Below are 55,379 nucleotides of genomic sequence, written 5' to 3' on the forward strand. Positions count from 1 at the left end.
GGGTTCGAATCCCGCTGGGGTCACAACCGAGACCGCCCGGACTTCTCCGGGCGGTCTCGTTCGTTAACGCGCGAGGCGGGCCCCTTTTCCTCGAATCGGTACGCTGTGCGCATGACTCGACTGCGCATCCTCGCCACTGCCGCCCTCGCGCTCGCCCTCGTCGCCGGCACGACCGGGTGCGCTCAGATCTCCGAGGTGCTCAACCCCTCGACGGGCGAGGAGCTCGTGGGCACCACCTGGTCGGGCACCGACTCCGACGGCGACGACTGGGGCTTCGAGTTCCAGGAGGGCGGCGGCGTCGGGCTGACCTTCAACGAGGGCGAGTACGATGACGACAGCGACGTGTGGAAGGTCGAGAACGGCGTCATCGTCATCGGCATCGCGTTCGAGTCGGGCGTCGCGACGCTCACCGGCCCCTACACGCGCGATGCGACCTCAATCGACCTCGAGGGCGAGCAGGGCGAGTTCACCTGGACCCTGACGATCGAAAAGAACTGACGATCGAGACGGAGTGATCAGGGGCGGGCGGTAGTCTGGGCCGCTGAGACCTCCATCGAAAGGCCGCTGTGAGCGACTTCGTCATCCCCGTCTGGTTCGAGATCAGCTCGTTCATCGTGCTGAGCCTCATCCTGATCTTCGACCTGCTGCTGGTCGTGCGACGCCCCCACGTGCCGAGCCCGAGAGAGTCGGCGCTCTGGGTGGGGTTCTACGTCGTGCTCGCCATCATCTTCGGCGGCCTCATGTTCGCCGTCGCGGGCCCCGACGCAGGCGGCGAGTTCTTCGCGGGCTGGCTCACCGAGTACAGCCTCTCGATCGACAACCTCTTCGTCTTCGTCATCATCATGGCCCAGTTCGCGGTGCCCAAGAAGATGCAGCAGGAGGTGCTGATGATCGGCATCATCCTGGCCCTGCTGTTCCGTGGCATTTTCATCCTGCTCGGCGCCACCCTGATCGAGAACTTCAGCTGGATCTTCTACATCTTCGGCCTGTTCCTGCTCATCACGGCCGCCCAGCAGGCGTTCTCCGGGCGCGAGGACGACGAAGCGCGCGAGAACGCCCTCATCCGTTTCCTGCGCAAGCGCATCGCGATCACCGACGACTACCACGGCATGAAGATGCGCACGGTGGTCGACGGCCGCAAGGTCTGGACCCCGCTGCTCATCGTGCTCATCGCCATCGGCACGACCGACCTCATCTTCGCTCTCGACTCGATCCCGGCGATCTTCGGCATCACGCAGAGCCCGTTCATCGTCTTCACGGCCAACGTCTTCGCGCTCATGGGTCTGCGCCAGCTGTACTTCCTGCTCGGCCACCTGGTCGACAAGCTCGAGTACCTCAAGTACGGCATCGCCTTCATCCTCGCGTTCATCGGCGTGAAGCTCGTCTTCCACGCCATGCACGAGAACGAGCTGCCGTTCATCAACGGCGGGCAGCCGATCGAGTGGGTTCCCGACATCGACACCTGGACCTCGCTCGGGGTCATCATCGGGGCCATGGCGCTCGCGGTCGCCGCGAGCCTCATCAAGCTGCGCATCGAGCACCGCTACCTCCCGACGGCCCTCGCGCTCTCGGCCGACGATGACGACGACGATGCTGCGGATGCTCCCGCCGAGGCCACCCGCAGCGCGACCTCGGGGGCCAAGGCCGATCCCGGCCCCTGAACGGCCCATCGCCGCAGCGCAGGTCGCCCTAGTCAGGGTGAGGAATCCGCACAAATGTGGCAAGGTTGACGGCATGCTTCAGGGAGTGTGCGCAACGCCCCGTCCCTCGCAGCCGCCAGCGTGTGGTCGTCGCGATCTCGGGCATGCGGGTGTGGATCGAGTTCACCGTGCCGACTGATCGGGTGGGAGGTCGTCTGCGCTTCACCCCACACGATGAGCGGGGCCAACCGGGTGAGCCACGCACAGTCGAGGTGCCGTTCGAGGGCCTGCGGTCTGTGACGGAAACGACCATGGATATTCTGCGCCCCCTCTCGCCCCGGGAGACCTCTCGCGCCGGCACGTTCGCGTACCGCGATGCCGATGGACGAACGGGCGAAGTGACTCTGGAGGGCTTCCGCCCCATCGAGGCGGGGGAGATACAGCAGGCGATTCGCACCGTCGACATCTCTGCCGCTATCGGCGTGTCAGAACCAGGCCGCCGCGAGGTTCTCTCGTTCGGAAACTCGTTGGTGAATCGCTCGACGAATCCGTTCACGCGAGCAGTGTTCGGGGTCGTCTGTCTCACCCTCTCGATATGGGTGCTGGCAAGCGCTCTCAACGACCCCGATGGCGGGGCGGGCTCGATCGTGGCAGTCGTTGTCGCAGCGGCTCTCGGAGGCGTGTCGCTGACGCTCATCGTGAGCGGCGCGCGTCGGGTGTCGTGGTGGATGAAGGCTCGTCGCGAAGCGCGAGATCGTGGTGCAGACCTTCCCGACGCCCTGAAGTTCTGGAACTGACCTGTGATCGGTAATCAGCGGGCATGGGGCCGCGGACGATGGGCAGCTGTCGCGATGATCGCCTGCGTGCTCGTCATGTCGGCGTGCTCCCTTCAGAACGAGCACATGACGTCGTCGCTCGACGACCAGGTCACGACTGGCGAGTCTCTGGAATCGGCCAAGAGTGCAGTCTTCGCCGACCAGCAGCGGATCCTCTCGCACCTTCCCGACGACATGATCATCGACAGCGAGATCGGGCAAGAAGCGACGCTGCTCAGCTGCGGCGACGGGTATGTCTGGCCTGGAGCGGCTCGGGTCGAACTCAGGCCGGGCATCGACCTGGCCGCGGTCACGGCCGCGATAATTGCTGATTTCGAGTCGGAACCTGACTGGGTCGTGACGTCCCTCGGCGACGACGGGCACTTCAGAACCGAGGTGCGGCATCGTGACGATGCGCGGGGGCACTTCTTCGGATTCGACAAGGTCGACGGAACGGTGTTTCAGATCTCCTCTTTCTCGCCGTGCTTCGATCTCGGCTTCGAGTCGCGCATCGGCCAGCAGTACTGAGCATTGGCTCACCACACTCGTCAACCCTCGTCGCTCGGGTGGACGTATGTTCGCGTCTGGCGACGCGGCAAGAAGTCCCACAACGCCTCCTGCGCCCATGGCGCTTCTGGCGTGGGCAGGTGCGGGGGCTCTCGTCTCCGCGATCGGTCTCGTGGTTCTCGTGACCGAATCGACCGCCACATTCGGGCGATAGCGAACATGCGGCGTGGTCGACTCCACCCCTTTCGCCGTGACAGCCCGCCGCCCGACGTGGAACACTAGAGGAATCCTCCGAACGGAGGGCGCGCGACGAGTCGTGGCGATCACAGTTCCGGCGGAAGAAGATGCTCACCAGACGACTGACCCTCCCACTGGCCGCAGCGTCGCTGTTCCTTGCGGGATGCAGCCCGTTGCCGCCTGCCTCGGCACCCGATGAGAACCCGCTGACATCGAGCACGACGCTGACCCTCGACGAGGCGAAGGCGATCACGCTCGAACGGCAAGACGAGATCGCCGCGCAGTTCCCCGCCGCGAACACTGGTCCGATCGTGCGGCTCGAGACGTCTCGTTCCCTCTACTACTGCGAGGAGCACGACACCTTCCAGTGGCCGGGTATCACCCGCATAGCGATCGTCGGAAACGTGGACCGCTCATCGGTCATCGACACCATCTCGACTCGATGGGATGATCGGGACGGGTGGACCGCAGCGGTCGGAACGTCGGCGAATGGTCTACCCCAGGTCACGCTCAGACACGACGACGGCAGCCGCTTCACCGTCGGCTTCTACGAGGGCGGATCAGAATTCTGGGTGGATGCGGCATCTCCCTGCTTCCTCCTCGAGGGCGGCCTGCGGCGCGGGGGCGAGTACTGATGCGCGGAAAGGATGTCCGAATGATGCACGTTCCCCGGCCGATTGTGCCGACGATCGTCGCTGTGGTCGCGCTCATGATCGCGGGGTACATCGCCTCCTCGATGGCTACGATCGCCGCCGCCGGAGAAGCGATCAGTGCTCGCGGATGGGTGTTCCTCGTCCTCCTCGGGGTCATCGCACTGCTGGCCTCCTCTTTCGCTGTCATGAAGTGGGTGCAGCGGCGGCACTATGTGCGGTCGACGACGGACGAGCAGCGCGACGTAGCGCGAGCTGCGGCGCGAACGTCGCGCACGACGAATGCATCGGCGACGGCAGCCGTGCTCGACTACGGAGAGCGGATCGACGGGGGAGAACGATGACACACGATGCGGCCATCCTGATCGAGCAGAAGCTCGACCTCCACGGCCAGGCTGCTCCGGAGCGGTACCGGAAGCCGATCGTCGCCACGGTGAACCTGCCACGGACCTCGCTCGCGATCGACGCCCTCGTGCGGCTCGGCGCGAGCGTGACCGAGCAACCTGGCGAGTTCGACTACCGCGATCCGAATCGAGGATCAGGCGGTGCCCGACTCGAGGGCTTCGGCCCTGACGAGATCCGGGTGATCCATGACTACTTCCGTGTCGAGGCCGCCCGGCTCCGGCTCGGCATCCCGACGGCCGGACGCCTCCCGCTCGACCAACGCCCCTATTTCACGCGCCCGGGCACGACCAGGAATCCTGTGCCGATGATCGTTGTCGGCGTGGTGATCCTCGTCTTCGCCGTCACGCTCGGTCTGCTCACGAGCGTCGGACCGATGCGCGCGCCGGGCGATGACGTCACTTGGGTCTACGCGCCGCTGTTCGGGCTTCTCGCCGTCGGCGGGACGGTCATTATCGTGCAGCATGCCCGTCGGGTGAGACCGTGGTTCGCGCTGCGCTCGTCGTTCCAGAACGCGGGCGAAGCCATTCCTGTTGGCCTGCGACTGAAGGACTGATGCTCACATGAGTGCTCACGAGCATCCCCTGCACGACTCACCATCTGCTCTTCCGACAGCTCCGCCGACCCCCGCATCGCTGTTCTGGTGGGCCACAGGGTGGGCAGCGGTGTGCGTTCTCGGATGCATCACGTTCGCGATGAATCTCTCACGCATCGTCGATGCCGACTTCTCTGGTCAGCGGTCGTGGGGCTTCATCGCGATCCTGCCGATCATGGCGGGGCTGATCGCCGCGTTGTGCATCGGGCGGGGCGTTCGCGCTGTCGGTCCGTGGCGCGAGTACCGAGCTCGATGGTCGGCCGACCAACGCGCTCGGGCAGAGCAAGCGCGGCTTGCAGCCGAGCCATCCACTCCGCTGATCGTCCTGGGAACCGTGATCGGATTCATCTGGATCGCGGGCGTCGCTGCTGCGGCCGTCTTCCTGCCATCCTCCGCGAGCGGACCCGATGGACTGGTAGTCGCCATCACCCTGCTCGTGGTCGTCGCGATGCTCTGGATTCCCGTCTTGCGGGCCGGACTGTGTCGACGCCGCGCGTCGATCATGACCGCCACCTCAGTGATCCCGCCACTCACCGCGGGCGCCGAACCGCCTCAGACCCGGTGGTAGCCTGAGGGGCATGCAGAGCGAGCGGTTCCTTCTTCGTCGCCGCGACGAGTCCTGATCACCCCAGGTCGCATCCTCGTCGCGGAGTTCCGACGCGGCCGCTTCGCATTCCTTGTAAGAAGGGTGATTTCCCCATGACGAACGATTCCGCCGAGCACCGCCCCCGCACCCTGGCCGAGAAGGTCTGGGATGCCCATCTCGTCGCCAAGGGCGAGAACGGCGAGCCCGATCTGCTCTACATCGACCTGCACCTCGTGCACGAGGTCACGAGCCCGCAGGCCTTCGACGGCCTGCGCATGGCGGGTCGCCCGGTGCGCCGGCCCGATCTGACGATCGCGACGGAAGACCACAACACCCCGACCCTCGCGATCGACAAGCCCATCGCCGAGCCGACGAGCCGCAAGCAGATCGAGACGCTGCGCGCCAATGCGACAGAGTTCGGCATCCGCCTGCACTCGCTCGGCGACATCGAGCAGGGCATCGTGCACGTCGTCGGTCCGCAGCTTGGGCTCACCCAGCCGGGCATCACGGTCGTGTGCGGCGACTCGCACACGAGCACGCACGGCGCGTTCGGCGCCATGGCCTTCGGCATCGGCACGAGCGAGGTGGAGCACGTGCTCGCCACGCAGACGCTGCCCCTGCAGCCGTTCAAGACCATGGCCATCACGGTCGAGGGCGAGCTCAAGCCGGGCGTCACCGCGAAAGACATCATCCTCGCCGTCATCGCGAAGATCGGCACGGGCGGCGGCCAGGGCTATGTGCTCGAATACCGCGGGTCGGCCATCCGGTCGCTGTCGATGGATGGCCGCATGACGATCTGCAACATGTCGATCGAGGCGGGTGCGCGCGCCGGCATGGTCGCCCCCGATGAGACGACCTACGCCTACCTGAAGGGGCGCCCGCACGCGCCGCAGGGGGCCGACTGGGATGCCGCGGTCGCCTACTGGAACACCCTCGCGACCGATGACGACGCCGTCTTCGACGCCGAGGTCTTCCTCGACGCCAACGAGCTCGAGCCCTTCGTCACGTGGGGCACGAACCCCGGTCAGGGCATCTCGCTCAGCCAGTCGGTGCCCGACCCCGCGACGATCATCGACGCGAACGAGCGGGCGGCGGCCGAGCGCGCGCTCGAGTACATGGACCTGACGCCGGGCACGCCGATGAAGCAGATCCCCGTCGACGTCGTGTTCATGGGCTCGTGCACCAACAGCCGGCTCGACGACCTGCGCGCCTTCGCCTCGATCATCACGGGGCAGAAGAAGGCCGAGGGCGTGCAGGTGATCGTCGTGCCCGGCTCGGCGCGCGTGCGCCTCGAGGCCGAGGCCGAGGGCATCGACAAGATCGTCGAGGCCTTCGGTGCGGAATGGCGCTTTGCGGGATGCTCGATGTGCCTGGGCATGAACCCCGACCAGCTCGAGCCAGGCCAACGCTGCGCCTCGACGAGCAACCGCAACTTCGAGGGCCGCCAGGGCAAGGGCGGGCGCACGCACCTCGTGAGCCCGCTCGTCGCCGCATCCACGGCCATTCGCGGCACGCTCTCGAGCGTGAGCGACCTCATCGCCGACGGCATCGAGGTCGATGATCGATTCGCACGGTTCCCGACGGCCGAGACGGCCGTCGGCGCTGGCACCCCAGCGGAGACCAGAAATGGTCTCCGCCTTCAGGAAGGTGCGCGCTAGATCATGGAGAAGGTCAGCACGATCACGGGCGTCGCGGTGCCGTTCCGCCGCAGCAACGTCGACACCGATCAGATCATCCCCGCGGTGTTCCTCAAGCGGGTCACGAAGACGGGCTACGACGACGCGCTGTTCTCGGCGTGGCGGCAAGACCCCGAGTTCATCCTCAACCGCCCCGAGTACGCGAACCCGCGCATCCTCATCGCGGGCCCCGACTTCGGCACGGGCTCCAGCCGCGAGCACGCCGTGTGGGCGCTGCGCGACTTCGGCTTCGCCGCCGTCATCAGCCCGAAGTTCGCCGACATCTTCCGCGGCAACGCGGGCAAGCAGGGCCTGCTCGTCGGGGTCGTCGACGAGCCCACGGTCGAGCGGCTCTGGGCCGAGCTCGAGGCGAATCCCGGCATGGAGGCGACGGTCGACCTGGTCGAGCGCACCGTGACGGTGGGGAATATCACCGTGCCGTTCGAGATTGACGACTACACGCGCTGGCGTCTGCTCGAGGGGCTCGACGACATCGGTCTGACCCTGCGCGACGAGCAGGCGATCACCGACTTCGAGGCCCGCCGCGAGAGCTGGCGGCCCACCACCCTTCCCGCCCGCTGAGGGCCGACCGACACCACCACCTGAGGTCACATGAACTCGCTCTCGAAAGACTCGCAGAAGGCTGCCGCACGCGTCGGTCTCACCTCCGACACGATCGTCATCCACGGCGGCAAGCCGTTGCACGGTCGCATCGAGGTGCGCGGGGCCAAGAACCTCGTGACCAAGGCGATGGTCGCCTCGCTGCTGGCCGAGACTCCGAGCGTGCTCAAGGGCGTTCCCGAGATCAGTGACGTGCACGTCGTGAGCGGTCTGCTGCGCGCGCACGGGGTCGAGATCACGAGCGAGGGCGAGGGTGTTCTGCGGCTCGACCCGAGCAATGTCGTCAGCGCGCACTTCGCGGAAATCGATGCGCACGCCGGATCGAGCCGCATCCCGATCCTGTTCTGCGGGCCGCTGCTGCATCAGCTCGGCGAGGCCTTCATCCCCGACCTCGGCGGGTGCCGCATCGGCGACCGGCCGATCGACTTCCACCTCAACGCGCTGCGCGCCTTCGGGGCGATCGTCGACAAGAAGCACGAGGGCATCCACCTCACGGCGCCCAAGAAGCTCAAGGGCGCTCTCATCGAGCTGCCGTTCCCGAGCGTCGGCGCGACCGAGCAGGTGCTGCTGACGGCCGTGCGCGCCGAAGGCACGACCGAGCTCAAGAACGCCGCCATCGAGCCCGAGATCATGGATCTCATCGCGATCCTGCAGAAGATGGGTGCGATCATCTCGGTCGAGCCCAACCGCGTGATCGTCATCGAGGGCGTCGAGACCCTGCGCGGCTACCAGCACACGGCGATCGTCGACCGCAACGAGGCCGCGAGCTGGGCGGCCGCGGCGCTCGCGACGAAGGGCGACATCACCGTCGGCGGGGCAACGCAGCAAGAGCTCATGACGTTCCTCAACGTGTATCGGAAGGTCGGCGGCGAGTTCGATGTGCTGGAGGACGGCATCCGCTTCTGGCACCCGGGCACCCCGCTCAAGCCCGTGATGATCGAGACCGACGTGCACCCCGGCTTCATGACCGACTGGCAGCAGCCGCTCATCGTCGCGCTCACGCAGGCCGAGGGCGAATCAGTCGTGCACGAGACCGTGTACGAGAACCGTTTCGGGTTCACCGAGGCGCTCAACGAGATGGGTGCCCACATCGTCGTGCACCAGTCGGGGCTCGCCTCGATCACGCGCCGCGTGCCGCGCCGCCCGCTCGAGCAGGCCGCCGTCATCACGGGCCCCACGCCGCTGCACGGCGCATCCGTTCGCGTGCCCGACCTGCGCGGCGGCTTCAGCCACCTCATCGCCGGTCTCGCCGCGACGGGCACGTCGACCATCAGCAACGTCGGCATCATCAGCCGCGGCTACGAGCTGTTCATCGACAAGCTCACGGCGCTCGGCGCCGACTTCGAGCTCGTCTAGGGTCGTCGGCCGCGCGCCATCGCACTACCCTGGAGCACGTGCCCGACACCGCAATGAAGCCGACGAAGCGCCGCCGCGAGAAGACCCTGCTGTGGCACGCGATCGCCGCACTGTGCCTGCCGCTGCTCACGATGATGGCCCGGTATCCGGTGATCGACGGTGAGAAGCTGCCGAAGACCGGCGCGTTCATCCTCGCCCCGAACCACTACAGCGAGATCGACCCGGTCATCATGGGGCGCTTCATGTGGAAGCTCGGGCGGGTGCCGCGGTTCCTCGCCAAGGCGAGCGTATTCCGTGTGCCCGTTCTCGGCGCCGTGCTGCGCTGGTCGGGCCAGATTCCCGTCGAACGCGAGGGCCGGGGGCGGTCGGATGCCCCGCTCAAGGCCGCCCAGCAGCTCGTCGACAACGAACTCGCCGTCATCATCTACCCCGAGGGCAGCCTCACGCGCGACCCCGACCTGTGGCCCATGCGCGGCAAGAGCGGCGCCGTGCGCATGGCCCTGCAGGCCGGTGTGCCGATCATCCCCGCCGCGCACTGGGGCACCCAGCAGATCATGGCGCGCTACTCGAAGAAGATCAGCTTCTTCCCCCGCAAGACGATCTACTGCAAGATCGGCGACCCCGTCGACCTGAGCGATCTCGCCGGGCGCCCGCTCGACCAGGCGACGCTCACCGAGGGCACCGAGCGCGTCATGGCGGCGATCGCCGGCCTGCTCGGCGACCTCCGGGGTGAGACGCCCCCGGCCGAGCGCTGGGACCCGGTGAAGCACGGCCAGAGCGAGACCGGGCGGCTGTGAGCGAGCATCCGCCGCTGACCGAGGCGGTGCGCCTGCCCTCGCCCGTCGTCGAGAGCGACGCTCCTCGCGTCGCGGTGCTCGGTGCCGGGTCGTGGGGCACGACGTTCGCCAAGGTGCTCGCCGACGGCGGCGCCGACGTGCTCATCTGGGCGCGGCGCCGTGAGGTGGCCCACGAGATCACGGAGACGCACCGCAACTCGGGCTATCTGCCGGGCATCAACCTGCCGCCGAACCTGCGCGGCCACGACTCGCTCGAGCACGTGCTCGCGGGGGCTGAGCAGGTGTACCTGTCGGTGCCGAGCCAGAGCCTGCGCAGCAACCTCGCCTCGATCCGCGACATCCTGCCGCCCGACGTGCCCGTCGTGAGCCTCATGAAGGGTGTCGAGCGCGGCACCGGGCTGCGCATGAGCGAGGTCATCGAGCAAGAGCTCGGTGTCGACCGTGACCGCATCGCCGCGGTGAGCGGCCCCAACCTCGCGCTCGAGATCGCGAAGCGCGAGCCGACGGCGGCGGTCGTCGCGAGCGCGAGCCACGACACCGCCGTCGCGGTGGCCACGGTGGCCTCGAACGACTACTTCCGCTCGTTCGTCAACACCGACGTCATCGGCACCGAGTTCGGCGGCGTGCTCAAGAACCTCATCGCCGTCGCCGTCGGCATCGCCGACGGGGTGGGCTACGGCGAGAACACCAAGGCCTCGATCATCACGCGCGGCCTCGTCGAGCTCAGCGCGTTCGCCGTCGCCTTCGGCGCGCGGCCCGAGACGATGATCGGCCTCGCCGGCCTCGGCGACCTGATCGCGACGTGCGAGTCGCCGCTGTCGCGCAACAACACGGCCGGCCGGCTGCTCGGGCAGGGCTATGGCTTCGAGCAGGTCATCGCGCAGATGAACCAGACGGCCGAGGGCCTCGCCTCGGTCGGACCCATTCTCGAGCTCGCCGCCACGAAGGGCGTCTCGATGCCGATCGTCGCCCAGGTCGCGCGCGTGCTCGAGGGCACTCTCGACCCGCGCGAGCTCGCCCCGCACCTCGCGACCGACTCGGACGAGCCGCAGGCGGAGTAGCGGACGCCGTCGAGCCGCAGGCGGAGTGACGCGACGCGCTCGGTAGGCTTACAGGCGTGATCACCTCTCTCGCCGGCGGCCGTGTGCTGGCCGAGAAGCACGGCGCGACCCCTCCGCGGGTCGTCGCTCTGCACGGGTGGGGCCGCGATGGCGGCGACTTCTCGACGATCCTGTCGGGGCTCGATGCCGTGAGCATCCACCTTCCCGGTTTCGGTCCGGCTCCCGCTCCGGAGACGGTGTGGGGCACCGAGGACTACGCCGAGCTCGTCGCGGAGGCGATCGCGGCCTTCGCTCCCGTGGCGGTCGTCGGCCACTCGTTCGGCGGTCGTGTCGCCGTGCGCCTCGCTGCCGCGCGCCCCGAGCTCGTCGCGGGCCTCGTGCTCACGGGGGTGCCCCTCGTGAAGCTGCACGCCCCCGCCACACCGCCGCTCGGCTACCGCATCGCGCGGTGGGCGAACCGTCGGGGCCTGCTCAGCGACGCCCGCATGGATGCCCTCCGCGACCAGCGCGGCTCCGCCGACTACCGCGCCGCCCAGGGGGTGCTGCGCGGCATCATGGTGCGCGCCGTCAACGAGACCTACGACGACGACCTGGCGGCGCTCGCCGGCTCGACGCTGCCGATGCGCTTCGTGTGGGGCGAGCATGACACGGCGGCGCCGACCGACGCGGGCCGCGTGGCCGCTGAACGGGCCGGAGCCCCGTTCCGCGTGGTGCCCGGCACGGGCCACCTGCTCGAGGGCGATCTCGAGCTCGCCGTGCGCGAAGAGCTGCTCGGCCTTCTCGACGAACGGAACCGCACCGCATGATCGACCTCCTCCGGTACCCGCCCACGCTCGTGGCGCTCGTCCTCGGGCTGCTCGCGGCGGTGCCGATCGCGGCCCGCTGGCTGCGGGTCGCGCAGCGCGAGCACTACGTGCCCGGCTGGACGACGCGCATGGGCTGGCTGTGGGTGACGCGCGAGCCGCTGACGGCGGCACTGCTCGTCGTCGCGATCGGCGCGACCACCGCGGCCGTGCTCAGCGGCGTGCCCCCGTTGGGGCCCTACTGGGCGCTCGTCGCCATCGTGGTCATCGCGCTCCTGCCGCTCGGCCTGCCGGTGCGCGGCCGCTCGGCGAAGCTCGCCCTCACTGACCGGCTGAAGCGGCTGATGGTCTGCTGGATCACGCTGCACGTCGGCGCGACGATCGTGCTGGTCTGGGTGCTCGACTATGGCGCCGCCGCGGCGCCCGCCCTCGTGCTGCTGCTGAGCGCCCCGCTGACCGACCTGGCGCTTGCGATCATGGCACCCATCGAGAAGGCGGGCTCGAAGAGGTTCGTGGTCGCCGCGCAGAAGCGTCTCGCGCAGGTGCGCCCGCGCGTCATCGCCATCACCGGGTCGTACGGCAAGACGAGCACGAAGAACTATGTGGCCCACCTGCTGAGCGCGACCTACACGACCGTCGCGAGCCCCGCATCCTTCAACAATCGTCTCGGGCTGTCGCGCGCCGTCAACGACAAGCTCGTGCCCGGCACCGAGGTGTTCGTGGCCGAGATGGGCATCTTCGGTGCGGGTGAGATCCGCGAGCTCTCGACGTTCTTCCCGCCCGACATCGCGGCCATCACCGTCATCGGCGAAGCGCACCTGCAACGCATGCGCTCGACCGACGTCATCTTCCGCGCCAAGGCCGAGATCACCGAGCGCGCCCGCACGGTCGTGCTGCCGATCGACGACCCGCGGCTGGCCGGGCATGCCGAGCGGTGCGTGGCCCAGGGCAAGCGCGTCGTCACGGTCAGCTGCGTCGCGGGGGCCGACGCCGACGTCGTGCTCGACCCCGGTCACGACGGCGCGCCGAGCACGATCGTCATCGGGCGCGGCGCCGAGCCCGTGCCGGTGACCGTCTCGGGCACGGGTCACGCCGTCAACGTCGCTGTCGCCGCGGGCATCGCCCTGGCGGCGGATGTTCCGGTCGCCACGATCGCGGCCCGCCTGGGTGATCTGCCGGGCTCGCAGCATCGCGCCGAGGTGCAGCAGGCTCCCAGTGGCGCGCTCGTGATCGACGACACCTACAACGCGAACCCCGTCGGCTCGCTCCGCGCCCTCGAGGGCGCGGCATCCCTCGCCGCCGAGCGCGGCGGGCCGCTCGTGGTCGTCACACCCGGCATGGTCGAGCTCGGGCCGGTGCAGGTCGAGCGCAACCGGGCGTTCGGGGCGGCCATCGGCGCGGCGAACGGACTGCTCTTCGCGGTCGCGCGCACCAACCGGGCCGCGCTCCTCGCGGGCTACGCGAGCACGGCCACGAGCGAGGCGCCGGGGGCCATCGCGGTCGACCGGCGCGAGGCCGCCGTCGCGCGCGCGGTCGAGGCGGCGGGTGACCGGGGCGTTATCCTCTACGAGAACGATCTGCCCGACCACTACCCCTGATCGGCCGCGTGGGCAGAAGCCTGTCTTCCGCGGCCCACGAGCAACTGAGGTGACCATGGCGGGTACCGCCCCCTGGGCCGTCGTCTTCGGCGGACCGAGCCCCGAGCACGAGATCTCGATCCTCACGGGCCTGCAGGCCGAGCGCGTGCTGACCGCTGCCGGCCACAGCGTTGTGCCGATCTACTGGTCGCCGACGGGGGAGTGGTTCCGCGTTCCCGACGCCACGGAGGCGAAGGACTACCTCGAGGGCGCCCCGCGCGACTCGGTCGTGCTCGAAGCCCGTGTCTCAGGCGAGCCGGGCCTCTACCGACGCAAGAAGTTCGGTGCTGAGCGCCTCGAGATCGAGGCGGCCCTGCTGTGCCTGCACGGCGGTGTCGGCGAGGGCGGCGGTGCGGCCGCGGTGCTCTCGCTCATGGGAATCCCCGCAACCGGCTCCACCCTCTTCGCGGGCGCGGTCGGCATGGACAAGCTCGCGTTCGGCGGCCTCATGCACGCGGCGGGCATCCCGTCGCTGCCGCGCGAGGCCGTGTCGACGCTCGTCGAGCCGTCGTTCGCGGGCCCGTACATCGTCAAGCCGCGCTTCGGCGGCTCGTCGATCGGCATCGAGATCGCCGACGACGTGGATGCTGCGCGCGCGCTCGCCGCCACGAGCGTTCACCTGCGCACGGGTGCGGTCGTCGAGCCGTACCGCCCCGAGCTCGTCGACCTCAACATCGCTTTCCGCACGTACCCGAGCCTCGAGATCACGCAGCTCGAGAAGCCGCTGCGCGGGGAGAAGGGCAGCGCGCTCTACTCGTACGCCGAGAAGTACCTGGCCGGCGGCGCTGGAGCCGAGGCGGGCTTCATGAGCGCACCGCGCGAGTTTCCGGCCGATGTGCCCGAAGCCGTGCACGCGCAGGCCCGCGCGCTCGCCGAGCGTGTCGCCGAGGTCACGCGCCTCACGAGCATCGTGCGCGTCGACCTGCTGCTCGACGAAGCGACCGGCGAGCTCTTCGTCAACGAGGTGAACTCGATCCCCGGGGCCCTCTCGCTCTACCTGTGGGCTCCGCAGCAGCCGGCCGCAACCGTGCTGCTCGACGCGCTCACCGAGGCACGCGACCGCCGCGTCGTGTTCCCGCAGGCCGGGTTCGGCGGCGGGGCCGCGCTGCGGGCCGCGGGCGGCATCGCCGGCAAGCTCGTCGGGCTCGACGGCCCGCGCGCCTAGGCCTCGGCGCAGCGCCGTTAGGGCGCCGGCGTCGGGGTGGGCTCGGCCGTGGGGCTCACCGACCCGCCGCCGAAGACGTCGGTGGCGGCGAGGCACCGGGCATCAGCATCCACGACCGAGACGGCGGGGCTGAGGGCGCGCACGGCGTCGGCTCCGGCCACGTAGGTGACGTCGACGATCACTTCGGTCACGGGGGTGCGACCGTAGGTCGTGAAGACGTACCGCGGCGCGTTCGACTCGTCGAGCAGCCAGTCGACGCCGTCGACGTCGAAGCACGGCAGGTCGCTCGGCCCCTGCTCAGGAAGCCCGCAGCGGTAGATGACGGCGGCCGGGTCGCCCCACGCGGCCGTCGCCTGCGCGTTGGTGGTGCGGCGCGCGAGCTCGCCGATCGTGTCGGGCACGCGCACCGAGATCGCGGCGCACTCGGGGTCGTTCGCCTCGGGCCCGGGCTCGAGCGGCACGGTGCCGGCGCAGCCCGCGAGCGCGAGCACACCCGTCACGAGCAGGGCGGTGGATGCCCGGCGGGCGCGGGCGGGAGCGGTGCGTGTGGACATCGTCACCACGCTATCGCGGCACGGGTTGGCGTCGGCTTCGAGCCGGCCGCCTACATCGCCTGGTCGGTCGCCGAGAACAGCAGCGAGACGATCATGAATCCGGCGAAGACGAGGATGAAGACGAGGATCACGCTGACGAACGAGAGCACCCCGCCGACGCCGATGATCATGCCCGTGCGGCTGCCGGGCGTCATGCGCGAGAGCGGCCGCACCATGGCCCGCCAGACGACCATGTGCAGGCCGAGCACGAGCAGCGTGGGGCCGATGAAGGTGATGGTGAGCCCGGCGATCTCGCTCACGGGGTCGATGCCGAAGGCGCCGCCCGTGACGACCTGTACAACGATCGCGACGATGCTGAGCACGAGACCGGCGAGCGGCAGCGCGATCGCGAGGCGCTTGAGCGTGCGCCGGGCGCGGGTGACGGCCTCGGAGTCGCCCGGCACGGGTGCCACCACGGGCGCGGCAGCGGGCTCCGGCGCGGGGGCGGCCGCCTCACCGAAGAGCTCGGTGACGCCGTCCACCGTTCCGTCGGCCGGCCCGTAGGGGGAGGCGGGCGGGGGCACGGGGGCGTCGGGCTCGGGGGTAGTGGTCATGGCTCGACAGTACTGGCGGCGAGCGAGCCCGACTACCGTTGAGGGGTGACCGACGCCCCGCGCCCCGCTGCCGACACGCTCGGCGCAGTGGGCGAGCTCGCGGCACTCGCGCGGATCATCCCGCTGCTGCCAGACAGCGAGTCGACCGTGCTGGGACCGGGCGACGACGCCGCGGTGCTCGCGGCGCCCGACGGCCGCTACGTCGTGACGACCGACATGATGATTCACGGCCCCGACTTCCGCACCGCGTGGTCGACCATGCACGACCTCGGCTTCAAGGCCGCGGCGACGAACCTCAGCGATGTCGCGGCGATGGGCGCTCGGCCCACGGCGCTCGTCGTCGCGCTCGCCGCGCCTGCCGAGACCCCCGTGGCCGAGCTCGAGGCGCTCGCCGACGGGCTGCGCGACGCGTGCGAGGCGCTCGCGCCCGGTTGCGGGGTCGTGGGCGGCGACCTGAGCGTGTCCTCGGTCGTGACGATTGCCGTCACAGCCTTCGGCGACCTCGAGGATCGCGAGCCCGTGACACGCGCCGGCGCGCGGCCGGGCGACTGGGTCGCGGTCTCCGGCTCGCTGGGGCTCGCCGCCGAGGGGCTCGGTCTGCTGTTCGAGCGTGGGGTCGATGCGACGGGGGCTCCGGATGCTGCGGCTGCCGTGCGGCTGCGCGCCGAGCATCCCGTGCCGCTCGCCGCCCAGCTCACGCCGCACCCGCCGATCGCGGACGGCGTCGCCGCCGCCCTCGGCGGAGCCTCCGCCATGCTCGACCTCAGCGATGGCCTCGCGCTCGACGCGCGCCGCATCGCCCGCGCGAGCGGCGTCAGCCTCGACCTCTCGAGTGAGCAGGTGCGCGAGGTCGCGCTCGCGCACGGACTCGACCCGGCAGCGCCCGCGTCGCTCGCGCTCACCGGCGGAGAAGATCACGCCCTGCTGGCGACCTTCCCGCCCGATGTCGCGCCGCCCGTGGATGCTCTTCCCGGCGGTTTCCGCATCATCGGCCGGGTCGTCGCGGCCGACCGTCACGGGCCCGCGCTGCTCGTCGACGGGCGGCCGTTCGACGAGCGCGGCGGCTGGGACCCGTTCGCGGAGTGGACTGGGCAGGCCGGCTGACGTCGCCCTTGCCATCTGCGTGGGGCGACGATTGCCTCTCAGCCGATGTGTCGCTGTTGTCACATGACAACGGCGACACATGCGGTGAGCGGGGCATGGAGTGCGGGGGCGGGCTAGCCCGCGCCTGGCGAGAGCCAGTAGACCGCCGTCTCGCCGTAGCGCGACACCTTGTCGAGCGCGAGCCCGGCGGGCCAGGCGGGCACCGGCGTGCGTGACGAGCGCTCGAGCGCGACCACGGCATCCGCAGCCAATCGCGGCACGAGCCCCTCGAGCACGTGGTCGAGCTCGAGCCCGCCGACCTCGTAGGGCGGGTCGATGAAGACGAGATCGAACTGCTCGAGCGCGGACGAGAGGTACGAGGTCGCGGGCTTGCCGATGATCTGGATGCTCGGCCTCGCGCCCTTCCCCGCCCGACCCGACACCAGCGCGGCATTGGCCTTGCACACCTGCACGGCCGCGTACGACTTCTCGACGAGCACGGCCGAGGCCGCGCCGCGGCTGATGGCCTCGAGCGCGAGGGCCCCCGAGCCGGCGTAGAGGTCGAGCACGCGCATCCCCTCGATCGCGTCGCGGGCCTCGAGCGCGCTGAAGATCGCCTCGCGAACGCGGTCGCTCGTGGGCCGGGTGCCCGCGCTCGGCACCTTCAGCGTCAGCGAGCCCGCGAACCCGGCGATGATGCGTGTCACGCTTCCACGCTACTGCGCGGGGGCGGTCGGGCGGCGCGAGTAGCGTTGAGCGCGTGACCAGTCCGCTCGACGCCAAGCTCAGCAGCACGCTCGGCGACCGCAGCGCGAACGCGCTGAAGAAAGCGTTCGGGATGCTCACCGTCGGTGACCTGCTGACCCACTATCCCCGGCGCTACGCCCGGCGGGGCGAGCTCACCGCCCTGAGCGAACTCGTCATCGGCGAGAGCGTGACGATCGTGGCCGAGGTCATCGAGGTCGTCGAGCGGACGATGCGCGAACGCAAGGGCTCGATCCTCGAGGTGCGCATCACCGACGGCAAGGGCATCCTCGTTCTCACGTTCTTCAACCAGGCGTGGCGCAAGAACGACCTGACGCCCGGGGTGCGGGGCATCTTCGCGGGCAAGGTCGGTGAGTACCGCGGCACCCGGCAGCTCGCGCACCCCGACTACGAGCTCTTCGATGCGGGCGACGAGCGCGACAGCGGCCCCGAAGCGAAGAAGTGGGCGATGCAGCCCATCCCCCTCTACCCGGCCACGTCGACCGTGGCGAGTTGGCAGATCGCCAAGGCGCTCGGCGTGGTGCTCGACACCCTGCCGCCCCTCGACGACCCGGTGCCGCACGAGGTGCGCGTCGAGCGCGAGCTGCTCGACCTCGGCCAGGCGTACCAGTTCATCCACCGGCCCGAGAACGACGGCCACTGGCGCCGCGCGCGCGACACCCTGCGCTTCCACGAGGCCTTCGTGCTGCAGGCCGCCCTGCTGCAGCGGCGGGCCGCCCTGCGCGAGCAGCCCGCGACCCCGCGGCTGCCGGGCGCCGAGCTGGAGGGCTTCGACGCCGAGCTCCCGTGGAAGCTCACCGACGACCAGCGTCTCGTGGGCGACGAGATCGCGCGAGACCTCGCCGCCGATGTGCCGATGAACCGCCTCGTGCAGGGCGAGGTCGGCTCGGGCAAGACCCTCGTCGCCGTGCGCGCGATGCTCACCGTGGCGGAGAGCGGGGGGCAGAGCGCCCTGCTCGCCCCGACGGAGGTGCTCGCCGCCCAGCATCTGCGCTCGATCGTCGCGACCCTTGGCCCTGACCGTGCGGCCCGCCTGCGACCCGTGCTGCTGACCGGGCAGCTCAGCCAAGCCGAGCGGCGCAAGGCGCTGCTGGCGATCGCGAGCGGAGCATCCCGCATCGTCATCGGCACCCACGCACTCCTGGGCGACACCGTGCAGTTCGCCGACCTCGGCCTCGTCGTCGTCGATGAGCAACATCGGTTCGGCGTCGAGCAGCGCGAGAGCCTGCGCCGCAAGGGCGCTGTGCCGCCGCACGTGCTCGTGCTCACGGCGACGCCGATTCCGCGCACGGTCGCCATGACGGTGTTCGGCGACCTCGACGTGTCGACGATCGCCATGCTGCCGAGCGGGCGAATCCCCATCGTGAGCCACGTGGTGCCCCTCGCCGACAAGCCCGGGTGGTGGAACCGCGTGTGGGCGCGCCTCGGAGAAGAGCTCGAGCAGGGTCGGCAGGGCTTCGTGGTCGTGCCCGCGATCGACGCCGCGACGCCCGAAGACGACCCCGATGCCCTCGCGGACGATCCGACCGACGGCTCCGCCGACGACGCGGATGCGGTGGCCCGCCCGCCCGCGACCGTCGCCGAGCTGACGCCCCTGCTGCGATCGCACCCCGCGCTCGCCGGGCGCCGGGTCGAGCCGCTGCACGGCCGTATGTCGACCGACGAGAAAGACGCGACGATGCAGGCCTTCGCGCGCGGCGAGATCGACGTGCTGGTGGCGACGACCGTCATCGAGGTCGGCGTCGACGTGCCCAACGCCTCGACCATGGTCGTGGCCGACGCCGACCGCTTCGGCGTGAGCCAGCTGCACCAGCTGCGCGGCCGCGTGGGGCGCGGCGGCGTGCCCGGCTTGTGCCTCTTCGTGACCGCCGCGCAGCAGGGCGGCCTGGCGCGCGAACGCGTCGAGGCGGTCGCCGCGACGCTCGACGGATTCGAGCTCGCGCAGGTCGACCTCGAGCTGCGGCGCGAGGGCGATGTGCTCGGGGCGAACCAGAGCGGCGGGCGCTCGAGCCTCAAGCTGCTGCGCGTCGCCACCGACGGCGACCTCATCCTCGATGCGCGCGAAGCCGCGGCCGGGGTGCTCGACGCCGACCCGGCGCTGAGCGGGCATCCGGGCCTCACGGCCGCTCTCGCGCGTCGTCTCGACGACCGCGAACGCGACTTCCTGGCCAAGAACTGATTCGCGTGCCGCGCGCCGCTCGGGGGAGGATGGGGCCATGAGAGTCATCTCGTACAACCTGCGCAAGCACGCCGCCCGCGGAGAGCTGGAGCAGCTGGTCGAGACCCACGGGCCCAACCTGCTCTGCCTGCAGGAGGTCGACACCGACGACCTGCCGCGCGAGATCGGGTCGCTGCATCTCGCCGACGCCACGCGGCTGAATCGGCTGGGCCTTGCGATCTTCTACGATCGCGAGCGCTTCGAGGCGCTCAGCACGAAGGCCTTCGCGCTCAAGCGCTCGTTGCACGACATCATCGCCAAGCCCGCGCACGAGCGGTTGCTCGGCACTCACCTCATCGACCGGAAGTACGACCGCGAGGTGGTCATCGGCTGCTTCCACGCGGCACCGCTGACGGCCCTGAACTCGCTGCGGCGCACGCAGATCCGCGCCGCGCACGTCGCGCTCGACAGCTTCGGGGCCACCCTTCCGACCCTCATGGTGGGCGACTTCAATTACCCGATCTTCAAAGACCACCTGTCGACGAGCGTGCAGGAGACGGGCCACGAGGTGACGCTGAGCGATGCGCGCACCTACACGCGCTACAAGTTCTTCCGCGGGCACTTCGACTTCGCGACGTCGATCGGGCTCTCGATCACCCGCGTGACGACGCTCCCGCAGGGGCAGTCCGACCACCTGCCCATCCTTGTGACGGCGGATTACGCGGCACCCCTGACCGACACGTCGCACTGACCCGCGCTCGGTAGGCTGGGCCCATGAGCAGGATCGCTGTCGTTCCTGGGTCGTTCGACCCCGTCACCCTCGGCCACCTCGATGTGATCGAGCGTGCGGCCGCGATCTTCGATGCCGTGCACGTCGTCGTCGTGCACAACCCGAGCAAGCAGGCGATGCTGCCCATCGCGCAGCGCGTCACCCTCATCGAGCAGGCGATCGCCGACCGCGCGCTTCCGTCGAGCATCCTCGTCACCAGTTGGAGCGTCGGCCTGCTCGTCGACTACTGCACCGACGTCGGCGCAACCGTTCTCGTCAAGGGCGTGCGCAGCCAGGTCGATGTGGCCTACGAGACCCCGATGGCCATCGTCAACCGCAACCTCGCCGGCATCGAGACGGTCTTCATGCTCACCGACCCGGCGCACGCGCACGTCTCGAGCTCGCTCGTGCGCCAGGTGGCGGCGCTCGGCGGCGATGTCGCCCCCTATGTGCCGCGCGCGGTCGCCGAGTTCCTGCTGAGCCAGAACTCCGACTGACGCGGGATGCTCCGCCTCGCGCCGTGCGTCGAGGGCGAGCCCCGGCGGCTACAGCGCGGCGATGCCATTGCCGACCAGCACGACCCCGAGCAGCAGCAGGATCAGTCCGAGCATGGCCGAGTTGTGCCGCACGAGCCACTCGCGCAGCGCGAGGAGCGCGCCGCGGATGCGATCGCCCGCGATGAGGTAGGCGATGACGGGGGCGCTCATCGAGATCGACGCGACGGCGAGGAACACGCCGAGCACGATGATCGCCTGGGCGCCGACGAGACCGGCGGCGGCTGCGGCGACCCCGGAGCCGAACGCCAGGATGATGTTCTTGGGCTTCGTCGCCGCCAGCAGCACGCCGAAGGCGAACGATCGCAGAGCGGTGAGACCGTCGATGCGCGACATCCACGCCGGCAGCTCGACCTCGTCGTCGGCGGCGGGGCGCGCTCGCCACTGGCGCGCCGCGAGCGCGATGCTGATGACGCCGAGCACGATGAGCGTGAGGGGAGCGGCGATGCGCCGCGGAGCATCCTCGCCCCCGTCGGGCATCAGCGCCGCGAGCGCGTAGCCCGCGATGGCGACGAGGGTGATGCCGCTCGCCCAGCCGACGACGAAGCTGGCGCTCGACGCGCGGGGGTAGCGCGACAGCAGCATGACGATCACCGCGACGATGCCGAGCGGGCTGAACGCGATCGCAACCGCCAGCGGCAGCGTCTCGCCGATGACGATGAGCATGGCGGGCGGGCGGAGGGCTAGGCGCCGAGGCCGCTGACGGCCTTGCCGATGAGCAGCACGCCGACGAGCAGCAGGATGGCTCCGACGAGCGCGGAGTTGTGGCGCACCATCCAGTCGCGCAAGCGATCGAGCGATGCGCTGATGCGCTCGAGCGCGACGAGCGAGATGATGACCGGCACGAGCAGCGGGCTCGCCGCGATGAGCACGACCGCGCCGAGCGCGATCGCCGCTTCGCCGCTCGAGACGCCGGTGGCTTCGAGGCTCACGCCGAGGCCGATGCTCAGCAGGAGGTTCTTGGGCTTCAGGCCGCCGAAGAAGGCGCCCAGCACGAACGCCGAGGGGGTCGTGATGCTCTCGACCTTGGCGATCCAGCCCGGCAGCTCGAGCTCGTCGCCCGGCTCGGGACGCTTGCGCCACTGCCGCACCGCGAGCACGATCGCGACGATGCCGAGCGCGAGGAGAAGGAACGGGGCCGAGAGCGAGCTGTCGTCGTCGCCGTGGGGCAGCACCGAGGCGAGGAGGAAGCCGACGGTGGAGACAGCCGCGACGGCGACGGCGAAACCGAGGAGGAAGGCGATGCTCGCCGCGCGGGGGCGGCTCGACAGCAGCATGAGCACGACCGAGGCGATCGCGAGCGGGCTCAGGGCGATCGCGACCGCGAGGGGGAGGGTCTCGCCGATGGCGTCGAGCATGGCATCTCTCCGGTCGGGTCGGGTCGGTGGGCGCAGGCGTGCGCGTGTGCCCAGTGAACACCACGGCGACCCCCGGTGCCAGTGGCTAGGCTGACCGGCATGGGTGCATGGGGATCAGGGCCGTTCGAGAACGATGACGCGCTCGACGCGGTCGACGCGCTGGTCGACGGCAGCTTCGCGCTCGACGACCTGCGCGCGGCGCTGCAGAGCGACTACCTCGAGGCACCGGAGGGTTCGGTGGCTCTCGCCCTCGCCGAGGTGGCCCTCGCGACTCTCGGCCGCATCGACCCGCCCGCCGAGCTCGACGAGGTCGACATCCGGCTGCTCGCCACGCAGCTCGACGACGCCGCCTACGAGCTCATCCTGCGCGCGGCCGAGCGGGCCGTGCAGGCCGACGGCTCAGAGCTCTATGAGCTGTGGGAGGACGCCGGCGATGATGAGCTCGTCGAGTGGCGCACCGCGGCCGTGACCTCGGTCGAGGCGCTGCGCGCGGCGATCGCCGAGTGAATTGGCCCGGGGCGTCCGTCGCGCCGATGCGCACAGCCAGCGCGGAATCGTGACTGGCAGGATGCTCCCATGACGCTTCCTCTCACCCTCGGGTACAAGGCCTCCGCCGAGCAGTTCGACCCTCGCGAGCTCGTCGAGATCGCCGTCGCCGCTGAGGCGCACGGCATGGAGTCGGTCGCGGTGAGCGACCACTTCCAGCCGTGGCGCCACACCGGCGGTCATGCCCCCTTCTCGCTCACGTGGATGGCCGCCGTCGGCGAGCGCACATCGAGCATCCGCATCGGCACCTCGGTCATGACGCCCACCTTCCGCTACAACCCGGCCGTGCTCGCGCAGGCCTTCGCGAGCATGGGGGTCATGTATCCGGGACGCATCTTCCTCGGTGTCGGCACCGGCGAGGCGCTCAACGAGGTCGCCACGGGTTTCGCGGGCGCGGGCGAGCAGGTGTGGCCCGAGTTCAAGGAGCGCTTCGCGCGCCTGCGCGAGAGCGTCGATCTCATGCGCCAGCTGTGGAGCGAAGACCGCGTGAACTTCCGCGGCGAGTACTACTCGACGCACGATGCGTCTATCTACGACCGCCCGGAACAACCGATCCCCGTCTACATCGCTGCGGGCGGACCGTTCGTGGCGCGCTATGCGGGCCGTGCCGGCGATGGCTTCATCTGCACGTCGGGCAAGGGCGTCGAGCTCTACACGGAGGAGCTCATCCCTGCCGTCAAGGAGGGCGCGGAGAAGGTCGGCCGCGAGTTCGAGCAGATCGATCGCATGATCGAGATCAAGCTCTCGTACGAGACCGACCTCGACACCGCGCTCGACAACACCCGCTTCTGGTCGCCGCTCTCGCTCAGCAAAGAGCAGAAGCACGACATCACCGATCCGATCGAGATGGAGCAGGCGGCTGATGCTCTGCCGATCGAGCAGATCGCCAAGCGCTGGATCGTGGGCACCGACCCCGATGCGGTCGTCGCCGAGATCGCGAAGTACGTGGAGTACGGCATGAACCACCTCGTCTTCCACGCGCCGGGGCACGACCAACGGCGGTTCCTCGAACTGTTCGAGCGCGATCTCGCCCCCCGTTTGCGGGGGCTCGCGTAACACGAGCGGAACACGGGCATAATCCGGCCGGAACGCGCCGGGCCTAGCGTCAGAACCCTCGACAACACGGGGGTGACGGCCGATGGCCGAGACGCAGCACGAGACCGCGGCCGCGCCCGCCGTCGCGCGCGATGCCGCGCCGCCGACAGCCCTCCCGGGCTGGACGGGCGCGGCGATGGCCGTGCACGCGGTGCGCCGCATGCCGACCGCGATGATCGTCTCGCTGCAGCCCGACGGATTCGAGCCGATGCTCGTCGACATGCGCGCCTACGTCTACCGATGGAGCGAGCCGCTCGATCGGTTCCCTCCCGCTCCGTCGACGGTGCGCATCGGCACGCAGGCGATCCGGGATGCGGAACCCGCCTTCGCGGGCGACGACTTCGTCGAGCACCCTCCTGCCTTCGCCGGAGCACCGCTCGAGCCCCTGCTCTGGCTCATCGGCACGCACGCCTTCGACGGGGGAAGGGCCTCGTGGTTGCGGTCGGGAGATCGGTACCGCCTCTACCGCTGGCCCGACATCGGTCTGCTGCCCATGAGTGACGAGCAACGCCGCATCGTGAAGGCGAGCGCCGCGGGGTTCATGGTCGTCGAGAAGCTCGCCGAGCGCGCGAAGGTCGAGGTCGAGGTCGAGGCCGCGCAGCGCGTTGTCAACGCGCTCAGCCTCATGGGGCTCCTGCGCCGGCACGCCGCCGCGAATGCGGCCCCCGACGCTCCTCCGCCTCCGCCCGCCGGGGTCATCCCCGGCGATTGAGCGGCACCGCTGGTACTCTGGAAGACGGTCTCGGCCCGCACAACGGCTGCCGAGACGTACCAGGGGGTCTCACACTCATGCCCAAGCATCGCCGCACCATCGCTCGCCCCGCCTTCCGGCGGCACACGTGGTCGACCGTCCGCACGGTATTCGCCTCGATCGTGGCAGGGCTGGTAGTCATGGCGACCCTGGGTTTCTCGACGCCGACGCAGAGCGACATCGTCGCGGCCTATGTCGACCAGAACGCCCAAGCGCTGGTCGCCGTGCCCGCGCCCGAGGCCGCGCCCGTGATCGATCGCGGCGAGTTCGGCGCGACGCCCGGCTACGAGACGTTGATCCAGAGCGGCACGAACTACGACTGGGCGAAGCTCGTGCTGCTCATGGGCGAGTTTCCGATCACCGACAGCAACGTGACGGTCGTCACGCGCTGGATGCGGCAGGAGAACTTCGTCGACACCTGGTGGAACCGCAACAACCCGCTCAACAACGGGTGGGGTTCGGGTGGCGGCGGAGGCACCGGTCGCTACGTCGATCTGGTGGATGCCGCGGCCAACGCCGCCGAAGCGCTCACCACGCTCGGCCGCTACAGCGAGATCGTCGAGACGCTCCGCGCCTCTGCCCCCACCGAGCAGGTCGAGCGGGCGATCTGGTTCTCGGGCTGGGCGACGGGAATGTACAACCAGGGCAAGCACTGGGCGTACAACCCCGTGCCCGTCGTGACGGCACCGCCGAGCGCCTGGGGTCGGTAGGCCCCAGACGCCCGGCTCGATGCGATCGTCGGTGTGATCATCAGCGCGGCGGAAGCATGAGCATCGCGCTGCGCTGCATCTGCCGCTCACGCAGCTCGGTCGCCCGCGCCGAGTGCACGCGGTGCGAACGCTCATCGCGGGCGTCGAGCACGCGCTGTCGCCGGCTCCACGCCACGAGCGCCACGCCGAGGCGCAGGGCGAGGCGATCGATGAGGCCGACGCGCCGTGCGGGGGCACGGTTCGTCACCGTCGGACTCGGGGGGTGCTGCTGCTGACGGCCCGGGAGGGCCGTAGTGGTGGTGGTGTTCATCGGAAGGGTGTCCTCACTGCGTCGGGCGCACGGTCGTGCGGCCCAGGCCGGAAGCTCCGCTCGTGGCGGAGCAGGGGAGGGCGACGCGCACGCGGGGTGCGCATGCCGCCCGAGGGCTCTGCGCAGCGCAACCTCGATCAGGTGCAGCCGTCAGAGCCGTGGCGGATTCGAGAGGGCTCGAATCGGGCTTCGAGAGCGTCGCCACCGGCAGAGAGCGGGCGGCAGAGAAGCTGCTGCCCGATCAGGCGGTGAGGACGCCGACGAAGCCGGCGGTGGTGGGGAGCATCCCCTGGGTGAATCGGATCAACACGCTCGGCCTCCTTTCGTCTTATGGCGCTCGAAGAACCTATACGGGCGGCGGCCCTCGACGCAAGCACGAATCCCGGGCGTGTCGCAGAGTTCATCGATTGGCTACTGTGTGGCCATGACCCCTGCAGCTGTGCCTGATCTCGGGCCGCGCCGCCCGCGCGGGGTGACGGTCATCGGCGTCGTGGCCTACATCGGCGGCATCGTCGACATCGTCGGCGGCTCGATGCTGCTCGTGCTCGCCACCGGTGCGGCGCTTCTCGCGAGCCCTCTGCCCGGCGGTCTCGTGACGGCGATCACGGTGATCATCGCGGGCATCGTCGTCGTCGCGGTCGCCGATGGCCTCATGCGAGGTTCTCGGCTCGCCCGCTGGATCGTGACCGTCGTGCGCTCCGTCTCGATCGTCACGCAGGTCATCGCCCTCACCGCCGGAGGCGTGGCGCTGCTCGTCGGCATCGTCAGCGTGCTGATCTCGGTGATCGTGCTGAGCTGGCTCTGGACCCCTCGGGCGAACGCCTACTTCAGTGCATCCGGTAAAATACCCCCAGGGGTATAGCGTAGAATGGTCCTCCTCGAGTGGGAAGGGTCACCATGTGCCAGCAGATCACGTGCCGGAAGTGCGGCAAAGCCACCTGGACCGGATGCGGTCAGCACGTCAATCAGGTGATGCGGGGCATCCCGCAACGCGATCGCTGCCAGGGCCACGAGAACGAACCGGGGTTCTTCTCGCGGCTCTTCTCGCGCGCGTAGGCCGCCCGGCTCAGGTCATCGAGAGGGCGTAGTGGGCGCCCAGCCCGGTGCGCGGCGGCGGGCTGCCCTCGCGCAGCCGGGCGAGGCCCTCGATGACGAGATCGACCATGAGGGCGTACTCCTCGTCGTGGTCGTGGTGCTCGCGAATCGTGCGGCTGATGCCGGGGTACTCGTCGACGAGCGCGCCGTCGGAGAGCGCCTGCACGCGATCGCCGAGGGCGACCGCAGTGGGCCGGCGAGCCTGCTGCGCCGTGAATCCCATGATCGTGCCGTCGACGATGTGCAGGCCGTGGTGCGCGAGCTGCGGCGTGAAGCCCGCGTCGAGCAGCGCCGTGGTCACCGCTTCGGCGTAGCGCAGGCGGCCGTCGCCGACGCGCGGGCGCAGGGTGATGAGCTCGACCGACCAGGGCCGGGCGAGCATCGCCGTGTGCGCCCGGTGCATGATCGCTCCGATGCGCGCCCGCCAGTCGGCGGTCGTGAGCGTGTCGTCGTCGATCCAGCTGCGCACGATCGCGTCGACCATGGCGTCGAGCAGCGCGTCCTTGCTCGGCACGTGGCGGTACAGCGACATCGCCTCCACCCCCAACTCGGTGCCGAGACGCCGCATGCTGAGCGACTCGAGGCCGTGGGCGTCGGCGAGGGAGAGCGCGGCCTGCAGCACGCGGTCGTGGGTGAGGGCATCCCGGGGCGGCGTCATGCGTCCTCCTTGACAGGGTGCGCGATCCGTGAGTAGTTTACGCCGTAAGCATACAGTGTAAGCATCCCGCTGCAACCTCGAAGGAGCCCGCCATGAAGTCGATCGTCGCCACCGAGTACGGCGGGCCCGAGGTGCTGCGCACCGTGGATGCTCCCCCTCCGGCGCCGTCGGAGGGCCAGGTGCTCGTGCGCGTCGCCGCGAGCTCGATCAACCCGCTCGACTGGCACGAGCTGCGCGGCACGCCCTATGTGGTGCGGATCATGCGGGGCCTGCGCGCCCCCAAGCCGAGCGGCCACGCCATGGGGTCGGACGTCGCGGGTGTCGTCGAGTCGGTGGGCCCGGGCGTCACGCGGTTCGCCGTGGGCGACGCGGTGCTCGGCTTCGGCCTCGGCGCGTGGAGCGAGCTCATGGTGGTCAGCGAGGCAGGCCTCGTGCACAAGCCCGCGAGCCTGCCGATGACCGATGCCGGCGGGGTGGGTGTCGCGGCGACCACGGCCCTGCAGGGTCTGCGGCGCGGTGGGCTCGTCGCCCCGCTCACGTGGGGCCCCGGCGACGTCGAGCCGATGCGGCCTCGCGTGCTCATCATCGGCGCCTCCGGGGGTGTCGGATCCTTCGCGGTGCAGATCGCCAAACTGCTGGGCGCGCACGTGACAGCGGTGACGAGCACGCGCAATCTCGCGCTCGTCGCACGCCTCGGTGCCGACGACGTCATCGACTACACGACCACCGAGGTCACACGAGAGCTGCCGCGATTCGACCTCGTGTTCGAGCTCGCCGGCAATCGTCGGGTGCGCGATCTCGCGCGCATCCTGACCCCGACCGGAGCACTCGTGTCGTGCGGGGCGCCGCGCGGCCAGTGGCTCGGCCCGCTCGTCGGCCCCGCCGCGCTCGCCGTGCGCTCGCGCTTCTCGCGCCGCACGTACGCGTCGTTCCTCGCGAAGCGCGACACCGCCGACCTGCAGCAGCTCGCGGACTGGCTCGGCACGGCAGCATTGCGGGTGGTCATCGATGAGGTCTACCCCGTCGAGCGCATCGCTGACGCGGTCGCTCACGCCGAGGCCGGCCACGTCCGCGGCAAGGTCGTCGTGGATCTCTGACAACACCGTGTCAAGGAGTGGCCGCGGTGCTCGCACTCGTGCACACTCGGGTGATGGCAGCGAAGAATCCCGAACTGAGCACCGTGCTCCGACAACGCGTTCGCGCTTCGCCCGCCGATGTGTTCGCTGACTGGACGGTGCCTGAGCGGCTCGACTGGTATCTGAACCCCGAGAACCGGTCGCGGGCGACCGTGCCGATCACCGTCGATCTGCGGTTCGGCGGCGCGTGGTGCGTTCCGATGATCATCGACAGCACCACCGCGTACATCACGGGTGGCGTGTACCGCGAGATCTAGCCGAACAACCTCGTGCGCTTCGCATGGGGGGCTCGGCCCGGCTGGCCCGATCCCGACGACGGTTTCGAGGGCGTCCTCGTGCTCCGAGACGCGGGGGCGGAGACTGACCTGGAGTTCGAGCTGTCATGGGCGGCGAAAGCGGGCGCAGACGTCGACGTGTGGCCCCAGTGCATCGCCGGGTGGGGCACCACGATCGACCGCCTGGTCGATCGATACGCGAAGGAAGAAGACGCTCATGTCGTTCCAGGCATATCTTGACGCGGTCGAGGCGAAGACCGGCAAGACCCCGCGGATTCTCGTCGACGAAGCGATCGCGCGCGGGTACGACGATCCCGCTGTCAAGGCCGGGGTCATCGTGCAGTGGCTCGCCGACGACTACGGCCTGGGCCGCGGGCACGCGATGGCTATCGTGCACGTCATCCATAACGGACCGGCCATCGACGCCAAGCACGTCGGATCGACAGGCGCCCACCGTGACGCGAGCGAGACCCTCTGGCTCGACGGCGTCGCGACGAAGCCGCAGTAGCGCGCGGGTCGGGGGCCGCGCCTACGCTGGCGGCATGGTCGCGAACTCCGAGAAGCCCGTCATGCTCTTCGAGCGCGTCGAGCTGTGGGAGAAGTGGCTCGAGGCGCATCCCGATCACCCGGGCGTGCGGCTCAAGATGCGCAAGAAGCGCTCGACCGCGCCCGGCATCACTTACGACGAGGCGCTCGAATCGGCCCTGTGCTTCGGCTGGATCGACGGGCAGATCTACGGCTTCGACGACGACTACTCGTTGCAGGTCTTCACGTCGCGCCGCCCGCGCTCGGTGTGGTCGCAGCGCAACGTCGGCATCGTCGAGCGCCTGACGGAGGCGGGCCGCATGCGCCCGCCGGGCCTCGAGCAGGTCGCCCGCGCGAAGGCCGACGGCCGATGGGACGCCGCCTACCGGCAGAAGGGCATGGTCGTCCCCGCTGACCTGCAGGCGGCGCTCGACGCCTCGCCGGCGGCGGCGGCCACGTTCGCCGCGCTGACGGCGCAGGCGCGGTTCGGCATCGTCTTCCGCCTGGATGGGGTGGTGCGCGCCGAGACCCGCGCACGCAAGCTGGCGGGGTTCATCGACCTGCTGCAGCGAGGTGAATCGCCGATCTAGGCAGCCGGCACCGGCACGTCGATCGCGCCCGTGCGCGCCTCGCGGTCGCTGCGGTCTTTTCGCAGCGCTGTGCCGCCGATGATGAGCGCGCACGCGATGATCACGAGGTTCTTCACGATGTACTGGCCTTCGAGCGTGAGCCCCCAGGGCACGACCGTGAACGTCACGGCGGGCAGCAGCACGAGCGGCAGGAAGGTCGCGGGCATCTGCGGGATCAGCAGCAGCAGCGCCAGACGGGTGAGGGGCGGGAAGAGGAACGCGACGCCGATCGCGACCTCCCACAGGCCGATGAGCGGAATGATGATCTCGGGCGTCAGCCAGTAGATCGTCGCCGCGACGAGGTCGTAGGCGGGGCTCAGCTCGCCGATCATCTTGAGCGCACCGAACCAGATGAACACGATGCCGAGGGCGAGGCGCGCGAACTTGATGCCGAACGCATCCATCGTCCAGACGACGATCCGGTCGAACCGGTCGAGCAGGGCGGTGACGGTCGGCATGGCTCCTCTTTCGGGTCTGTTCCTCGACGCTAGGCGACCCTCCTGGGCGCAGAATGGTGGCGCGGTGTACGCCTCCTGACCGACGCGGTAGCGTGTCGCCATGGGCTCCGAGATCGCTGTTCCGACCATCAGCCTCGACCGCGACCCGGCCCTCGTCGGGCGCGAGGTCGACGAGACGCTGCGTGCTGTCGGCTTCTTCCAGGTCGTCGATCACGGGGTCGACGCCGAGACGGCCGACGCCGCGTGGAACGCGGCTCGCGCCTTCTTCGATCTGCCGCTCGCCGACAAGCTCGCGGTCGAGCGTGCACCGGGTGGGCTCTACGGCTACTTCCCGATGCGCAGCGAGTCGCTCGCGGCCTCTCGCGGCGAGGTGACGCCGGGCGATCTGAAGGAGTCGTTCAACATGGGGCCGGGCATCCGCCCCTCGCATGCCCCTGTCGACGAGATAGAGGCCGCGCTGTTCACGGCGAACGTGTGGCCTGCCGCTCTTCCTGAGCTGCAACGGGCCTGGCAGGCGTACTACGCCGAGATGAGTCGCCTGGCCGATCGGCTCATGCGCGTCTTCGCGCTCGGTCTCGACCTGCCCGCCGAGTACTTCGCGCACCATATCGACGCGAGTCCCAGCGCGCTACGCGCCATCAACTACCCCGAGCAGGCCACGCCACCCGAACCCGGGCAGCTGCGCGCGGGCGCTCACACCGACTACGGCACGCTCACGATCCTGCGGCAGGAGGCCGGGCGCGCCGGTCTCGAGGTGCACGACGCGGCGACCGATGCGTGGGTTCCGATCCCGCCCGCTGAGGGCGCGCTCGTGATCAACATCGGCGATCTCATGGCCCGTTGGACGAACGACCGCTGGACGTCGACCCTGCACCGTGTGGTGAATCCGGATGCCGCGCTCGGGTCGACGGCGGCCGCCAGTCAGCGCCGCCAGAGCATGCCGTTCTTCCACAACGCGAACTACTCGACCATCGTCGAGTGCCTGCCCTCGTGCCTCGCCGAGGGAGAGTCGCCGCGCTACGAGCCCGTCATGGCGGGCCCGCATCTGGCCGGCAAGACGACGAAGAGCGTCGCGCCCTCCGCATGACCGCCCCCGCCATCGGATTCGCCGCCGCGCTCGAGCAGCTCGACCCGCGCGAGGCGGTGCGCCTCGCGGCGCTCGCCGAGCAGCACGGCTTCAGCGGCACGCTCGCGGGCGACGCGGCCCAGCCGTTCACGCCGAGCCAGGGGCAGGCGGCGTTCGTGTGGAACGTCATGGCGGCGCTCGGCGGGCAGACGACCGGTGAGCTCGGGGTTGGAGCCCTCGCGCCCACCTTCCGGTGGCATCCCGCCCTGGTGGCACAGGCATCCGCCACGCTCGCGACCCTCTACCCCGATCGCCACTGGCTCGCCCTGGGCAGCGGTGAGGCGATCAGCGAGCACATCGTCGGCGGGTACTGGCCTGAGCCGGCAGAGCGCATCAACCGTCTGTTCGAGGCGGTAACGATCATCAAGAAGCTCTTCGCCTCGGGGGCCGCCGGTCGCGACGTGAAGCACGAGGGTCGGTGGTTCCAGCTCGAGTCGACGCGATTGTGGACGAGCCCCGAGGCGCCGCCCCCGCTGCTCATCGCGACCGCCGGCCCGGTCACCGCACGTCGCGCCGGCCAGGTTGCGGACGGCCTGCTGATCGACTCGGTGCCGTTCGACAAGCTGGGGATGCTGCTGCAGCGGTTCAGCGAGGGAGCGCGTGAGGCGGGGCGGCGGCGCGAGGCGCCCCGGCACGCGCTGCGCCTGCACCTCTCGTGGGCGCCCACCGAAGCGGAGGCGATGACGAACGCGCTCGCCGAGTGGCCGCAGGCGGGCATGCGCTTCGCGAAGAGCGACATCCGCTCGCCGTACGACCTCGAGCAGATCGCCAAGCTCGTGCGCCCCGACGACTTCGACGAGCGGATGCTCATCTCGAGCAATCCGGATGCGCACCGTGCGAACATCCAGCGCTATCTCGATCTCGGCATCGAGCGCATCCACCTGCACAACATCGGTCGCGACCAGGATGCGTTCCTCGAGGTCTTCGGTCGCGAGGTGCTGCCCCGCCTCACGCGGTGAATGTGTCGTGCGTGTCACGTGACATGAAGGTCACATTGCCTCAGGGGCGCGCCCTGCCCAGCAGAATGGTGCAGTGACCGAGTCGAGCCCCGCCGTGCAGCACCCGGCAGAACTGCGCGTCTGGGGCATCCCCGGCCTGCCCGAGATCGGGCCCGGCGATCACCTGCCACGCCTGATCGCCGACGCATGCCGGGCGGCCGGCGTCGAGCCCGGGGACATCCTCGCCGTCACGAGCAAGATCGTGAGCAAAGCCGAGGGGCGCATCGTGCAGGCGGCCGACCGCGAGCAGGCCATCACCGACGAGACGGTGCGGGTGGTCGCGACCCGCGCACGGGCCGACGGCGGCACGACGCGCATCGTCGAGAACCGCCTGGGCCTGGTCATGGCCGCCGCGGGCGTCGACGCGAGCAACACCGCCGACGGCACCGTGCTGCTGCTGCCGCTCGACCCCGATGCGAGCGCCGCGGCCATTCGTGCCGCCGTCGAGGCCTGCGTCGGGGCACCCGTCGGCGTCATCATCACCGACACCGCCGGACGGGCCTGGCGCGAGGGCCAGACCGACATGGCCATCGGGGCGAGCGGGGTGCGGCTGCTGGATGACCTGCGCGGGTCGCACGACGCTACGGGCAAGCTGCTCGAGGTCACGGCGCCCGCCGTCGGCGACGAGATCGCCGCCGCCGCCGACCTCGTCAAGGGCAAGACCAGCGGCATCCCCGTCGCCGCGGTGCGGGGCCTCGCCCGGTTGCTCGACGACGGCGCGCCGGGGGCCCGCAGCCTCGTGCGCCCGCTCGAGGACGACATGTTCGCCCAGGGCAGCACAGAGGCCTTCGACGAGGGTTTCCGTGTGGGATTCTCGGCGCACTCGCCGGAAGCCCATGACAGAGTCGAGGAATGAGCATGACGACGACGACGTCAGAAGTCGGGGCGCTGAGCGCCGAGGAGTTCGCCGAACTCGGTGCGGGCATCCGGCGGGCCATGAACAGCGTGCTCGACGGAAAGCCCGATGCGGTGGACGGCGCGCTCACGGTGCTGCTGGCCGAGGGCCACCTGCTGATCGAGGACGTTCCGGGCGTCGGGAAGACCATGCTCGCCCGCGCGCTCGCCCGCTGCATCGCCGGAACCGTGTCGCGCATCCAGTTCACGCCCGACCTGCTGCCCGCCGACATCACGGGCGTCAGCGTGTTCCGCCAGCAGCTCGGCACGTTCGAGTTCACGCCGGGCCCCGTGTTCGCCCACATCGTCATCGGCGATGAGATCAACCGGGCGAGCCCCAAGACCCAGAGTGCCCTGCTCGAGTGCATGGAGGAGCAGCAGGTCACCGTCGATGGCCGCACGCACCACCTCGAGAGCCCCTTCCTCGTCGTCGCGACGCAGAACCCCATCGAGATGGAGGGCACCTACGCGCTGCCCGAAGCCCAGCGCGACCGCTTCATGGCTCGAATCTCGATCGGGTATCCCGACGCCGAGAGCGAGGCGCTCATGGTGCGCGACCGCGAGCACGGCAGCCCCCTCGATCGGGTCGAGCCCGTCGTGGATGTCGCGGGCCTGCGCCGCATGATCGCGACCGTGCGCGAGGTCTACGTGAGCCCCGCGGTCGAGCGCTACGCCGTGGCGATCGTGCAGGCGACGCGCGACGACTCCGCGCTGCGGCTCGGCGCGAGCCCGCGCTCGACCCTGCAGCTCGTGCGCGCGAGTCGTGCGCGGGCCGCCCTCGACGGTCGCGACTTCGTGCTGCCCGACGACATCGACGCCCTCGCGACCACGGTGCTCTCGCACCGCATGGTGCTCGTGCCGCGTGCGCAGCACCCCGATGGCTCCGCAGTGCGCAGCGTCGACGAGGTCGTCGACCGCATCGTGGCGGCGACTCCCGTGCCGGTGCCGACGGCGCGCGACTAGGCGGCGCTCGTGCCCCGGCTGACGGCCCGCGGCATCGCGTTCCTCGTGGCCGCGGTGGGGTTGATCGTGCTCGCCTACGTGCTCGAGCGACCCGAGCTGCTGCCGATCGCCGCGATCGCCGCCGCCGCGCCGCTCATCGCGTTGGTCGCCGTCGCGAGCTCTCGCCCACGCGTGCGGGTCGGGCGCCAGCTCGAGCCGGTCGTCGCGACGGAGGGCGAGCCGGTGCAGGTGAGCATCACGGTGAGTGGGCGCGCCCGGGCGGCGGAGTGGGTCGAACGGGTGCCGATGGCACCCGGATACGCGGGCCCCGGGCGGCTGCGGGAAGTCACGGCGACCCGGTCGTCGAGCATCGGCTACCGGTATTGGCCCGCCCGCCGCGGCCTGCAGACGGTCGGCCCTCTGCTGATCGAGGATCGCGACCCCTTCGCCCTCGCGCTGCGCGTCACCGACACTCGCGCGGTCGTCGCCCAGCTCGTGCTGCCCGAGGTCACGCCGCTGCCTGCCGGCCCGGTGCCCGATCCCTCGACCGAGGCCGGGCCGCGCACGGCGCGCTCGCGCGAGCGTGCCGATGACGATGTCGTGACCCGCGAGTACCGCGATGGCGATGCGCTGCGTCGCGTGCACTGGCGCGTCACCGCGCGTCAGGGCGAGCTCATGGTGCGGCAGGATGAACCGCAGGCGGGGCCGCACGCCCGCCTCATCGTCGAGTCGCAGGCGCTCGGCTACCTCGATGCCCGCCCTGCCCGTGCGGGGGTCGGGCGAGCGTCGCGCACGGTGTCGAGCGAGACCTTCGAGTGGGTCGTGCGGATGGCCGCCTCAGCGGCGGTGCACCTGGCCGAGCGGGGGTACACCGTCGAGCTAGCCACCCCGACGCCGCGGGCGGACGACACGCCTGTCGCTGACGGACCGGTCGGCGACGTTCTCGGGGAGCTCGCCCTGCTCGGCCTCGGCACCCGCGCAGGGGACCTGGGTGAGCGGTCGGTGCCGGGTGCGCCGCCGGTCGTCGCGATCGCGGGCGCCCCCGACGAGCAGACGGTGCGGTGGATGCTCGCGCAGCGCTCACCGCGCGCCCCTGCCGTGCTGCTGCTCGCCGGACCGCCTGCCCCGCACGACGTCGCCGTCGACCCCGACCCGGTGCGCACGGCGTTCGAGCGGGCGGGCTGGACGGTGGCGCGTGTGTCCATCCGGCGCACGCCCGACGATGCGTGGCTCGCGCTCGTCGGCGAGCGCACAGAAGTCGCGCCCGACTGGATGCTGCCGATGGGGTCCGGTCGTGGCTGAGCGCATCCGTCCCTCGACACGCGCGCTCCCGCATCCTGCCGGTCTCGCGCTGAGCGGTGTCGCGCTGATGGCGATGGCCGCCGCCGTCACCGGCTTCAGCGCGATCCTCGATGAAGGCCAGTGGGGCCCCACCGTGCTCGTTGTGGCAACGGCCGCGATCGGCGCCGCGGTGGTCGTGCGGCTGTTCGTACGCCGGTGGGCGCCCGTCTGGGCGGCCGCGGGCGCGGCGGTGGGCGCGCTCCTCGCGCTCACGGTGCTCTTCGCCGCCGACACCGCCCTGCTCGGCATCGTGCCGTTGCCGCAGACGGCCACGCGGTTCGCCGAGCTCATCGCTGCGGGCGAGCTCTCGATCGCCGAGCAGTCGATCCCCGCTGCCGCTGATGACGGCATCCGGTTCCTCATGGCGTCCGGCATCGCGGGGCTCGCCATCATGGTCGACGGCGTGCTCGTGCATGGCCGCCGACCCGCGTTCACGGCTGTTCCGCTGCTGGCCATTCTCGCCGTGCCCATCGTGCTCGCCCCCGGCGCGCTGCCCGTGCTCTCGGTGCTCGCGACCGCGGCCGCCTACCTGCTGGCCCTCGCGCTGCACCGCCCCGCCGCGAGCGGGGGAGCCGCCGCAGCGGGCCGGGCGCTCGCCGTCGCGGCGGGGGTGCTCGTGGCCGCGCTGCTCGTTCCGCCGCTGCTGCCGCCGGTCGTCGCGGGCGCGGCGCTGCCCGGCACGGGGCTCGCCGGCCTCGTCACCGGCGTGAACCCCGTGCTCGAGCTCGGCGACGACCTGCGGCGTGACAGCCCCGTCGAGGCGCTGCGCTACACGACCGACGCCGATGGCGGCCTCTACCTGACGCTCTCGCACCTCGCCGACTTCGAGGGTCAGACCGTGCAGCCCGTCGTCGACGGTTCGTCGACGGCGATCGACCGGGTCGGGCCGCCGCCCTGGCTGGGCGACGCTGTCGCGACGAGCACCGTGAGCACGAGCATCCGGTTGCAGAACATCCGCTCGCGCTGGGTGCCGCTTCCGGCCGCACCGGTGGCGGTCTCGGGCCTGCCGGGGTCGTGGGTCGTCGACCCCGACGGCATCACGGTGAGCACCGTCGAGGGCAGCTTCCGCGGCGGGTCGTACGAGGTCGAGAGCCTCGTCGCCGAACCGACGCCGGTGCAGTTGCGCGCCGCCACGGTCGCCGCCGGAGGGCTCGACCGCTATCGGGCGCTGCCCCCCGAGCTCGAGCCGATCGTCGCCGAGACCGCGGCGGTCGTCGCGGCGGCCGCCGACGGCCCGTCGCCGTACGATCAGGCGCTCGCGCTGCAGCGCTTCTTCACGGGTGGCGACTTCATCTACTCGGAGGAGGCCCCGGTCGAGCTCGGCTACGACGGCACGGGCGCCGAGATCGTCGCGGTGTTCCTCGAAGCCCGAGCCGGCTACTGCGTGCACTACGCGGCGGCCATGACCCTGATGGCGCGCACGCTCGGAATCCCCGCCCGCATCGCGGTCGGCTTCCTGCCGGGCTCGCGCAACCCCGACGTGCCGAGCGAGTTCATCGTCAGCACCGACGACCTGCACGCGTGGCCCGAGCTGCACTTCGACGGGATCGGGTGGGTGCGCTTCGAGCCGACGCCATCGCGCGGGGCGGTGCCCGCCTACGCGAGCGATGACGTGCCCGCGCCGGGGGAGGAGCCGGTGATCGATCCGGAGACGGGGGAGCCGATCGAGCCCACGGCGGCCCCCACGACGCCGGCGGATCCTGAGGCCTCCGATGCTCCCGGCACCGATGAGGCCGTCGACCCCCTCGACCTCATCGATGGCGGGTCAGACGGCACGCTCGATGGCCCGTCGGCGGGCGGCGCGGTCGCCGGGGGCGTGGATGCCCGCCCCATCGCCGCGGCCCTGCTCGCGCTGCTCGTGCTGCTGCTGGCCGTGCCGGGAGTGTGGCGCGCGGCGCGCCGGGCCCGCCGGCGCCGGTCGCCGGATGTTCTCGACCGCTGGCGCGAGCTGCGCGACACGGCACGCGATCTCGGGCTGCCCGCTGATGAGTCGCGCACGCCGCGCGAGCTCGCCGTCGCCTGGTCGCAGACGGGCCTCCGCGCCGGGTCCGCCTCCGTCGATCCCGCCCTGCTCGCCGAGCTCGATCGCGTGCGCGCGGCGCTCGAAGCCCGCGCGTACGCGCAGCCGGGATCGCGCGTCGACGCACCCGGCATCGAGCGTCTGCTGCGCGGGCTGCGGGCCGCGGCGACCCCCGGGCGTCGCCTGCTCGCCATCGTCGCACCCGTCTCGCTGCTCGACCGCACGCCTGCCGACGAGCGGATGCTCGCCGAGCCGCTCGCGACCTAGGCTGTGCCGGTGACCGCTCTCGTCTCCCTCGTCATCCCCGTGCGCGATGCCGCGAGCGCGAAGAGCCGGCTCGCCGCTGAGGGGGGATCAGAGGCGGATGCCCGCCGCGCGTCGCTCGCCGCCGCGATCGCCCTCGACACGGTGTCAGCAGCGCGCGCCGCGCGCGAGGTCGGCGAGCTCATCGTCGTCGGGTCGCTGCGGGCCCCGATCGCGGGCGTGCGTCTGGTCGACGACCCGGGTTACGGGCTGCTCGTCGCGATCGGTGCGGGGCTCGCCGCCGCCGACCCGGCGACACCGACCGCGGTACTGCTCGGCGACCTGCCGGCGCTGCAGCCGGAAGACCTGGACGCCGCGCTCGTCGCGGCGAGCGAGCATCACTGGGCGTTCGTCGCGGATGCGGAGGGTGACGGAACGACCCTCGTGGTCGCCTCAGCGGGGCTGCCGCACTCGCTGCGGTTCGGTGCGGCCTCGGCCGAGCAGCACCGTGACGCCGGTTACGTCGAGCTCGAGGTGCCGGATCGCTCGGGCCTGCGTCGCGACGTCGACACGCTCGAGCAGCTCGCGCACCTCCAGGCCCTCGCCGACGCGGGTGTCGTGCTGCTCGGGCCGCGCACAGCCGCGCTGCTGTAACGCTGCGCTCTAGCGGTACTCCTCGGGCGGTCCGTCCTCGGCGTTCGCCGGCTCCATCCAGAACGGGTCCCAGTAGTGACCGTCCGGATCCTGGAAGGCGCGGCTGTACATGAAGCCGAGGTCGCGCGCCTCGAAGGGGGAGCCGCCGGCCGAGATCGCCCGCTCGACGAGCGCGTCGACCTCCTCGCGGCTCGCGCAGCTCAGGGCGTACTGGGCGCCGATCGCCGAGCGGGCATCCGCCACCGCATGGCCGGGGATGAAGCTGCCGAAGAACTCGTGCGTCAGCAGCATGACGTAGATCGTGTCGCTGACGACCACGCACGCGCCGTCGTCGTTCGAGAACAGCTCGTTGATCGAGTAGCCGAGCGCTTCGTAGAACGCGCGGGAGCGGGCCAGGTCGGCCACAGGCAGGTTGATGAAGACCATGGTGGACATGGCCCCCACTATCCTCCCGAACGCACCTCGGCAACAGTGAGAGAAAGACGACGACCCGTTGCGGCGTAGCCCTGCTCGCGGTGAGACTGGGCGACCGCGACGCGCTCCGGGTCGGGCGTTCCGTAGGTCGTCGTGCGCTGGCGCGCGACGCGGCCGATCGAGGTTGCCAGCTCTTCGAGCTCAGCGACCGTCTTCTCAGACCCATTGTCAGCGCCCGCCATGCGGCTGATCGTCTCCTCCATGAGGGTGCCGCCCACGTCGTCGGCCCCGCCGCGCAGCATGAGCTGCGTGCCCTCGGTGCCGAGCTTGACCCACGAGGTCTGGATGTGATCAATGCGGCCGTGCAGCATGAGGCGCGCGACGGCGTGAACCGCACGGTTCTCTTGCGGCGTCGGGCCGGGCCGCGCCACGCCCGCGAGGTAGACCGGCGAGCTCGCGTGCACGAAGGGCAGCAGCACGAACTCGGTGAATCCTCCGGTGTCGTCCTGCACGCGCGCGAGGGTGCGCAGGTGGCCGACCCAGTGGTGCGGAGCATCCACGTGCCCATACATCATCGTGCTCGACGAGCGGATGCCGAGCCGGTGCGCGGTGCTGACGATCTCGATCCACTCGGCGGCGGGCAGCTTGCCCTTCGTGAGAACCCAGCGCACCTCGTCGTCGAGGATCTCGGCGGCCGTGCCCGGAATCGTGTCGAGCCCCGCCTCCTTCGCCGCCGTCAAGAAGTCGGCGAACGACAACCCGGTGCGGGATGCTCCGTTCACGATCTCCATCGGGCTGAAGGCGTGCAGGTGAATGCCCGGCTGGCGCTTCTTCACCTCGCGCGCGAGGTCGAAGTATGCGGTGCCGGGCAGGTCGGGGTGGATTCCGCCTTGCATGCAGATCTCGGTCGCCCCGAGCGCCCAGGCCTCGTCGACCCGGTCTCCGACCTGCTGCATCGAGAGGGTGAACGCGTCGGCGTCGGTGCGCCGCTGGGCGAAGGCGCAGAACCGGCAGCCGGTGTAGCAGACGTTGGTGAAATTGATGTTGCGGTTGACGACGTAGCCGATCTCGTCGCCCACCGTGTCGCGCCGCACGCGGTCGGCGAGCTCGGCGAGCGCGTCGAGGTCGGCGCCGTCGGCCTGCAGCAGGGTCAGGTAGTCGTCGTCGCTCAAGCCGGCGGGAGCATCCTCGGCCCGACGCAGCACCGCGGCGACGCCCGTGCTCACGGCGACCGTGCGCTCGCGAGCCTGCTCTGTTGTTGTGCGCGGCTCTCGAGCCGCGACCGTCGCGTCGCGCAGCTCGGCCCAGTCGCCGTAGACGTCGTCGAAGTCGCTGCGGGTCGAGGTGAGGCGCCCCTCGGTGTCGATCGCGACGTGCAGGTCGGTGCGTCCGGTGCCGGCGCGGCTCGCCCAATCGGGGTCGGGCTCCTGCCACGGGATGCCCTGCAGTACGGCCGACTCGTCGGCGAGCCCGTCGGGGCCGGCGAGCGCGCGCACGTGCGGCACGATGCGCGGGTCGAGCCAGGGCTCTTCCGCGCGCACGTAGTGGGGGTGGGCGGTGAGGCGCTCGCGCAGCGTGAAGCCGCTCTCCGCCGTGAGGCGCGCGAGCTCGTCGATCTGCGGCCAGGGGCGCTCGGGGTTGACGTGGTCGGGGGTGAGCGGGCTCACGCCGCCCCAGTCGTCGATGCCCGAGCGAATGAGCAGGCCGAGCTCTTCGGCGTCGGTGAGATTCGGCGGTGCTTGCACGCGCGCTCCGGGGCCGAGCACGAGACGGCTGACGGCGACGGCGGCGATGTACTCCTGCAGGGCGAGGTCGTCGGCGGCGCGCATGGCTGTGCGCGGCTTGGCGCGGAAGTTCTGGATGATGACTTCTTGCACGTGCCCGTGCCGGCGGGCGGTCGCGCGGATGGCGAACATGCCGTCGACGCGCTCGGCGTAGGTCTCGCCGATGCCGAGCAGCAGCCCGGTCGTGAAGGGGATCGCACTGCGGCCGGCGTCTTCGAGCACCCGCAGGCGCAGCGCGGGGTCTTTGTCGGGCGAACCGAAGTGGGCGAGCCCGCGCGTCTCGAACAGGCGCGTGCTCGTCGTCTCGAGCATCATGCCCATGCTCGGGGCGACGGGCTTGAGCCGCTGCAGCTCTTGCCAGGTCATGACGCCGGGGTTGAGGTGCGGCAGCAGTCCGGTCTCTTCGAGCACGAGGATCGCGACGGAGCGCAGGTAGTCGATCGTCGAGTCGTAGCCGCGGGCGTCGAGCCACTCGCGGGCGGCGGGCCAGCGGTCCTCCGGCCGGTCGCCGAGCGTGAAGAGGGCCTCCTTGCAGCCGAGCGCGGCGCCCTGGCGGGCGATCTCGAGCACCTCGTCGGGGGAGAGGAAGGGCGCTTTGCCCTGCGCGGCGAGCTGGTTGGGGGTCTGCACGAACACGCAGTAGTGGCACCGGTCGCGGCACAGGTGCGTGAGCGGGATGAACACCTTGCGCGAGTACGTGATGACGCCGGGGCGCCCGGCCTTCTCGAGCCCGGCATCCCGCACGCGGCTCGCAACGGTCAGCAACCGCTCGAGGTCGTCGTGCCGGCAGTGCAGCAGCGTCTCGGCCTCGGTCGCGTCGAGCGTGACGCCCGACTCCGCGCGCTTGAGCGCGCGCGAGATCGCGGAGGCGGTGGGCACGAACGCGGCGGTGCTCGCGGCGGCGCCGGTGGCGCGCGTGGTGGCGGGGGTGGTGTCGGTCATGGATGCTCCCGGCAGGCCGAGCGACGGCGGGCACGCTGACCCCGCCGGGTCGGGCACCTCAAGCGAGGTGCCGAGTCGCGCCCCAGACCGGGCGCGAGACGTTCGATGACCCCACCCTACTCGCGGCGGCGGACGGTCACGCGTCGTCGGAGATGGTCCTTTCGGAGTCTCGCGAAACGATTGCGGGTGGTTCCGCCGGCGTCAGGGTGGCCGGTGACCATCCAGGAATCGACATCGCCGTCGAGAAGTTCATGGTCCCTCCGCTCTGGTGTCGAGTGTCGCACGTGGCACCGCCGTCCGGGCAGCAAGCAGGAACGCGAGGGGCCCCCGGCCCACCGTGCGGACGGTGAGTCGGGGGCCGAGGGGGCGACGCGGACTACCACTCGTCGTCGGCGCTCTCGCCCGCGCCCGGGCCATGCGGGCCGTGCGGGCCGTGCGCACCCGGGCCACCGGGGCGCTCACCGCGGTCGGGGCGATCGCCCTCGGCCGGCTCGACCCCGTTCACGCGGTCGGTGATGCGCTGCTCGATGTCGGCGAGGCGATCGTCGGCCTCCTGCTGCGTGAGGTCGCCGTCGGCCACGTGCTCGGCGAGGTGCTCTTGCGCCTCGGCGACGAGCGCGTCGATGAGCGTCGAGACCTGCACGCCCTGCTGCTCGGCGAGCTCCGCGAGCGTCGTGCCCGCGTCGCGGGCGGCCTTCAGCTCGTCTTCGGTGAGGTCGAGCACGGTCATGACCGTCTCGAGCCCGGGGCGCTCGCCGCGGGAGCCGTGGCCCTCGCGTCCGCGCTCCTGCGCACCCGCCGCATCGGAGGTGGCGCTCGTCATCGCCCCGGCGCTCGGCACCGCCGCCATGGCGGTCGGGGCGAGGGCCAGGCCGAACGCCGTGAGCGCTCCGGCCGCGACGAGGGTGGTCAGGGTGGTGGTCGTCTTTCGCATGAGGAACTCCTTCGGTTCGAGCTGCGAGTGCAGCGCGTGCGGTGACAGAGCCCACCGTCGACCCCGAAACTATGCGCTTTCTATGCCTCGTCTATGACTCAGCGACCACTGCGCCCAGTGCCGCCTCGGCGAGCGCCGACGCGAGCGTCGGAACAATCGACCCGAGCGCGATGACGTCGAGCCACCCGTGTCCGCGGTGCCTCGAGTCCCGAGACCACGATGCGGGATCGACGCCAGCCCACCCAGGGTTGCAAGGGCGCAAACGATTGCGCTAACGTGAGGACTCACCGCACCGGAGCGAAGAGGGGTACCTGTCTGTGAATATTCGAGTTGCAGACGCGAATACCTACGTCACCCATGTTCACACGCGCGTTCCCTTCCGGTACGGGATTGCCGAAATGACCGTGGCGCCACACGTTGTCCTCACCCTCGAGGTGCGTGCAGCAGACGGTCATCGCGCTCAGGGGATCGCCTCCGAACAGCTCCCTCCCGCGTGGTTCACGAAGAATCCGGGGGAGACGTATGCCGACGAGATTCGCGGGATGGTCGCTGTCATCTCATCGGCGGTCGAGGCCGCGGTCGGACGCTCGTCCGACACAGCCTTTGGCCTGTGGTGGGGGTTGCAGCACGATGTCTCACAGTCGGCACGCGACTCGAGTACTCCCGGGCTACTGAGTGGTCTCGGAGTCGCGTTGGTTGAGCGTGCACTTCTCGATGCCGTGTGCAGGCTGGCGGGGGTGCCGTTCGCCGGTGCCCTTCGCTCGGGGCTTCTCGGCTTCCGGCCGTCGCTGATCCACCAGGAGTTGGCTGACGGGATGACGTTCTCAGCCCCGCCCCGAGAAACCCTCGCCGTTCGTCAGACCGTCGGCCTCGCTGACCCTCTCCGCGACGCCGAGGTTGTCGACGACCCGCGTGATGGCCTCCCCGTTAGCCTTGAGGCCAGTATGAGGCGCTACGGCCTGGATCACTTGAAGGTGAAGACGAAGGGTGACGCTGAAGCCGATATCGACCGGCTGCGCGACCTGTTCGCGCTCGCCGACGAGCTGGGGACTCGCATCTCGTTGACGATCGATGGCAACGAGTCGATGCGCAGCTCTGACCACTTCACGGAATGGATCGGGGCCTTGCAGAGTAGCGCCACGGTCGGCGCGCGGCTGCGCGACTCACTCATCGCTGTCGAGCAGCCGTTTCACCGGGATGTGGCGTTCAGCCATGAAGTGGAAGCGGCCCTCCGCGCAACCGGATCGGATGCCCTCGTGATCATCGACGAATCCGACGACAGCCTCGAGGCCGTTCGGTTGGCTATGGACATGGGCTACTCGGGCGGTACCTACAAGGGGTGCAAGGGCGTCTTCCGCGGGCTCGCCAACGCTCTTCTCGTGCAGCAGCGGTCGTCGCAGGCGCCGGCCATCTTGACGGCCGAAGACCTCGCGACCCTGCCGCCTCTCACTCTCAATCAAGACCTGGTCGTGGCCGCCACTATGGGGCTCACGCATATCGAGCGAAACGGTCACCACTTCTTCGGCTGCCTCGCGCCGATCACCCCAACGATCGACGAGATCGCATTGCGCAGCCACCCCGAACTATTCGAGGCCGGTGCCGACGGACGAGCTCACCTGGCGATTCATGGGGGCGCACTCCAGGTCTCCGGTGCGCTGGCGGCTCCGTTCGGATTCGCCGCCGACCTCGACGTATCCCACTTGACGGCGCTCTCAGAGGACAGCGCGCTCGTGGGAGTAGGAGACTCCAGCGGACGGGCACCTCAGCGATGAGCATCCTGTTCCGCGGGACCATCCTCACCTGTGACAGATTGGAGTGCGACCGATGAGTGCGACAGGGGCCAGCGCCGAGCGCTCGGATGCCGCTTACGCGATCCTTCGCGAGGGAGCAGTGATTCCCGCACACCCCCTGGCGCTGGACAACAACCGGCAGCTCGATCTTCGGCACCAGAGAGCGCTGACGCGGTACTACATCGACGCCGGCGCCGGAGGACTCGCGGTGGGCGTGCACACGACCCAATTTGCTATTCGCGAAGCAGGACTCTACGAGCAGGTGCTGGGGATCGCGGCAGAGACGGCTCTCACCTGGACGGGCCGTCCGGTCGCGCTCGTCGCCGGGCTGACGGGCCGGACCCTGCAGGCCGTCGCGGAGGCCGAGACGGCTCGTCGGCTTGGCTACCACGCAGGCCTTCTCAATGTCGCGGCCTGGAAGGACCAGAGCGAGGTCGAGATTCTCGAGCACTGCCGTCGGGTCGCGGACGTCATTCCGGTCATCGGCTTCGCCCTCCTCCCGGAGGTGGGAGGGTTCCACCTGTCCTACGACTTCTGGCGGGCTTTCGCCGAGATCGAGAATGTGATTGCGATCAAGATGGCGCCGTTCGACCGGTATCGCACGGTGGACATCGTTCGTGCGGTGGTGGACGCTCACGCCGAGAATCGAATCACTCTCTACACCGGCAATGACGACCACATCGTGCTCGACCTGCTGCAGCCTTTCATGATCCCACGGGGCGACGAGGTGGTCACCGTGCACGTGCGCGGCGGCCTGCTGGGGCACTGGAGCGTGTGGACGCACAAGGCCGTCGCTCTCCTGGAGCGGCTCCGTCTCGTGCAGGATTCCGACGTTCCCCAGGCGCTGCTCGGACTGGACTCGCAGGTGACCGACATGAACGGTGCGATCTACGACGCTCACCACGCCTTCCGGGGGTGCATCCCTGGTTGCCTCGAGGTCCTCAGTCGACAGGGACTCGTCGCGAGCACCCTGTGCCTCGATCCGAAGGAGACGCTGTCGCCGGGACAGGCCGACGAGATCGATCGGGTCTACGCGATGTATCCCGACTTCAATGACGACGAGTTCGTTGCGGCCAACCTGTCGCGGTGGCTTGCCGATTCCCCGAAAGAGGAGAAGTGATGTCCCAGAACACCATTCCGTCTGTGTTGTCGCGAGAGTCCCTTCCGGAATTCTTCGTTGACACCGAGCACCTGGATGACTTTCTCTCGTTGCCGACACCCGAAACGATCGCAGATCTGGCGGCTCTAGACGGCGACGTCATCGTCTTGGGCGTCGCGGGCAAGATGGGGCTCGGACTCGCCCGTCTCATCAAGCGCGCCGCTCCCGCGAAGAGAGTGATCGGTGTGGCTCGCTTCTCCGAACCTGGCAGCGAGGAGTCGCTCCAGAGGCACGGGGTCGAGACCATCCGTTGCGATCTTCTCGATCGCGACGCTGTGGCGAAGCTGCCCAAGGTGAAGAACGTCATCTACATGGCGGGCCTCAAGTTCGATGCCAAGGGGCGGGAAGACTTCCTGTGGGCGATGAACACTCTGGCTCCGGCGATCGTGGCCGACGCCTTCCGAGACTCGCGCATCGTGGCGCTCTCGTCGATTCACGTGTATCCGTGGAGCGACCCTCGTCGGGGTGGTGTCGGCGAAGACACCCCGCCACTCGCGCGACCCGGCGAGTACGCGAACTCGGTGGTCGGTCGTGAAAGGACCTTCCAGTACTTCAGCCGGCTGCACGGCACACCGGGGCGCATCGTTCGGTTCGTCTACGCGGTCGATATGCGATACGGCGTGATGCAGGAGATTGCCAGCTGGGTTCGGGATGGAAAGCCCGTCCCTCTCGCGACGGGCACCGTCAACCTCCACTGGCAAGGGGATGCGATCAACCAGTTCGTTCGCCTTCTCGGCCATCTGGAGACACCGTCGAGCCCCATCAACATCGGGGGGCCCGAGCTCGTGAGCGTGCGGCGCCTCGCGCTGGAGTTCGGCAAGCACCTCGGCGTCGAACCTGTCTTCGAGGGCGAAGAGAGCGACCACGTTCTCGCCGTCAATTGCGATCTTGGCAACGAGCTCATGGGCAACCCCACGGTGCCGATCTCGACGATGGTGCGCTGGGTGGCCGACTGGGTGAAGAACGACAAGCCCATCTACGGCAAGCCCAGCAAGTTCGACGTCCGTTCAGGTCAGTTCTAAGGAGGGTCGCATGAACGCATCCTGGGAAGCGACGATGCTGAGCGGCATCAAGGTCGTCAGCTTCACCCACTTCCTCCAGGGACCATCGGCGACGCAGCTTCTGGCGGACCTCGGCGCAGACGTCGTCAAGATCGAGCCGATCAGTGGAGCGTTCGAACGATCGTGGAGTGCCACGGGCGAGACGCTCAATGGCCTGAGTCCGTTCTATGCGCTCGCGAACCGGAACATCCGCAGCATGGCGGTCAACCTCAAGGACCCTGATGCGAAGCAGGTCGTTCTCGACCTCATTGCAGAGTGTGATGTTCTGATTGAGAGCTTCCGACCCGGTGCTCTTGATCGAATGGGGCTCGGGTATGAGGAACTGTCGTCGGCCTTCCCCCGTCTGATCTATGCATCGCTCTCTGGCTATGGCAGTGACGGGCCGTATCAGGATCGGCCGGGACAGGATGTCCTTATTCAGGCACTCTCGGGCCTCGCCGCCGCAACGGGATCCTCGGAGACGCCGCCGACTCCTGTGGGAGCATCCATCGTCGATCAGCATGCGGCCGTGCTCGCGGCCTTCGGAATTCTCGCCGCCCTGCGCGGCAGGGATCAGACGGGTCACGGAACCCGGCTGGAGAGCAACCTCTTGAACGCCGCTCTCGACCTGCAGATCGAGCCGATGACGTACGCGTTGAATGGGATGACCGCTCAGCGTTCGTCCAGCGGCGTCTCGTCGCCCTACTACCGCGCCCCCTACGGCGTCTTCGCGACCAGTGACGACTATCTCTGCATTTCGTTGACGAGTCTCGAGACGCTGGCCGCGGTGCTCAACGACGAGTGGTTCCTGTCGGTCGACGCACACGACGCGCACGCTCGGCGAGACGACGTGAATCAGCGGGTGAAGGATCACCTGGCACGGCGGTCGACGGCGGAGTGGACAAACGATTTCAGTGCTGCGGGCGTCTGGTTCGCCCGAGTGAATCGCTACTCCGACGTCCTCGTCGACCCCCAAGTTCTCCACAACGAATCTTTCACGTCGTACACGCACGAGCGGGCAGGGGAGGTTCGGTTGCTCGCGCATCCGCTCAAGTACGGAGGGCGCCGCCCCGGCATCCGCAAGCCGCCTCCCGAGCTGGGGGAGGACACGCGGGCAGTGCTCGAGCAGTTGGGGTACGACGCGCAGCACATCGACAGCCTGTTCGCCCAAGGATGCGTCGGGTAATGGCGTCCCACGTCGTCGTTGAGCGCTCGGGGGGTGTTGCGCGGGTCGTTCTTGATCGAGCCGAGAAACGAAACGCTCTGACCGCGGAGATGCTCGACGGGCTTCTCGTCGCGCTGACGGAGGCCGAGCGGAACGGCGACCGTGCCCTCGTACTCTTGGGTGCGCCAGGGTACTTCTCGGCGGGTGCTGACGTGCGTGGCTACGCGGAATCGATCGATGATCCGCCCGCACTCCGGGCATTCACGGAGCGGGCCAACGAACTCTGCCGCCGCATGACGCGGTCGCCCGTCGTTATCGTCGCGGGCGTCGATGGTCTCGCCTTCGGGGGTGGCTTCGAGCTGGTACTGGCGTCGGATCTCGTGATCGCGAGCGAGCGGAGCACGTTCGCCCTCCCCGAGTTGAGCCTCGGTCTGATTCCTGGATGGGGTGGCACCTACCGTCTCACGGCCTACCTCGGGCTCGCGAAGACGAAGGAAGCCATCATGACCGGGCGCGTTCTCCCTGCGGCCGAACTCGCCGCCAGCGGTCTCATCACCATGGTGATTGCCTCAGACAGCGTGGAGCGGGAGGCCATCGTCCTTGCTGAGCGGCTCGCGATGCAACCAGCCCATGCGCTGGCCGCGGCGAAGCATGCAATTCAGGCTTCGGCGGGCCTCGACGGCCCGGTCAACCTGCAGGACGTGGAGAAGGATCTCCTGCTCGACCTTTTCGCTACCACAGACGCTCGCGAGGGAATCGCGGCGTTCGTCGAGAAACGGCCCCCCCGATTCGCGGTGGCGACCGGAACAGAGTGAGGATGCAATGACCCTCCCGACCCACACGTCGCCCCACCTTGACCGGTGGACGCTTGACGCCGTGTACCCACCGGATCACTCGATTCCCGTTCTCACCACTACGGATGTCGTTGTGGTCGGCGCGGGTGCTGCCGGAACGGCCGCCGCGACGGTCCTCGCCGAGGAGGGTCTGAGCGTCGTCCTGGTCGAGCGCTACGGTTTCGCCGGTGGCGCTGCTGTGGCAGGGATGTCGGGCACGATCTGTGGCCTGTACCTCGCGACGGACGACGAGCGTTCCGGCCCTCACCAGGTTGTCTTCGGGTTCGCGGAGCGCTTCCGTGCGGAGCTGGAGAGCCGGGGAGGCGTCACGGCCCCTCAGCGTTACGGGAAGACCTGGACGGTCGCTCATGACCCGGCTGTCTGGCGAGATAGCGCGGACACGTTCTTCACCGCGGCTGGGGTTCGGGTGCTCTACCACACCGCTGTCGTCGGGGTCGTGATGGAAGGTGACGCCTACCGCGGTGTCATCCTCGAATCCAACGCCGGTCGAGTTGCGGTTCACTGCCAGCGGGTGATCGACGCCTCCGGCGACGGAGCGGTGGTGTCGCGGGGAGGGGCTGGATACTTCTTCGGCGACAACGGTCGAATCCAGAACCCGACGATGTTCTTCCGGCTGGCGAACGTCGATACGGATGCGTTCTGGGACCACTTCGGCCCTGACACCATCTGTCACGGAGAGTTGAGCGCCGCGATCATCGCGGAGCGGGAACGCGGGGCTGATCTGCCCCGCGAGAAGATCTGGGTCTTCCGCACCCCTCGGCCGGGAGAGCTCATGGTGAATGCCACGCGCTTGACTGGCCCCCTCGGACGAGTGCTCAACGTCATTGATCCGGAGGACTTCACTATCGCGGAGATCGACGGTCGCCGTCAGGTTCGGGCCTACGCGCACTTCTTCCGTGAACAGGTTCCGGGCTGTGGCGCGGCGTATGTCGTCGATACCGGAGTCGAAGTCGGCATCCGTCAGACGCGGAGCATCGCGGCCGTGAGGCCGCTGACGAACGACATGGTGGTGTCGTGCGAGAAGTCGGGTGACGGCATCGCCCGATCCCCGTGGCCGATTGAGTTGCATGATGGCACGCGGCCCAAGCTGCACTGGCTCCTCGACGACTACTACGAGGTCCCGTACGGTGCTCTCGTCCCGACGATGGGCGAGAACATCATCGTCGCTGGCCGATGTCTCGGAGCGGAGCATGAGGCACTCGCGTCCGCTCGGGTGACCGCTCAGTGCTTCGAATACGGCCACACCGCTGCTCGAGCAACGGTCATGTCCTTGCAGACGTCAACCGCCTACCGCGACGTTGACGTCGACCAGTTGCGCCGCACGATGATCGAGCACGGCAGCGCGCTCTGACACGCGTCTCGCTGTGCAGAAGCGGGCTACGGGAACGTCCCGGATTGGGCGTAGAGGTTCTCGACACCGAAAGAACGGGAAGGAGTCACGCATGATTGCCATTGATCTCAGGGACGATGTCGTGCTGGTTGTCGGTGGTGCGGGCGCGATCGGCTCGGCCGTGGCGCGTACTGCCGCCCTCGCTGGTGCGCGCGTCGCCGTCGCCGATTTCCATCGGGAGGCGGCGCAGGCGGTAGTGCGTGAGATCGAGGCCGACGGCGGCATCGCAGAGGCCTACGAGATCGATCTGACGCGGTCAGACTCGGTGCAGGCCTGCGTCGACGCTGTCGTCGAGTCGTTCGGAAAGCTCACGGCACTGATGAATGCGGCCGGGCACCGAGGGAGTGCTGCGAGCGAGTTGATGACCGATGAGATGTGGAGCATTCTGCTCGACGTCAACCTGACCGGGGTGTTCCGGGCATCCCGCGCGGCGGTGCCCGCGCTCAAAGCGTCGGGGGGCGGCTCCATCGTCAGCCTGTCGTCTGTCGCGGCGTTCTCGGCCTCACGAGAGTCAGCCCCGTACTCTGCCACCAAGGCGGGAGTCATCGGGTACAGCGTCGGGCTCGCCGGCGAACTTGCACCGTTTGGCGTTCGCGTGAACACGATCTGCCCGGGCTGGGTAGATGGAGGCTTCACCCACAAGGCGCTGGCGACAGCGGCCGATCCGGATGCTCTGCGCGCGACCGCGACAGGTCAGCACCTTCTCGGGCGCATGGCCACGCCGAGCGACGTTGCGAACGCGGCCGTCTGGTTGATGAGCGATCTCTCGTCGTTCGTCACCGGGACGTCGCTCTACGTTGACGGTGGATTCGCCGTCAAGCACTGAGACGAACTCGCTCGCGGTGCGTTGTCGCCGATCCGACGGTTCAGGAGACTCTTCTGGTCGACTCGCGCTGAATGAGTCGGGGCGGGGGATCGGAAACCATGTCATCCGTCAAGGGCTGACCCTCCAGCGCCGACAGAAGCATCTCCGCTGCGCGCCGGCCAGCATCCTCCAGGGGCATCTCCACGGTGGAGAGGGCGGGAGTCACGTACCGTGCCGCCCAGGTGTCTTGCAGGGCAATGATGGCGAGTTCATCCGGAACGGAGATACCAGACGACATGGCCTGGTGGAGAGCTCCGATACCCGCGTTGACGCTAGCGACCACGATGCTGTCGGGCGGGTCAGGGAGGGCAAGCAGAGTGCGCACGCCCTCATCGCCCGATCTCGCTTCCCAGCCGGTGGAGACGATGAGGTCGTCATCGACGGCGAACCCACGTCGACGGAGTGCTGAACGGAATCCCTCCTCGCGCCGCTGTGCTGCGTCGTGGAGCGGGTTACCGCCGATGAAGCCAATTCGTCGGGCCCCGGTCCCCAGCAGATGCGCAACAGCGAGATCGATGCCGTTCGCGTCGTCAATGATCACCGAACCACGTCGAGACGCCAGGACGGTGTTGAACAGGACGACGGGAGGTGACACATCGATCAGGGAACGAAGCTGATCGTCGGTGGTCTTCTCGGGCCTCTGGAGGACCACGCCATCCACCCGGCCGTTGCCGATGAGCCGTCGGAGGGCATCCTCGCCGTCCTCATCGTCGACTTCACCGAGGAGCACCGAGAATCCGCTGGCACGGGCCTGCGCACCGACACCCGCGAACAGGGGCCCGAAGACGGCGTTATTGACCTTGGGAACAACGAGGGCGATTGCCCGAGTCTGGGCCGAACGCAGTGCACGGGCGCGATTGTCAGCCACATAGTTCAGCTCTTGGGCAATGGCGAAGACGCGATCCCGAGTGGAGGGGCTCACGCGAGCCCGGGTATCGCCGCTGAGCACCCGAGAGGCCACCGAGACAGAGACGCCCGCCCGCTCGGCGACGTCTCTCAGCTTTGCCACGGCTCCACCGTAGCGGCATGGTGGGCAGCGCGGAATGACGTGACGACCGCGGCGGCTGGTTGCGTGTGCGGCGAGCGCGACGGCCGCGCGATCGGGAAGTGCCATGCATCAGCGGTCGGCACCCTCGCGCCGACACCGGCCGGTCGCTGCGGTTCGCGCGGTGTGCGCGGCCCAGTCTCCCTCTGTCGAGGCTCAGTGCTTCCCGCTCGTCGGCCGAAAAGAACAATCGGTTGCGCACCTGGCAATTGCTGTGTCACACTGCTCTCACTAGTCCCCATGCTCGAACTGAGCAACTCAACGATGAGATTGGACAACACCATGAGTGACGCACCACGAAGAGTGAACCTTCGAGCCCTCGGGGCCGCGACAGTCGCGGCCGCACTGTTCCTGACCGGCTGTGCCGCCGAGGCTCCCTCAGAGGAGGAAGGCCCCGTCGAGATCCGCATGACCTGGTGGGGGTCTGACGCGCGCCACGAGCGCACCAACGCCGCGATCGACCTGTTCGAGGAGAAGTACCCCAACATCACGGTTGTGCGCGAGCCGGCCGGCTTCGAGGGCTACCGCGACAAGCTCCTCACCCAGTCGGCCGCCGGCAACGCGCCCGACGTCTTCCAGTTCTACGACGACATCCTCCGGGAGTTCGGTGACCGCGGTCAGCTGCTCGACCTCAACACCCTGGCCCCCGAGCCGCTCTCTCTGGAGGGCTGGCCCGAGTCGGTGCTCGACAGCATCCTCATCGATGGTGAGGTTCGCGCACTGCCGTTCAGCGTGACCACGCAGGCCGTCTCCTACAACACCGTCGCATTCGAGACCTACGGTGTCGACGCCCCGACCGACGACTGGACCTGGGATGACTTCGCCGAGACCGCTCAGGCGATCACCGACGCCTCGGGCGGAGCCGTCTACGGCACCTCCGACTGGTCGGGCTTCAACCAGGCCTTCGAGGTGTGGGCCAAGCAGGCTGGCGGTGACTTCATCGACGACCAGGGCTTGGCCTTCTCGAAGGAGGACCTCGCCAGCTGGTGGGAGCTCTGGGCTGACCTGCGCGAGTCGGGAGCGGCGGTGCCGGCTGACGTTGCTGCTGAGTACCCGACGAACTACGATGCGCTGGTCGCCGGCCGCACCGCCATGGGCTTCTCGACCGCCAACGTGCTTCAGGCCATCCAGTCGCAGACGGCCGACAACGTCGACGCGGTCCGTGCTCCCAGCGACGCCGACACGCCGGGTTCCTACCTGCGCACCGCCATGACGCTCGCTGTGGCGAAGACGTCGGAGCACCCGGAAGCGGCGGGTCTGCTGATCAACTTCCTGGTCAACGACCCCGAGGCTACGGCCATTCTCGGGATCGAGCGCGGAATCCCGCTCAACCCGACGGTGATCGACGCCGCCACAGAAGGCGCAGACGAGACCGCGCAGGAGTTCGTGCGCCTGGTCGAGTCTGTTCGCGAGAACGGTGCGCCAAGCCCGGTTCCGCCGGTCGCCGGTGCGGGCGAGGTCATCGCCCTCTTCACGGAGTACTCGCAGCGTGTGGCTTTCGGCCAACTGTCTGTCGATGATGCCGTCGACGAGTTCTTCGCGGCAGCCGAGTCGACCTTCGGTCGCTAGCGGAGGACCCATCACATGTCTGTCGACGAGCGATCGCGACTGCGGCTCGTGAGTGACAGCGCCGGCGCCGTGGGGGCCTCTGCCCCCCGGCGCCGGCGCCGGCACCGCCGCAATGGAGAGAGACTGGCGCCCTGGTTGTTCCTGGCGCCGTGGCTGTTCGGGCTCATCGCCGTCTCGCTGGGTCCTGCCCTCTACTCGCTGTACCTCTCCTTCACCAACTACAACCTTCTGCAGGCGCCGGAGTGGGTCGGCCTCGACAACTACGTGCGGATGTTCACCGCCGATCCGAAGTACTTGGAATCAGTGGATGTCACCCTCCGTTACGTGATCATCTCCGTGCCTCTGCAGCTCGCGTTCGCTCTCGCGCTCGCGCTCCTCCTGAATCGGGGTCTGCGCGGGCTGGCCATCTACCGGTCGATCCTCTACTTGCCCTCGCTGATCGGAACGAGTGTCGCGATCGCCGTGCTCTGGCGTCAGATGTTCGGCAGTGACGGATTGTTCAATCAGATTCTGGCCGTCTTCGGCATTGACGCGGGAAGCTGGGTCGGCAACCCCGACACCGCGCTGGGCACCCTCATCGTGCTGAACGTCTGGACCTTCGGCTCGCCGATGGTGATCTTCCTGGCCGCTCTTCGTCAGGTGCCGCAGTACCTCTATGAAGCCGCGTCCATTGACGGAGCGGGCAAGCTTTCACAGTTCTGGCACATCACCTTGCCCATGCTGAGCCCGGTGGTTCTGTTCAACCTGGTGTTGCAGCTCATTGGGGCGTTCCAGGCCTTCACCCCCGCATTCGTCGTGTCGGGCGGCACCGGCGGGCCCGCAAACTCCACCCTCTTTTACACGTTGTACCTCTACCAGAAGGCGTTCACCGGATTCGAGATGGGCTACGCGAGCGCCATGGCGTGGATCCTCTTCATCGGCGTCGGTGCCGTGACGGGCCTCGTCTTCTGGGCTTCACGGAAGTGGGTGAACTATGAGCAGTAGCTCCGTTCGATGGGAGGGCCGGTCGGCCTTCAAGCACGCGATGATCATCGCGTTCTGCATCGCCCTGATCTATCCGGTCTTGTGGCTGTTTGGCAGTTCGTTCAAGGAACCGGAGTTCATCTTCAGCGAGATCTCGATCATCCCGAACCCTGTCACCATCCAGAACTACGTGGATGGATGGGCGGGTGCGGGCACTCCGTTCGGCGTGGCGTTCGTGAACTCCACGGTCGTTGCGGTCGCCGCGGTGATTGGCAACCTCATCTCGTGCTCGCTGGCGGCATATGCCTTTGCGCGGATGTCCTTCCCGTTCCGGGGAGTGTTGTTCGCGGTGATGCTGGGCATGATCATGCTTCCGCACCACGTGGTGATCGTGCCGCAGTACGTCTTGTTCTCGTCGCTGGGGTGGAGCAACTCGTTCCTCCCCCTGGTCGTGCCCAAGTTCCTCGCCGTCGACTCGTTCTTCATCTTCCTGATGGTGCAGTTCATCAGGAGTCTTCCGATCGAGCTCGACCAGGCAGCGCGCATCGATGGATGCGGGCCCTGGCAGACGTATCGGAGGGTCATCCTTCCCCTGACGGTTCCGGCCCTCGTCACGACCGCGATCTTCACGTTCATCTGGACGTGGAACGACTTCTTCACTCCGATGATCTACCTGC

58 protein-coding genes (1 of these 58 cut by a window edge) are annotated in these 55,379 nt (G+C 69.4%); 46 read left to right on the forward strand and 12 right to left on the reverse strand.

Annotated elements, in window-relative coordinates; translation table 11 throughout:
• Positions 1-111 precede the first annotated feature (111 nt).
• The 16 genes from ACTIE9_RS00040 (at position 112) to ACTIE9_RS00115 (ending at position 14,548) form a co-directional block, all read left to right on the forward strand.
• The gene (locus ACTIE9_RS00040) at positions 112-498 is read left to right on the forward strand and encodes a hypothetical protein (protein WP_439563526.1); all 387 of its coding nucleotides are present in this window, start codon (positions 112-114) and stop codon (positions 496-498) included.
• Positions 499-566: 68 nt separating this feature from the next.
• The gene (locus ACTIE9_RS00045) at positions 567-1,661 is read left to right on the forward strand and encodes a TerC family protein (RefSeq protein WP_439563527.1); all 1,095 of its coding nucleotides are present in this window, start codon (positions 567-569) and stop codon (positions 1,659-1,661) included.
• Positions 1,662-1,783: 122 nt separating this feature from the next.
• Complete coding sequence (locus tag ACTIE9_RS00050) at positions 1,784-2,437, forward strand: hypothetical protein (RefSeq protein WP_439563528.1); 654 nt, start codon at positions 1,784-1,786, stop codon at positions 2,435-2,437.
• 105 nt (positions 2,438-2,542) lie between these two features.
• Entirely contained in the window at positions 2,543-2,983 is a 441-nt protein-coding gene (locus ACTIE9_RS00055; RefSeq protein WP_439563529.1) for a hypothetical protein, read from the forward strand.
• A 323-nt stretch (positions 2,984-3,306) separates the two neighbouring features.
• A complete protein-coding gene (locus ACTIE9_RS00060; RefSeq protein WP_439563530.1) occupies positions 3,307-3,834 on the forward strand; it encodes a hypothetical protein in 528 nt (175 codons plus the stop codon).
• A 20-nt stretch (positions 3,835-3,854) separates the two neighbouring features.
• Positions 3,855-4,193, forward strand: coding sequence for a hypothetical protein (locus ACTIE9_RS00065; RefSeq protein ID WP_439563531.1), 339 nt, complete (start codon positions 3,855-3,857; stop codon positions 4,191-4,193).
• Positions 4,190-4,807, forward strand: coding sequence for a hypothetical protein (locus ACTIE9_RS00070; protein ID WP_439563532.1), 618 nt, complete (start codon positions 4,190-4,192; stop codon positions 4,805-4,807). Before ACTIE9_RS00065 ends, ACTIE9_RS00070 begins: the two co-directional genes overlap by 4 nt.
• A 139-nt stretch (positions 4,808-4,946) precedes the next feature.
• Entirely contained in the window at positions 4,947-5,414 is a 468-nt protein-coding gene (locus ACTIE9_RS00075; protein WP_439563533.1) for a hypothetical protein, read from the forward strand.
• Positions 5,415-5,545: 131 nt separating this feature from the next.
• Positions 5,546-7,090, forward strand: a complete 1,545-nt coding sequence (leuC, locus tag ACTIE9_RS00080) for a 3-isopropylmalate dehydratase large subunit (RefSeq protein ID WP_439563534.1) — start codon at positions 5,546-5,548, stop codon at positions 7,088-7,090.
• A 3-nt stretch (positions 7,091-7,093) separates the two neighbouring features.
• The gene (gene leuD / locus ACTIE9_RS00085; RefSeq protein ID WP_439563535.1) at positions 7,094-7,690 is read left to right on the forward strand and encodes a 3-isopropylmalate dehydratase small subunit; all 597 of its coding nucleotides are present in this window, start codon (positions 7,094-7,096) and stop codon (positions 7,688-7,690) included.
• Positions 7,691-7,720: 30 nt separating this feature from the next.
• Positions 7,721-9,085: a UDP-N-acetylglucosamine 1-carboxyvinyltransferase gene (murA, locus tag ACTIE9_RS00090; RefSeq protein WP_439563536.1), complete on the forward strand. Its 1,365-nt coding sequence runs from the start codon at positions 7,721-7,723 to the stop codon at positions 9,083-9,085.
• A gap of 53 nt (positions 9,086-9,138) precedes the next feature.
• Positions 9,139-9,882, forward strand: coding sequence for a lysophospholipid acyltransferase family protein (locus ACTIE9_RS00095; protein WP_439563725.1), 744 nt, complete (start codon positions 9,139-9,141; stop codon positions 9,880-9,882).
• Between the two features lie 14 nt (positions 9,883-9,896).
• On the forward strand, positions 9,897-10,943 hold the full coding sequence (locus ACTIE9_RS00100) for an NAD(P)H-dependent glycerol-3-phosphate dehydrogenase (protein ID WP_439563726.1): 1,047 nt from the start codon (positions 9,897-9,899) through the stop codon (positions 10,941-10,943).
• Positions 10,944-10,999: 56 nt separating this feature from the next.
• On the forward strand, positions 11,000-11,749 hold the full coding sequence (locus tag ACTIE9_RS00105; protein WP_439563537.1) for an alpha/beta fold hydrolase: 750 nt from the start codon (positions 11,000-11,002) through the stop codon (positions 11,747-11,749).
• Positions 11,746-13,344: a Mur ligase family protein gene (locus ACTIE9_RS00110; RefSeq protein WP_439563538.1), complete on the forward strand. Its 1,599-nt coding sequence runs from the start codon at positions 11,746-11,748 to the stop codon at positions 13,342-13,344. Before ACTIE9_RS00105 ends, ACTIE9_RS00110 begins: the two co-directional genes overlap by 4 nt.
• A gap of 55 nt (positions 13,345-13,399) precedes the next feature.
• Positions 13,400-14,548 (forward strand): hypothetical protein, encoded by a 1,149-nt coding sequence (locus ACTIE9_RS00115; RefSeq protein WP_439563539.1) that lies wholly within the window; start codon positions 13,400-13,402, stop codon positions 14,546-14,548.
• Positions 14,549-14,565: 17 nt separating this feature from the next.
• On the opposite strand, the gene ACTIE9_RS00120 is transcribed toward ACTIE9_RS00115, so the two are convergent.
• Together ACTIE9_RS00120 and ACTIE9_RS00125 are read right to left on the reverse strand one after the other, a co-directional pair.
• Positions 14,566-15,102, reverse strand: a complete 537-nt coding sequence (locus tag ACTIE9_RS00120) for a DUF3515 family protein (protein ID WP_439563540.1) — start codon at positions 15,100-15,102, stop codon at positions 14,566-14,568.
• A 50-nt stretch (positions 15,103-15,152) separates the two neighbouring features.
• A complete protein-coding gene (locus ACTIE9_RS00125; RefSeq protein WP_439563541.1) occupies positions 15,153-15,695 on the reverse strand; it encodes a hypothetical protein in 543 nt (180 codons plus the stop codon).
• A 45-nt stretch (positions 15,696-15,740) separates the two neighbouring features.
• Here ACTIE9_RS00125 and thiL point away from each other — a divergent pair, with 45 nt between their 5' ends.
• A complete protein-coding gene (thiL, locus tag ACTIE9_RS00130; protein ID WP_439563542.1) occupies positions 15,741-16,799 on the forward strand; it encodes a thiamine-phosphate kinase in 1,059 nt (352 codons plus the stop codon).
• A gap of 113 nt (positions 16,800-16,912) precedes the next feature.
• Here thiL and ACTIE9_RS00135 read toward each other — a convergent pair whose 3' ends face one another.
• Positions 16,913-17,485, reverse strand: coding sequence for an RsmD family RNA methyltransferase (locus ACTIE9_RS00135; protein ID WP_439563543.1), 573 nt, complete (start codon positions 17,483-17,485; stop codon positions 16,913-16,915).
• Positions 17,486-17,538: 53 nt separating this feature from the next.
• Here ACTIE9_RS00135 and ACTIE9_RS00140 point away from each other — a divergent pair, with 53 nt between their 5' ends.
• The 3 genes from ACTIE9_RS00140 to coaD are packed head-to-tail and all read left to right on the forward strand — an operon-like array spanning position 17,539 to position 20,967.
• Complete coding sequence (locus ACTIE9_RS00140; protein WP_439563544.1) at positions 17,539-19,722, forward strand: ATP-dependent DNA helicase RecG; 2,184 nt, start codon at positions 17,539-17,541, stop codon at positions 19,720-19,722.
• 37 nt (positions 19,723-19,759) lie between these two features.
• Complete coding sequence (locus ACTIE9_RS00145) at positions 19,760-20,452, forward strand: endonuclease/exonuclease/phosphatase family protein (RefSeq protein WP_439563545.1); 693 nt, start codon at positions 19,760-19,762, stop codon at positions 20,450-20,452.
• A 23-nt stretch (positions 20,453-20,475) separates the two neighbouring features.
• Positions 20,476-20,967, forward strand: a complete 492-nt coding sequence (coaD, locus tag ACTIE9_RS00150) for a pantetheine-phosphate adenylyltransferase (protein WP_439563546.1) — start codon at positions 20,476-20,478, stop codon at positions 20,965-20,967.
• A 48-nt stretch (positions 20,968-21,015) separates the two neighbouring features.
• Here coaD and ACTIE9_RS00155 read toward each other — a convergent pair whose 3' ends face one another.
• Together ACTIE9_RS00155 and ACTIE9_RS00160 are read right to left on the reverse strand one after the other, a co-directional pair.
• Positions 21,016-21,690, reverse strand: a complete 675-nt coding sequence (locus ACTIE9_RS00155) for a GAP family protein (protein WP_439563547.1) — start codon at positions 21,688-21,690, stop codon at positions 21,016-21,018.
• 17 nt (positions 21,691-21,707) lie between these two features.
• A complete protein-coding gene (locus ACTIE9_RS00160; RefSeq protein ID WP_439563548.1) occupies positions 21,708-22,382 on the reverse strand; it encodes a GAP family protein in 675 nt (224 codons plus the stop codon).
• Positions 22,383-22,481: 99 nt separating this feature from the next.
• On the opposite strand from ACTIE9_RS00160, the gene ACTIE9_RS00165 reads away from it, so the two are divergent.
• From ACTIE9_RS00165 to ACTIE9_RS00180, 4 genes are all read left to right on the forward strand, one after another.
• Complete coding sequence (locus ACTIE9_RS00165; protein WP_439563549.1) at positions 22,482-22,889, forward strand: DUF4259 domain-containing protein; 408 nt, start codon at positions 22,482-22,484, stop codon at positions 22,887-22,889.
• 69 nt (positions 22,890-22,958) lie between these two features.
• Positions 22,959-23,984, forward strand: a complete 1,026-nt coding sequence (gene fgd, locus ACTIE9_RS00170) for a glucose-6-phosphate dehydrogenase (coenzyme-F420) (protein WP_439563550.1) — start codon at positions 22,959-22,961, stop codon at positions 23,982-23,984.
• A gap of 82 nt (positions 23,985-24,066) precedes the next feature.
• The gene (locus tag ACTIE9_RS00175; protein ID WP_439563551.1) at positions 24,067-24,735 is read left to right on the forward strand and encodes a hypothetical protein; all 669 of its coding nucleotides are present in this window, start codon (positions 24,067-24,069) and stop codon (positions 24,733-24,735) included.
• A 77-nt stretch (positions 24,736-24,812) separates the two neighbouring features.
• Positions 24,813-25,484, forward strand: a complete 672-nt coding sequence (locus ACTIE9_RS00180) for a hypothetical protein (protein ID WP_439563552.1) — start codon at positions 24,813-24,815, stop codon at positions 25,482-25,484.
• A gap of 40 nt (positions 25,485-25,524) precedes the next feature.
• On the opposite strand, the gene ACTIE9_RS00185 is transcribed toward ACTIE9_RS00180, so the two are convergent.
• A complete protein-coding gene (locus tag ACTIE9_RS00185) occupies positions 25,525-25,794 on the reverse strand; it encodes a hypothetical protein (protein ID WP_439563553.1) in 270 nt (89 codons plus the stop codon).
• Positions 25,795-26,218: 424 nt separating this feature from the next.
• Here ACTIE9_RS00185 and ACTIE9_RS00190 point away from each other — a divergent pair, with 424 nt between their 5' ends.
• Complete coding sequence (locus ACTIE9_RS00190) at positions 26,219-26,656, forward strand: DUF7144 family membrane protein (RefSeq protein WP_439563554.1); 438 nt, start codon at positions 26,219-26,221, stop codon at positions 26,654-26,656.
• A gap of 204 nt (positions 26,657-26,860) precedes the next feature.
• Here the strand turns inward: ACTIE9_RS00190 and ACTIE9_RS00195 are convergent, their stop codons facing one another.
• A complete protein-coding gene (locus ACTIE9_RS00195) occupies positions 26,861-27,547 on the reverse strand; it encodes a TetR/AcrR family transcriptional regulator (protein ID WP_439563555.1) in 687 nt (228 codons plus the stop codon).
• Between the two features lie 92 nt (positions 27,548-27,639).
• Between ACTIE9_RS00195 and ACTIE9_RS00200 the strand changes: the two genes are divergently transcribed.
• The 4 genes from ACTIE9_RS00200 to ACTIE9_RS00215 all read left to right on the forward strand — a co-directional run bounded on the left by ACTIE9_RS00200 (position 27,640) and on the right by ACTIE9_RS00215 (position 30,073).
• A complete protein-coding gene (locus ACTIE9_RS00200; RefSeq protein ID WP_439563556.1) occupies positions 27,640-28,644 on the forward strand; it encodes an NAD(P)-dependent alcohol dehydrogenase in 1,005 nt (334 codons plus the stop codon).
• A 53-nt stretch (positions 28,645-28,697) separates the two neighbouring features.
• A complete protein-coding gene (locus ACTIE9_RS00205; protein ID WP_439563557.1) occupies positions 28,698-28,940 on the forward strand; it encodes an SRPBCC family protein in 243 nt (80 codons plus the stop codon).
• A gap of 235 nt (positions 28,941-29,175) precedes the next feature.
• Entirely contained in the window at positions 29,176-29,466 is a 291-nt protein-coding gene (locus ACTIE9_RS00210) for a DUF4287 domain-containing protein (RefSeq protein WP_439563558.1), read from the forward strand.
• A 34-nt stretch (positions 29,467-29,500) separates the two neighbouring features.
• Positions 29,501-30,073, forward strand: coding sequence for a YdeI/OmpD-associated family protein (locus ACTIE9_RS00215; RefSeq protein ID WP_439563559.1), 573 nt, complete (start codon positions 29,501-29,503; stop codon positions 30,071-30,073).
• Here the strand turns inward: ACTIE9_RS00215 and ACTIE9_RS00220 are convergent.
• Complete coding sequence (locus ACTIE9_RS00220) at positions 30,070-30,570, reverse strand: hypothetical protein (RefSeq protein WP_439563560.1); 501 nt, start codon at positions 30,568-30,570, stop codon at positions 30,070-30,072. The two genes, ACTIE9_RS00215 and ACTIE9_RS00220, sit on opposite strands and share 4 nt — an antisense overlap.
• A gap of 100 nt (positions 30,571-30,670) precedes the next feature.
• Between ACTIE9_RS00220 and ACTIE9_RS00225 the strand changes: the two genes are divergently transcribed.
• From ACTIE9_RS00225 to cofC, 7 genes are all read left to right on the forward strand, one after another.
• Positions 30,671-31,657, forward strand: coding sequence for an isopenicillin N synthase family dioxygenase (locus ACTIE9_RS00225; protein WP_439563561.1), 987 nt, complete (start codon positions 30,671-30,673; stop codon positions 31,655-31,657).
• On the forward strand, positions 31,654-32,655 hold the full coding sequence (locus ACTIE9_RS00230) for a TIGR03557 family F420-dependent LLM class oxidoreductase (RefSeq protein WP_439563562.1): 1,002 nt from the start codon (positions 31,654-31,656) through the stop codon (positions 32,653-32,655). Before ACTIE9_RS00225 ends, ACTIE9_RS00230 begins: the two co-directional genes overlap by 4 nt.
• A 73-nt stretch (positions 32,656-32,728) precedes the next feature.
• A complete protein-coding gene (locus tag ACTIE9_RS00235; protein ID WP_439563563.1) occupies positions 32,729-33,550 on the forward strand; it encodes a coenzyme F420-0:L-glutamate ligase in 822 nt (273 codons plus the stop codon).
• Positions 33,547-34,551 (forward strand): AAA family ATPase, encoded by a 1,005-nt coding sequence (locus ACTIE9_RS00240; protein WP_439563564.1) that lies wholly within the window; start codon positions 33,547-33,549, stop codon positions 34,549-34,551. The genes ACTIE9_RS00235 and ACTIE9_RS00240 overlap by 4 nt, the downstream gene beginning before the upstream one ends.
• 9 nt (positions 34,552-34,560) lie before the next feature.
• On the forward strand, positions 34,561-35,832 hold the full coding sequence (locus ACTIE9_RS00245) for a DUF58 domain-containing protein (RefSeq protein WP_439563565.1): 1,272 nt from the start codon (positions 34,561-34,563) through the stop codon (positions 35,830-35,832).
• On the forward strand, positions 35,825-38,158 hold the full coding sequence (locus ACTIE9_RS00250) for a transglutaminaseTgpA domain-containing protein (RefSeq protein WP_439563566.1): 2,334 nt from the start codon (positions 35,825-35,827) through the stop codon (positions 38,156-38,158). The genes ACTIE9_RS00245 and ACTIE9_RS00250 overlap by 8 nt, the downstream gene beginning before the upstream one ends.
• A 9-nt stretch (positions 38,159-38,167) precedes the next feature.
• A complete protein-coding gene (cofC, locus tag ACTIE9_RS00255) occupies positions 38,168-38,788 on the forward strand; it encodes a 2-phospho-L-lactate guanylyltransferase (RefSeq protein ID WP_439563567.1) in 621 nt (206 codons plus the stop codon).
• Positions 38,789-38,797: 9 nt separating this feature from the next.
• On the opposite strand, the gene ACTIE9_RS00260 is transcribed toward cofC, so the two are convergent.
• The 3 genes from ACTIE9_RS00260 to ACTIE9_RS00270 all read right to left on the reverse strand — a co-directional run bounded on the left by ACTIE9_RS00260 (position 38,798) and on the right by ACTIE9_RS00270 (position 42,862).
• A complete protein-coding gene (locus ACTIE9_RS00260; RefSeq protein ID WP_439563568.1) occupies positions 38,798-39,223 on the reverse strand; it encodes a VOC family protein in 426 nt (141 codons plus the stop codon).
• An 8-nt stretch (positions 39,224-39,231) separates the two neighbouring features.
• The gene (locus ACTIE9_RS00265; RefSeq protein ID WP_439563569.1) at positions 39,232-41,928 is read right to left on the reverse strand and encodes a bifunctional FO biosynthesis protein CofGH; all 2,697 of its coding nucleotides are present in this window, start codon (positions 41,926-41,928) and stop codon (positions 39,232-39,234) included.
• 376 nt (positions 41,929-42,304) lie between these two features.
• Positions 42,305-42,862, reverse strand: a complete 558-nt coding sequence (locus ACTIE9_RS00270; protein ID WP_439563570.1) for a hypothetical protein — start codon at positions 42,860-42,862, stop codon at positions 42,305-42,307.
• A gap of 317 nt (positions 42,863-43,179) precedes the next feature.
• On the opposite strand from ACTIE9_RS00270, the gene ACTIE9_RS00275 reads away from it, so the two are divergent.
• The 7 genes from ACTIE9_RS00275 (at position 43,180) to ACTIE9_RS00305 (ending at position 51,086) form a co-directional block, all read left to right on the forward strand.
• A complete protein-coding gene (locus tag ACTIE9_RS00275; RefSeq protein ID WP_439563571.1) occupies positions 43,180-44,634 on the forward strand; it encodes a hypothetical protein in 1,455 nt (484 codons plus the stop codon).
• 52 nt (positions 44,635-44,686) lie between these two features.
• Positions 44,687-45,772, forward strand: a complete 1,086-nt coding sequence (locus ACTIE9_RS00280; RefSeq protein WP_439563572.1) for a dihydrodipicolinate synthase family protein — start codon at positions 44,687-44,689, stop codon at positions 45,770-45,772.
• An 89-nt stretch (positions 45,773-45,861) separates the two neighbouring features.
• Positions 45,862-46,833, forward strand: coding sequence for an NAD-dependent epimerase/dehydratase family protein (locus ACTIE9_RS00285; protein WP_439563573.1), 972 nt, complete (start codon positions 45,862-45,864; stop codon positions 46,831-46,833).
• Between the two features lie 10 nt (positions 46,834-46,843).
• Entirely contained in the window at positions 46,844-48,037 is a 1,194-nt protein-coding gene (locus tag ACTIE9_RS00290) for a CaiB/BaiF CoA transferase family protein (protein WP_439563574.1), read from the forward strand.
• Positions 48,037-48,831 carry an enoyl-CoA hydratase/isomerase family protein gene (locus ACTIE9_RS00295; protein ID WP_439563575.1) on the forward strand — a complete coding sequence of 265 codons (795 nt, stop codon included), beginning with the start codon at positions 48,037-48,039 and terminating at the stop codon, positions 48,829-48,831. The genes ACTIE9_RS00290 and ACTIE9_RS00295 overlap by 1 nt, the downstream gene beginning before the upstream one ends.
• 7 nt (positions 48,832-48,838) lie before the next feature.
• Positions 48,839-50,221: an FAD-dependent oxidoreductase gene (locus ACTIE9_RS00300; RefSeq protein ID WP_439563576.1), complete on the forward strand. Its 1,383-nt coding sequence runs from the start codon at positions 48,839-48,841 to the stop codon at positions 50,219-50,221.
• A 13-nt stretch (positions 50,222-50,234) separates the two neighbouring features.
• Complete coding sequence (locus ACTIE9_RS00305) at positions 50,235-51,086, forward strand: SDR family NAD(P)-dependent oxidoreductase (RefSeq protein WP_439563577.1); 852 nt, start codon at positions 50,235-50,237, stop codon at positions 51,084-51,086.
• A gap of 40 nt (positions 51,087-51,126) precedes the next feature.
• On the opposite strand, the gene ACTIE9_RS00310 is transcribed toward ACTIE9_RS00305, so the two are convergent.
• Complete coding sequence (locus tag ACTIE9_RS00310; RefSeq protein WP_439563578.1) at positions 51,127-52,134, reverse strand: LacI family DNA-binding transcriptional regulator; 1,008 nt, start codon at positions 52,132-52,134, stop codon at positions 51,127-51,129.
• A 318-nt stretch (positions 52,135-52,452) separates the two neighbouring features.
• Between ACTIE9_RS00310 and ACTIE9_RS00315 the strand changes: the two genes are divergently transcribed.
• The 3 genes in view from ACTIE9_RS00315 to ACTIE9_RS00325 are tightly spaced (at most 15 nt apart) and all read left to right on the forward strand, a layout consistent with a single transcriptional unit that may run on beyond the window.
• Positions 52,453-53,739: an ABC transporter substrate-binding protein gene (locus ACTIE9_RS00315; protein ID WP_439563579.1), complete on the forward strand. Its 1,287-nt coding sequence runs from the start codon at positions 52,453-52,455 to the stop codon at positions 53,737-53,739.
• Between the two features lie 15 nt (positions 53,740-53,754).
• Entirely contained in the window at positions 53,755-54,723 is a 969-nt protein-coding gene (locus ACTIE9_RS00320) for a carbohydrate ABC transporter permease (RefSeq protein WP_439563580.1), read from the forward strand.
• On the forward strand, positions 54,713-55,379 hold the 5' portion of the coding sequence (locus ACTIE9_RS00325) for a carbohydrate ABC transporter permease (RefSeq protein ID WP_439563581.1). The gene runs 182 nt beyond the window's last position; only the first 667 of its 849 coding nucleotides appear in the window; the start codon lies at positions 54,713-54,715; the stop codon falls past the right edge of the window. The genes ACTIE9_RS00320 and ACTIE9_RS00325 overlap by 11 nt, the downstream gene beginning before the upstream one ends.

The sequence above is a fragment of the Microcella sp. genome (genome assembly GCF_051860105.1).
GTDB lineage: Bacteria > Actinomycetota > Actinomycetes > Actinomycetales > Microbacteriaceae > Microcella.

What these genes read in the sequence shown, in the direction of transcription:
- ACTIE9_RS00315 (WP_439563579.1), top strand. Translation starts at nt 52,453, where the DNA reads ATGAGTGACGCACCACGAAGAGTGAACCTTCGAGCCCTCGGGGCCGCG.
- ACTIE9_RS00205 (WP_439563557.1), top strand. Translation starts at nt 28,698, where the DNA reads ATGGCAGCGAAGAATCCCGAACTGAGCACCGTGCTCCGACAACGCGTT.
- ACTIE9_RS00075 (WP_439563533.1), top strand. Translation starts at nt 4,947, where the DNA reads ATGAATCTCTCACGCATCGTCGATGCCGACTTCTCTGGTCAGCGGTCG.
- ACTIE9_RS00110 (WP_439563538.1), top strand. Translation starts at nt 11,746, where the DNA reads ATGATCGACCTCCTCCGGTACCCGCCCACGCTCGTGGCGCTCGTCCTC.
- ACTIE9_RS00070 (WP_439563532.1), top strand. Translation starts at nt 4,190, where the DNA reads ATGACACACGATGCGGCCATCCTGATCGAGCAGAAGCTCGACCTCCAC.
- fgd (WP_439563550.1), top strand. Translation starts at nt 22,959, where the DNA reads ATGACGCTTCCTCTCACCCTCGGGTACAAGGCCTCCGCCGAGCAGTTC.
- ACTIE9_RS00055 (WP_439563529.1), top strand. Translation starts at nt 2,543, where the DNA reads ATGACGTCGTCGCTCGACGACCAGGTCACGACTGGCGAGTCTCTGGAA.
- ACTIE9_RS00300 (WP_439563576.1), top strand. Translation starts at nt 48,839, where the DNA reads ATGACCCTCCCGACCCACACGTCGCCCCACCTTGACCGGTGGACGCTT.
- ACTIE9_RS00220 (WP_439563560.1), bottom strand. Translation starts at nt 30,570, where the DNA reads ATGCCGACCGTCACCGCCCTGCTCGACCGGTTCGACCGGATCGTCGTC.
- ACTIE9_RS00040 (WP_439563526.1), top strand. Translation starts at nt 112, where the DNA reads ATGACTCGACTGCGCATCCTCGCCACTGCCGCCCTCGCGCTCGCCCTC.
- leuD (WP_439563535.1), top strand. Translation starts at nt 7,094, where the DNA reads ATGGAGAAGGTCAGCACGATCACGGGCGTCGCGGTGCCGTTCCGCCGC.
- ACTIE9_RS00115 (WP_439563539.1), top strand. Translation starts at nt 13,400, where the DNA reads ATGGCGGGTACCGCCCCCTGGGCCGTCGTCTTCGGCGGACCGAGCCCC.
- ACTIE9_RS00120 (WP_439563540.1), bottom strand. Translation starts at nt 15,102, where the DNA reads ATGTCCACACGCACCGCTCCCGCCCGCGCCCGCCGGGCATCCACCGCC.
- ACTIE9_RS00295 (WP_439563575.1), top strand. Translation starts at nt 48,037, where the DNA reads ATGGCGTCCCACGTCGTCGTTGAGCGCTCGGGGGGTGTTGCGCGGGTC.
- ACTIE9_RS00225 (WP_439563561.1), top strand. Translation starts at nt 30,671, where the DNA reads ATGGGCTCCGAGATCGCTGTTCCGACCATCAGCCTCGACCGCGACCCG.
- ACTIE9_RS00270 (WP_439563570.1), bottom strand. Translation starts at nt 42,862, where the DNA reads ATGCGAAAGACGACCACCACCCTGACCACCCTCGTCGCGGCCGGAGCG.
- ACTIE9_RS00095 (WP_439563725.1), top strand. Translation starts at nt 9,139, where the DNA reads ATGAAGCCGACGAAGCGCCGCCGCGAGAAGACCCTGCTGTGGCACGCG.
- ACTIE9_RS00210 (WP_439563558.1), top strand. Translation starts at nt 29,176, where the DNA reads ATGTCGTTCCAGGCATATCTTGACGCGGTCGAGGCGAAGACCGGCAAG.
- ACTIE9_RS00060 (WP_439563530.1), top strand. Translation starts at nt 3,307, where the DNA reads ATGCTCACCAGACGACTGACCCTCCCACTGGCCGCAGCGTCGCTGTTC.
- ACTIE9_RS00180 (WP_439563552.1), top strand. Translation starts at nt 24,813, where the DNA reads ATGCCCAAGCATCGCCGCACCATCGCTCGCCCCGCCTTCCGGCGGCAC.
- ACTIE9_RS00175 (WP_439563551.1), top strand. Translation starts at nt 24,067, where the DNA reads ATGGCCGAGACGCAGCACGAGACCGCGGCCGCGCCCGCCGTCGCGCGC.
- ACTIE9_RS00230 (WP_439563562.1), top strand. Translation starts at nt 31,654, where the DNA reads ATGACCGCCCCCGCCATCGGATTCGCCGCCGCGCTCGAGCAGCTCGAC.
- ACTIE9_RS00290 (WP_439563574.1), top strand. Translation starts at nt 46,844, where the DNA reads ATGAACGCATCCTGGGAAGCGACGATGCTGAGCGGCATCAAGGTCGTC.
- ACTIE9_RS00200 (WP_439563556.1), top strand. Translation starts at nt 27,640, where the DNA reads ATGAAGTCGATCGTCGCCACCGAGTACGGCGGGCCCGAGGTGCTGCGC.
- ACTIE9_RS00215 (WP_439563559.1), top strand. Translation starts at nt 29,501, where the DNA reads ATGGTCGCGAACTCCGAGAAGCCCGTCATGCTCTTCGAGCGCGTCGAG.
- ACTIE9_RS00280 (WP_439563572.1), top strand. Translation starts at nt 44,687, where the DNA reads ATGAGTGCGACAGGGGCCAGCGCCGAGCGCTCGGATGCCGCTTACGCG.
- ACTIE9_RS00260 (WP_439563568.1), bottom strand. Translation starts at nt 39,223, where the DNA reads ATGTCCACCATGGTCTTCATCAACCTGCCTGTGGCCGACCTGGCCCGC.
- ACTIE9_RS00195 (WP_439563555.1), bottom strand. Translation starts at nt 27,547, where the DNA reads ATGACGCCGCCCCGGGATGCCCTCACCCACGACCGCGTGCTGCAGGCC.
- ACTIE9_RS00190 (WP_439563554.1), top strand. Translation starts at nt 26,219, where the DNA reads ATGACCCCTGCAGCTGTGCCTGATCTCGGGCCGCGCCGCCCGCGCGGG.
- leuC (WP_439563534.1), top strand. Translation starts at nt 5,546, where the DNA reads ATGACGAACGATTCCGCCGAGCACCGCCCCCGCACCCTGGCCGAGAAG.
- ACTIE9_RS00155 (WP_439563547.1), bottom strand. Translation starts at nt 21,690, where the DNA reads ATGCTCATCGTCATCGGCGAGACGCTGCCGCTGGCGGTTGCGATCGCG.
- ACTIE9_RS00265 (WP_439563569.1), bottom strand. Translation starts at nt 41,928, where the DNA reads ATGACCGACACCACCCCCGCCACCACGCGCGCCACCGGCGCCGCCGCG.
- ACTIE9_RS00160 (WP_439563548.1), bottom strand. Translation starts at nt 22,382, where the DNA reads ATGCTCGACGCCATCGGCGAGACCCTCCCCCTCGCGGTCGCGATCGCC.
- ACTIE9_RS00185 (WP_439563553.1), bottom strand. Translation starts at nt 25,794, where the DNA reads ATGAACACCACCACCACTACGGCCCTCCCGGGCCGTCAGCAGCAGCAC.
- ACTIE9_RS00240 (WP_439563564.1), top strand. Translation starts at nt 33,547, where the DNA reads ATGAGCATGACGACGACGACGTCAGAAGTCGGGGCGCTGAGCGCCGAG.
- ACTIE9_RS00320 (WP_439563580.1), top strand. Translation starts at nt 53,755, where the DNA reads ATGTCTGTCGACGAGCGATCGCGACTGCGGCTCGTGAGTGACAGCGCC.
- ACTIE9_RS00065 (WP_439563531.1), top strand. Translation starts at nt 3,855, where the DNA reads ATGATGCACGTTCCCCGGCCGATTGTGCCGACGATCGTCGCTGTGGTC.
- ACTIE9_RS00125 (WP_439563541.1), bottom strand. Translation starts at nt 15,695, where the DNA reads ATGACCACTACCCCCGAGCCCGACGCCCCCGTGCCCCCGCCCGCCTCC.
- ACTIE9_RS00145 (WP_439563545.1), top strand. Translation starts at nt 19,760, where the DNA reads ATGAGAGTCATCTCGTACAACCTGCGCAAGCACGCCGCCCGCGGAGAG.
- murA (WP_439563536.1), top strand. Translation starts at nt 7,721, where the DNA reads ATGAACTCGCTCTCGAAAGACTCGCAGAAGGCTGCCGCACGCGTCGGT.
- coaD (WP_439563546.1), top strand. Translation starts at nt 20,476, where the DNA reads ATGAGCAGGATCGCTGTCGTTCCTGGGTCGTTCGACCCCGTCACCCTC.
- ACTIE9_RS00165 (WP_439563549.1), top strand. Translation starts at nt 22,482, where the DNA reads ATGGGTGCATGGGGATCAGGGCCGTTCGAGAACGATGACGCGCTCGAC.